The sequence below is a fragment of the Pararhizobium sp. LjRoot238 genome, assembly GCF_964252955.1.
In the GTDB taxonomy this organism is placed as follows: domain Bacteria; phylum Pseudomonadota; class Alphaproteobacteria; order Rhizobiales; family Rhizobiaceae; genus Pararhizobium.
In genome coordinates, this window is the sequence record NZ_CAXUPP020000005.1 from 56,070 (window position 1) to 112,275 (window position 56,206).

Here is a 56,206-nt window from a genome sequence, read left to right on the forward strand (position 1 = left end):
GGGCGGCCCGAGACGAAATGATCTTCGATCACCCATTGCATGAAAGGTTCAGTGTCCAGAGCCAGCTTGTCTTCGGCGCCGAGTAGTGCCGCCGCTCGATGCCGCGTCTCCGCCGTGGCCGCCGGAACGATGCGATCCACCATGGTCGAGGGGAAAGCGCCGTACTCGGAAATCCAGGCGGCAAGCGCCGGCTCGCGCATTGTGCCCATCTCGATCACCAAGCGTTGGACAACGCGACCGTTGGTCGGCAGGTTGTCGCAACAAAGAACCGTGAAGGGTTGAAGCCCGGCCGAGTGCCGCCGCGCCAGACCCTCGACGATAAAGCCGATCACACCCGTCGGCGTCTCCGGATGGGCGAGATCAGCCGCGATCGCCGGATGCTGATGGTCGAGGCCGCCGGTGACCGGATCGATGCCGTACGCCTTTTCAGTGACGGTGATCGAGACAATGCGGATCGCCGGATCGGCGAGGAGTGCGAGCAGTGCCTCGCGATCCTCGACGGCGGACAGCCCGCCGATCACCGAGCCGATGATCCGGATATTGTCACCCGCAGCCCCGCGGCTCACCACCGAAAACAGATGATCCTGCGCGCTGAGATCCCGGATTGCGCCGAACGACCGCAGGCTGACTGCGATGACGCCCCAGTCGCCGAAATTCTGCTCCAGGGCACAATCGGTATAGACGGCCTGATGTGCCCGGTGAAACGCGCCGAAACCGATATGTACGATGCCGGGCTTTAAGGCGGTGCGATCATAGCGCGGCCTGCCGATATCGTCGGTCAACGGTGTCGATGCGGATAGTCGTTCCATGATCAGGACAACCCATAGGTCGCGTGCGACAAGGCACGTTCGATGCCGCGCAGTTCGGCCAGGCCCTTCAGGCGGCCAATCGCCGGATAGCCGGGTTGGGCACTGCGGGTCAGATCGTCGAGGATCTCTTGACCGTGATCCGGCCGCATTGGGATCTGGTGGTCCGCCCGTCCGGCGGCGCGCCGCCGTTTTTCCTCGGTGAGGAGCTCGGCGATGACAGCCACCATGTCGGTATCACCCTCCAGATGTTCGTCCTCGAAGAACGAGCAGGGTGTCTCCGGCTCCTCGCGGCGGACATTGCGAAGATGGACGAAGTGGATCCGCGGTGCGAACTGGCGAACCATGGCCGGCAGGTCATTGGCCGCGCGGGCGCCGAGCGAACCCGTGCAGAAGGTGACGCCGTTCGCCGGGCTGTCGACCTCGCGCAGCATGTGGGCATAATCCTCGGCACTCGACAGGATGCGCGGCAGTCCGAGTAGCGCCCATGGCGGATCGTCCGGATGGGCGCCGATATTGATCCCGACCTGCTCGGCCACTGGCGTCACCTCGGTGAGAAAATCGATGAGGTGCCGTTGCAACTTTTCCCGGTCGATCCCCGCGTAACTCTGCAGATGCTCCCTGAGTTGCGGTAGGCTGTAGCCGTCGGAGGAACCTGGCAAGCCCGCGCCGATATTGCGCGACAGGCCCAGTTTGCGCTCGTCGGTCATCTCGCGGAAACGCCGTTGTGCCTGCTCACGGGTTTCTGCATCATAGTCCTCGGCAGCGCCCGCCCGCTGCAGCAGATGCAGGTCGAAGGCGACGAAGTCGATCCGATCAAAGCGCATGGCCTTTGCACCATGGCGCGCGGTCCAGCGCAGATCGGTGCGCGTCCAGTCAAGCACCGGCATGAAATTGTAGCAGACCGTGCGGATGCCGGCGGCGGAGAGACGGCGTAGCGTTTCCTGCCAATTGGAAATGTGCTCGCGCCAGGGGCCAGTCTGCGTCTTGATGCTCTCCGAAACGGGAACGCTTTCCACGACCTCCCATTCCAGGCCGCCGACGCGGACCTGTTCCTGCCGCTTTGTGATCTCATCCGATGGCCAGACGTCACCGGTCGGAATGTGATGTAGCGCGCTGACGATGCCATGCGCGCCGGCCTGATCCGCATCCTGTACGCTTACCCGGTCGACCGGACCAAACCAACGCCACGTATGTCGCATGTGAACTCCTAAGCCAGAAAGCTGAGCTGTACCTTGCAGGCGCCCGAGCGGTCGCCGGCCTGTTCGAAGGCGTCGATTGCCTGATCGACCGGGAATGTGTGGGAAATGATCGGCCGGACGTCGATCCGGCGATCCGCGATGAGCTCGACGGCAAGGGGGAATTCGCTGTCGAACCTCTGCGACCCGATCAGCCGCAATTCCTTGCCGACCAGGGCATTCAGCGGGAGTGTGATGTCGCCCGTCACACCGACCTGCACGATCAGGCCGCGTGGCCTGACCGTCGCGATCGCGCTGCGCAGCGCCGGTTCGGCGGCGGAGCATTCGAACACGACGTCGAACTGGCCCTTGTCAGTTTCATAGGCCGCGAGTTGCTCGGGATCGCGGCGGACATTGATGACGCGGGTAGCGCCGCAGGCCGATGCCCGCTCGAGCGCGGCGTCGGCGAGGTCCGTCACCACGATCGTTCCCGCGCCGGCATGGCGGACGGCCGCGACGACCAGCGCGCCGATCGGCCCCGCGCCGGTGACCAGCACATGCTTGCCCCGGATATCCCCAGCTTGTGCTACCGCATGCAGGCAGACGGCGAGCGGTTCGGCGCAGGCGGCCTCGCCGGCGCTGACCAGGGTGCCGGCAGGCAGGCATTGGATGGCCGGAACCACCAGCCAGTCCCGAAACATGCCCTGTGCATGGGGCAGGCGCATGGCGCTGCCCATGAACTGCATGTTCAGGCAATGGATGGCGAGACCCTCGCGGCAGAAACGGCAATTTCCGCAGGGCTGGCTCGGATTGACAGCCACGAGGTCGCCGAGTGCTAGCCCGGAGACATTCGGGCCGAATGCCGCGACACGGCCGGACGCCTCATGCCCTGGAACGATCGGCTCGCGAACCCGCACCGGACCGAAGCCGCCATCCTGGTAGTAGTGGAGGTCTGAGCCGCAAATGCCGCCTGCCGCCATCTTCAGCAGCACTTCCCCATCGCCCGGTTCGGCGACATCCGCCACTTCCACCCTCAAGTCGCGTCGGCCGTGTAGCCGTGCGAGACGCGCCTGCATGACTTTTCTCCTCATCGGCGGATCAGCCCGACCTCGGTCGGCAGCCAAAGCGTGACTGCCGGAACGAAGGTGATCAGGATGAGCGCGACGAACAGCGGAACGAGCCAGGGCAGGATCGCCATTGTGGTCCGCTCGACCGACAGCTTGGCGACGCGCGACAGCACGAAGAGCACCATGCCAAGGGGCGGATGCAGCAGCCCGATCATCAGGTTCAGCGTCATGATCAGGCCGAAATGCACCGGATCGATATCGAACTGGGTTACCAGCGGCAGCAGGATCGGGACCAATATGGTGATCGCGGCAATCGTGTCCAGGAAGCAGCCGACGAACAGCATCAGGAGGTTGACCAGGATGAGGAACACCCACTTATTGTCGGTGATCGACAGGATCGCACCCGATAGCATCTGGGCGGCCTGGCTGACCGTCAGCAGCCACGCGAAGATGGAGGCGGCTGTGACGATGAACAACACCGACGCTGTGGTTTCGATCGTGTCGAACGTGGCTCGCGACAGCGTCGACAGTGTCATGGTCCGGTAGCGCACCAGCCCGAGGAACAGCGACCACAGCACGGCGGCAACGGCAGCTTCCGTCGGCGTGAACCACCCCATCGTCATGCCGCCGATCAGGATGACCGGGGTCATCAGCGCCATGACAGCGGAGAAGTCGAAGTACCAGTCGATGGCGAGCAGCGCGGCAAGTGCGATGCCGACGGCGACGTTCATCGACAGGCCGGCCGACATCAGGAGGAAGATCAGGAGCGGCACGGAGAAGACCACCACGACCTCGAGCGACGCCGTCAGCAGGCGTTTCATCTCGAACGGGGTGTCCGAACCCCAGCCACGCCGGTAGGCGAAAATCGCGACGGTCACCATCATCAGGACGGTCATGACCACGCCCGGCACGATGCCCGCCATGAACAGTGCGCCGATCGAGACATTGGCCATCATGCCATAGATGACGAAGGGCAGAGACGGTGGAAAGATCGGGCCGAGCGTCGCCGAGGCGGCAGTGACGCCGACGGCTGTCTCGACGGGATAGCCATGATCCTTCATCGCCTTGATCTCGATCGTGCCGATGCCAGCGGCGTCGGCGAGCGCCGTGCCCGACATGCCGGAAAAGATCACCGAGCCGATGATATTGACCTGGGCAAGCCCGCCCTTCATCCAGCCGACCAAGGCGACGGCGAAGGAATAGATGCGGCCAGTGACGCCGGCGGAATTCATCAGGTTGCCCGCGAGAATGAAGAAGGGAACGGCGAGCAGCGGAAAACTCTCGACCCCGGCGATCATCCGCTGCGCGGCAATGATGTCGGGCGCGACATTGTAAAAGACGAGATAGAGAACCGAGGCCACGGCCATGGAAATGGCAACGGGCACGCCCACCACCATCAAGACGAGAAATGAGCCGACGAGCAGAAGCATGGATCAATCCTCAACCTTCTGAAATTCCTCGGGCCTTTCGAGAACCGAATAACCGCGGCGCTGATTGGCGATGAAAACTTGAATGGAGCGGACGAGCATCAGCACGAAGCCGGCCATCACGCTGTAGAAGACGACGTTGCGCGGAAGGTTGACGGTCACCATGCGCTCGCCGTGGACGATCGCCACATAGCGCCACATCAGCCAACAGGCATAGGCGAAGAAGCCGATACGAACGATGTCCACGAAGATCGCCATCCCCCTGGCCAAAGGCGGCGGCAGGTAGTGATAGAGGACGTCGACCTGGATGTGGCGTGATACGCGAACGCACATGACCGAGCCCAGGAACACGACGCCGATCAGGCAGTTGATCGCGATCTCCTCGGTCCAGGCATAGGAGTCGTTGAGCACGTAGCGGGTGAAGAACTGCAGGAAGACGCAGGCCGTCATCACCCAGAAGATGGCGAGCGTGACCCAGTCCTCGACGGCATAATGCGACACATCGGCGACCGGCGCGGCATCCTCGAAGGAATGGGCGATTTCCTCAGGCGTTATCAGCGAATGGACTTCTTGTTGCATGGGAGATCATCCGACGAAAAGAGGGGCGGAATGCCGGCGGCTCTTGCGGGCAGCCGGCATCGATGGCTCACTTGACGGCGCGGATGGCCTCCCAGTCTGCCTTGTTGTAGCCGAAGTCCTCGAGCGCGACCTTTTCCACGACGGTCTTTTCGAAATCGGCCCTGTCGACCTCGGTGACCTCGATGCCACGCTCCTTGAAGGTCGCGACCAGGCTCTTTTCACGCTCCTCGATGATCTTGGTGCTGCGCTCGGCAGCCTCCTGCATGACCTCGGTAAAGATCTGCTTGTCGGCGTCGGAAAGCTGCGACCACAAGCTCTTCGACACCAGCGTGTTCAGATGGTCGACGATATGGCCGGTGAGCACGATATGCTTCTGCACCTCGTAGAACTTCTTCGCATCGATCGTGGTCAGGGGGTTTTCCTGAGCTTCGACCGTACCGTTCTGCAGGGCGAGATAGACCTCGGCAAAGGCGATCGGCGTGGTATTGGCACCGCAGGCGCGCGGCATGGCGAGATAGGCCGGCACGTCCGGGACGCGCATCTTCAGACCATGCATGTCGGTGCATTTGCCGATCGGCCGGTTCGATGTTGTCTGACGGGTGCCGTAATACGTGACGGCGGTGATGTGATTGCCGGAGGCGTCCTCGTAACCCTTGGCCAGGCTCTTGAACACATCGCTCTTGGTATAGGCGATCAGATGAGCCGGATCCCGGAAGGTATAGGGGTAATAGGTGACGCCGATAGGTGCATATTCGCGCGCAGCGAAGCTCGAGCCCGAAATAATGATATCGACAGTGCCGAGCTTCAGGCCCTGGTTGAGATCGGCTTCCTTGCCGAGTTGCGACGCCGGGAAGACGTCGATCTTGTAGCGGCCCTCCGTGCGCTTGCCGATCTCCTCGGCCGCCCAGGCGGATTCGGTGTGGAACGGTTCCGAGGTCTCATAGACATGCGCCCATTTGAGCACCGTCTCGGCTTGCACCGTGAGTGCCGAGGCCAACACGGCAGCTGTCGCACCCAGTAACGTCGTCAATCTGAACTTCATCTTTGTTCTCCTCCCAAGTTGAAGTTATTGGTCCTGTGGCTAATTGCCCCCGACACGCCTCCATGCGGCGGGTATCGTGCTGTCGGACGGTTCCTCCTCGAAACTTTTCGACAGGCGAAGCTGAGATTGGTCGAGATGCGCGCGCATTGCGGCCCGCGCGGCGGCCGGATCGCCGGCGGCGATCGCGTCGCGGATGGCGCGATGCTCCTCCATCGCGGCTCGCCAGGTCTCGGTATTTTCGAAATAGCTGGCGAGCTTCTCGAAATAGGGCGTCATGCGCATGTCGTGGATGCTGCCGACGAAACGGTTCAGGGTCGCGTTGGCGATGATGCCCGAGACGATGACGTGAAAGTCGCGGTCGAGCGCAAGAGCCAGGCGCCGGTCGTCGAGTGCCGACGCCATCCGCGCCAGATTGTCGTCAAGGATGAGGATGTGCTCGGGCCGTGCCAGACGGGCGGCTTCCTCGGCGACGGCGCATTCCACCACCGCCCGCGCCCTCAGCAATTCGAACGGCCCTTCGAAATCCTCCGGCGGCAGATCGGCCGACAGACCCTTGCGCGCCGTCACATAGATGCCCGAGCCCATGCGGATATCGACAAAGCCTTCCACCTCCAGCACGATCAGTGCTTCCCGGACGGTCGGGCGGGATACACCGAGCATCTGCGCCAGTTCGCGCTCGGCTGGAAGGCGCGAGCCGGGAGCCAACTCGCCCCGCTCGATCAAGCTTCGCATCTGGTCCGCCACCTGGCGATAGAGGCGGCGCGATTCTACGGCGGAGAACATCATCTTCCTCGACAGTCCCGGCGATGCCGCTGCAAGCGGTCAGCTGGCCAGGTGGTCATACCAATATTTCGGACAATACTCGCCACTGAGGATAAGTCAACCGTTTGAAGGCCGTCGGAATTTTGTCCGGCCAGCCGTGCCTGGTCGATGCCAGTTTCATCGAGAAGGGGCGCCGCCAAGAGCACCCCTTCGACCGAGCAAAGATGGTTCGATTGGATTCTAGGCCGTTCTCTCTTCTGCGGCGTTCGGTCTCCACTTGATGAGCCGCCCCTCCAGAACATCAAGAATTCGATCGATGATGAGAACGAAGATGGCAAGGATGATGATGCCAGCAAACACGCCGACCGCGTCGAAGTTGCCTTCGGCCTGAGCGATCAGATAACCGAGGCCCGCAGAGGAGCCGAGATATTCGCCGATGATGGCGCCGACCACTGCGAAGCCGACAGACGTGCGCAGCGAGGACAGGATCCAGCTTGCCGCCGCTGGAAAATAGACGTGCCGCAACAGATCGGAACGTTTGGCCCCGAGGATCCTTGCGTTTGCGAGTACCACTGGGTTGACTTCGCGTACACCCTGCATCGCGTTGAAGAAGGTGATGAAGAACACCAATGTTACGGCAAGCGCCACCTTCGACCAAAGGCCAAGCCCAAGCCAGAGAACGAAAATCGGTGCAAGCACGACGCGCGGAATGGCGTTCAGGCCCTTGATGAAGGGGTCCAGAATTCGTGCCGCACTGCGGCTGAGACCGAGCCATACACCGGCTGCGACGCCCAGGCCGGTGCCGATGATGTAGCCGAGCACAGTCTCGGTCAGTGTAATGGAAACGTGCCGATAGAAGCCGGGGTCAACGATCCAGCTGACGATCTGGTTGAAGATGTCGAGCGGCGCGGGAAAGAAGAAGACGTCGATGAAGCCGGCGGTTACGCCAAGTTGCCAGCCGCCGAGGATGAAAACCAGCATACCGAGCTGGATGATGCGTTCAGTCACGACGTTCATAGCTTTTCTCCACTTCGCCGCGCAGGGAAGCCCAGATATTGCGGTACAGATCCATGAAGCGTGGATCGAGCTTGATCTCGGCGACATCCCGGGGCCGCTCGAGCTCTACCGGGAAACTCTCGATAACCCGCGAGCGGGGGCCGGCGGCCAGAATGGCGACGCGGTCTCCAAGCGCAATGGCCTCTTCGAGGTCATGTGTGATCATAACGACGGCGCGGCGTTCTTCTTGCCAAAGGCGCAGCAATTCATTCTGCATGAGATGCCGCGTATGGATGTCGAGGGCCGAGAACGGCTCGTCCATCAGGATGACCTTCGGACCGGCAATGAGCGCTTGCGCCATCTGGACACGTTTGCGCTGGCCACCGGACAACTGGTGCGGATAGCGGTGTTCGAACCCTTTGAGTCCGACCTTGGCAAGCCAGCTCATCGAACGCTCGCGCCGCTCGGCGGCTGCAACGCCCCTGAACATCAGGCCGAGTTCGACATTCTCGATGGACGTCTTCCACGGGAGCAGCGCGTCCTGCTGGAAGAGATAGCCGATGTCGTTCTGGACACCCTTTACCGGGGTACCGTCGATCGACACCGTTCCGCTCGCGGGCTTGAGAAGTCCTGCGATCGCGTTCAAGATGGTGCTTTTCCCGCAACCGGTCGGTCCGACGATGGCGAGAAACTCGCCATCGGCAACCGTCAGGTTGACGTTCTGCACCGCGACATAGGAACCGAACGACATTGTCACGGCGTCGATCGATACCATCGGTTTTGTATTGTGCTGTCCCGTTGGGATAGGCATGGGTTTTACGACAGCCAAAGACATGGCCTCCTCCTCGGATCAGTTGGTGGTCTTGTCCTTCACCTTGTCCACGAAATCGTTCGTGTAGGTCTTGGAAAGATCGATGGTTGCAGCAGCCACCTTTTCATTGAAGCTTTTGAGAACGGCAAGCGGCGTCTGGGTGTCGGTCTCGCTGAACTTGCCATCCACCGAGAAGATCGGTTTGGCATTCTGGACAGCCTTCACATAGGTCTCGCGGTCGCCGGAAATGAATTCCTTCGGCAGCTTTTCGACGATCTCTTCGGCGCTGTGCGCGTTCATCCATTCCAGTGCCTTGACGGTCGCGTTCGTGACCTTCTGGATGGTCTCCGGGTTGTCATCGATATAGGCCTGCGTCGCATAGAGGACGGAGGTCGGGTAGATTCCGCCATAAATCGCCTTGGCACCTTCGTCGCTGCGGGCATCGATCAAAATCTTGCCGACACCCTTGGCTTCGATGAAGGTCGCCGCCGGATCGTAGTTGACCAGAAGATCGACTTTCCCCTGTTCGAGCGCCGCGACGGCGGCCGCACCGGAGCCGACGCCGATCAGCGCAACGTCGTCAGCCGATAGATTGTGGCGCTGCAGATAGTAGCGTACGAAGAAGTCCGAAGAGGACCCCGGCGAGGTAATGCCGATCTTTGCACCCTTGATCGTCTCGGGTTTGGCCGGATCGAATGTTGCGCTGTTGCCGCCAGCCAGAACCAGGCCTGAATTGCGCGCGAGCTGTACGAACGCGACGACGGCCTTGTTCTGCGACTGCATTTGGATCGTATGATCGTAGAAGCCGACGGCGATATCCGTCGAGCCGGCGACAAGCGCCTGCAGCGTCTTGGAACCGCCGGAGGCGAAGTTTTCGACCGTCACTTCAAGGCCTTCCTTCTCGTAAAGGCCAAGGCCGGCCGCAACGGGGAAGGGCAGGTTGTTGAGATTGTAGGACCCAACGCTGATACGGACGGGTTCCGCAAGGGCCGAACCGGCAAAAGCGACGGTTGCGGCAAGGGCGAGTATAAGTTTACGCATGTGTATTCCTCCCTGATGTGGCGCCCTCCCGGCAACCACTCGATTATGCCGCGCAAACCATTTGCGCGATAGGTTTTGCAAAGACCTGACCCTCGAAGAGGCGCCGGGCCGTCCGCAGGATTCCTGCGACCGTCTTGCCGTCGCGGGTATCCAGTTTCACTTCCAGGCGACCGCTTGGATGTTCCAGAACGAGAACGACCGGCGGCTTGCGGTCGCCGATCAGCCGCGAGGCGACGGTTCCGTCGCTGATGCAGGCTGTCGCAATCCCAACCGCGCCGGTTGTTGCGAGAGACGGGTGGCACTGGTGCGGCATGAAATAGCGCACGCCGAGATCGCCGCCCTTGTTGGGCCTCGTGATCAGAACCGGCTTTGGCGTGACCTGATTGCTGACATCACCCATACCCATGCGCCGGCCGGCCTCGAGTCTGAGAGTTTCGAGGCGCTGCAGCAATGCGCCATTGGCATTGAGCTCGGCCGCAGATTCATTGCCCGTCACGCCGAGGGCTGCGGCATCCAGCAACATCATCGGCATGGCGCAATCGATACAGGTAACGTCGATGCCGTCGATCCTGTCGCGCGGGTTGCCGGTCGGAAAAAGCTTGCCTGTGCGTGCCCCCGCCGCGTCCATGAAGGTCAGCGCGATCGGCGCAGCATTGCCGGGCACGCCGTCGATCGAGGCATCTCCCATATAGGCAACACGGCCATCAGGGGTCGGAACCTCGGCTTCGATGAGTTTGCCGGTATTGACGTTGTGAATGCGTACGCGGGTTACACCCATTGCCGCCTTGACCAGGCCGGCCTCGATGGCGAACGGCCCGACGGCTGCCAGCATGTTTCCGCAGTTGGGTGAGGTGTCGACGAATTGCTGATCGATGCGGACCTGGGCGAACAGATAATCCACATCTGCATCCGGCACGGTTGGCGGACCGACGATGGCAACCTTGCTGGTGACCGGGTTGCCGCCGCCGATACCATCGATCTGCAACGGGTGACCGGATCCCATGACCGAAAGCAGAATCTGATCCCTTTGACGAGAATCCGATGGAAGATCGGATGCGAGAAAGAACGGCCCCTTGGAAGTGCCGCCTCGCATCAGAACGCAGGGAATGGAAATCAGGTCGTTCATGGTTGTGTCCGCATACTGATGCGATTTAAATATCAATCAGCTTCTTTGTTGCAGTAGACGGCAAAATGATTGATATGTGAAATGCGAATATCAGAAGGAATGATGCGTAATGAGCATTAATTGCGAAATACTGGATCTGCGTGCATTTCTATCGGTCGTCGAACTGGAAAATTTCCATCGCTCTGCCGAAGCTCTCAATCTGTCGCAGCCGGCACTCAGCCGGCGGATTCAGAAGCTGGAGTTGGCAATCGGCGCGCCTTTGCTCGAGCGGACGACGCGTCATGTCTCGACAACTGCGCTCGGGGCGGAGCTGATCCCGTTGGTGCGCCGGATGCTCGAGGAGTTCGACACGTCGCTGTTTGCGGTGCGCGACGTCGGGTCTCAACGCAGCGGTCTCGTGACGATCGCGTGCTTGCCGACGGCAGCTTTCTATTTTTTGCCCACCGTCATCAAGCAGTTCAGTGCCGAGTATCCCAATATTCGTTTTCGCATTCTCGATCTGCCGGCCACCGACGGTCTGCAGGCAGTCGCCCGCGGGGAAGTCGAGTTCGGCATCAATATCATGGGCTTCTCAGACCCCGACCTCGTTTTTGACCGGCTCATCGAGGATCCCTTTGTACTGGCAGTACGCAAGGATCATCCGTTGGCGGCGAAGAGTGAGCTTGAGTGGGGTGATTTGGCGCCCTATCAACTGATCACGGTTCACCGGTCCAGCGGCAATCGCACGCTTCTTGATGCAGCATTGGCGAAATCGAACCTGAAATTGCGCTGGTCCTATGAAGTCACGCATCTGTCGACATCGCTTGGTTTGGTCGAAGCTGGGCTCGGAATTTCGGTTTTGCCGAAGCTCGCCACACCACAGGAGGAGCACCCGTTCCTCGTCACGAGACCGATTCGTAATCCGGAGATCTCGCGAACGATCGGCATCGTGCGCCGCCGTGGTGGCACACTTTCGCCGGCAGCCGAGCGCTTCATGACAATGTTGATTGGGACTTGGGCTGAGGCCTAAGTCAAGCGTGCCATTTGAGCGGGGCTTCTGGTTTACTGTGTCGTGCTGGCTACTCGTCAGGCTCTGTTGGGGCAATTGTTGACCGGCCCGCGGTTCTGACCTCATCGTCCGCCTCCGCCTGTTACCGCCCTTGTGCGTCTCCGCTCCACCCGGCTTGGCGCTGGGGCAGCTATGCCATATCTTGCAGACTCGATCCCATCTACATCCGAGGCCTCCATTCCCAAGCCGACTTTCCACAATATCGCCCGCCTTGCCGGTGTAGGTACCGCGACGGTAGAACGCGTGCTCAACGGTCGAGGCGGGGTTCGCCGCGAACTTGCCGAGAAAGTCATTGCTGCCGCGCGTACGCTCGACTATCCCCGCCGGCTGCCGGACGTGCATCGCGGCATTTTTCGCATCGACGTAATTCTGGTCAGGCCGGAAACAACCTTCTTCTCTCGCCTTTCACAGGCTTTCGGTCGGATCGCCGCGACGCTTGACGTATCCGTCGCCGTGCACCGCACCTTCATGGACGAACACGATCCTGCGGCGATCGCCGAGCGGATCGCAAACCCGGAGACGAGACGAGCGGGGCTGATCCTGGCCGTGCCGGATCACCCACTCATCCGGTCGGCACTGGCCAAGCTGGAAAAGGAAGGCCTGCCGGTCCTGCAGATCGTTACACGCGCCGAAGGGGTCAGGGCGGATTATGTCGGTATCGACAATTATGCCGCGGGCCGAACGGCTGGACTGCTTCTGTCCCGGATGCAGCCGAGTAAAGGTACAATCGTCGCCCTCTGCCACAGTCAGATCTACCAGGTGCATCGCGACCGCATCCGCGGCTTTTCCGACTATCTCGCCGAGAGGCCCCGCGACGGTTTGGCCTTTGCCGCCGTCCTGTTCGGCCATGACGATGCCGGGCATAGTGCCGACTGGCTGTTCGAGGCATTGCGTCTCTGGCCTGATCTCGTCGGCCTCTACAACGCGGGCGGTGCCAACGCTTCGTTGTCGGCCGTGCTGCGCAAGCAGACGCGCGGTCGGGACATCTTCTTTGTCGGCCATGAACTCACCGAACGCAGCGCGGCAGCCTTGCGGGAAGGCGTCATGTCAGTTGTCCTCGATCAGGCTCCGGAGGCGCAAGCGCGCCGTGCGATCGACCTGATGCTCGCCCGTCTCGGGCTTGTTGGCGAAGCGATCTCGAACGATCCCATCCGCTTCGTCACGATCACATCGGAAAATCTCTAAGGTTTGTAGCTCTTGAAAGGAATCGAACCTGCGACCAGTAGTTCGTCCCGAGTCATTTTCGCAGGTTCCACATGAGACGTTATGCGATGCTGCGAGCACAGAACGAGAACAGATCGTTCGCTTCTGCTTTGCGCCCGGCAATGCACCAAGATGCGAGAGTGATGGGGCTTGAATGCACCAGGTCAACTTCCACCTGTTCGCCCCGCACTACGCTGACTGCTCACCGGCCGACTTTCCTTCATCCGTAAACAGTCTAGGGCGGGAGCATTGAGGAGCTTCGCGAATTTCCCTATGGGTACTCAGCTTGGGTATCGTGTCGAAGTGTTAAGCCAACCTCCGATGCTGACCATTATTGCGCAAGCGGCAAGCCCTGGACAGGTGGTTCTGCAGGCGTAGGCAAAACCAGTTTGCCATGACGCGCCATCGTTCGCCACGACGACAGATGGTTCCGCTTCAGCCCATAGCGGTCCGCCACCGCGTTCACCTTCACGCCCGGTTGCAGGCGCTCCGAAGCGATCCCGGCCTTCAACTCGTCCGGCCATTGGCGATGCACCTCACGTCCGGCCTGTCCGGTTGCGAGAAACTCCAAAGTCGTCTCCATGGAGAAATTCCCTTCGCTCTTCCATGGAATGTCGATCACAGATCACGGCGACAGCGGCAATGTGCGGCGAAACATCGGATACCCATACCCGGACTTTCCCTGCTCCTCTCCGCCGAGGACGCTTGTCCCGTTCCGTATTTAGATGGAGACGCCGGCCTCGCGGAGTCCGTCCACCAGCCGATCGAACAGATTGGGATCCCGGTATGGTAAAGTCCGCTTGAGGTGATCGATAGAAAAGTTCGGGTTAACCTCCAGGACCTCACGCCAATAGCGCCGCGCTTCTTCGTGCCGCCCGATTCGTCCACAGAGACACGCGAGATAAAAGCGCGTCATGTCCGATCGCGGCGCAAGCGTTAACCGACGCTTGAAGGCGATCTCGGCCTCGTCAAAGCGCCCGAGACTCAATAGCGCCCTCCCCAGGAAATGCAGCGACAGGTCGAATTGCGGGTCAAGCCGGTGGGCCCGTGTATACAGCGCCAGGGCGTCTTCGTGCCGACCCTGGAAATCCCTTATGGCGCCAAATGCCGTATAGGCGTTGGCCGAATTGGGGTCGAGTTCGATCGCCCGCTCTTCAGCGCGCTCCGCCTCATCCAGGCGCCGCATGAAGGCAAGCGCGAGCCCGAGCGCGTGATGGCCTTGCGGCTCAGTATCGTCCGTCTCGATTGCCCTGTGTGCCAGCTCGAACGCCTGTGTGAGATTGTCAGGCGTTGCGCCGTTCCAGTGGTTGATGAAGTCAGTTAAGGCGGTAATCGAGAGCGAAGCATAGGCCGCCGCCAGCCCCGGATCGATCACGATGGCGCGCTCCAGCATGCTGCGCGCCTCAGCGGACGATACGGAGTTGAACTGCAGAATGGACTGACGGGAGCGGACGAGCAGGTCGTAGGCTTCGGGATCGACCCTGCCGCGGCTCTCTCGCCACTCCTCTTCGCGGGGTGTCAGCTTCACTCTGAGCGCGTTGACGATCGTGCGGGTCACTTCGTCCTGAACAGCAAAAATATCCTCAAGTCCACGGTCGTAGCGCTCGGCCCACAGATGACCGCCCGTCGTGCCGTCGATCATCTGGGCGTTGATGCGAATACGGTCGGTGGCCCGGCGCACACTGCCTTCAAGGATGTAGCGGACGCCGAGTTCCCGGCTCACCTTGCGGATGTCCGGCGTCTTGCCTTTATAGGCGAAGGAGGAGTTCCGGGCGATCACGAAGAGGCCGGAAACCTTTGAAAGATCCGTGATAATGTCCTCGGTGATGCCATCGGCGAAATAACCCTGCTCCGGGTCGCCGGACATGTTGTCAAACGGTAGAACGGCTATCGATGGCTTCTTTGGAAGCTGCGGCGGGGGTTCGGCGGCAGTCTTGTTGGGATCGCTCGCGCGGTCGTTCGGCGACCAACGCCAAATGTGCACCGGGCGCTCGATGTTCTTGACCTCATAATCGCCGGCGTCGACGAAATCGAGGCCGACACGCCCATGCACGTATTCATGAATTCCATCCGAAATCGCCACGCCGCCAGGATCGGCAAGCGCCTCGATACGGGCAGCCACATTGACCCCGTCCCCGTATAGATCGCGGTCCTCGACCATGATGTCGCCCAGGTTGACACCGACGCGGAGCACGATCGCCCGGTCCTCCGGCATATCTCCGTTTGCGACGGCCATGGCCTGCTGAATTGCTGCTGCGCATTCGATGGCGTTGACGGCGCTGCCGAACTCGACAAGGACACCGTCACCCGTCCTCTTGAAGACGCGGCCCTGATGAGTTGCGACGAGCGGCTCCAGCACCTCTTTCCACCGCGCCATGAGCAGCGTGTGGGTGCTTTTTTCGTCCCGCTCCATAAGCCGGCTGTAGCCGACCACATCAGCGGCCAAAATGGCAGCAAGCCGACGTCTGATGGATTTGTTGGCCATGAGCAATGGCGCCTTCCTAGCACCGATTAGCCAAACTTTACTGCCGTATTGCTGCCATGTCTATTTGGCTTGAGGCAGGCCTCGGTCGACAACCAACGTTCGCTCGCAAACGTCCGCTTGTCCCATCTCCTTGCGCCAGCGGCCGAGCGGTAGCGTTCATCGGGCGCATCCGGAATGACCGGCTGGAGTCAACTTGCACCCTGGCGCGGACAAACCTGGATGATCGCAACGGGTGGAATCCGAACATTCGCGCCAGTGTGCCAAAAAGGTGGCATTGCAGACACTTCACTTCATCGTTCGGGCGACCCGATGCACTGGAAGCACCACGACGAAGCAGGCGCCGCCGCCCGACGGAGATTCGTATCGCACCGCGCCGCCGTGGCGCTCGGCGATCTGGCGCACCAGCGCCAGCCCCAAGCCCCAGCCGCCCGCGGCCTCGCTGCGGCCCGGGGGCCTGTAGAAGGGCTCGAAAACGCGGGCGCTCTCGCTATCCGGTAGACCCGGGCCGTGGTCGCGGACCCTGATTTCCACCTCGCTACCAGCCTGCGCGACAGTGGCTGCGACGGGCGGGTCGCCGTGGCGTAGCGCGTTCTGCATCAGATTGCGCACGAGCCTGGCGAGCAGGCGCGCATTGCCTGTGACCGTCGCCGGCGTGCCGGAGACCTCGACGCCGTTGCGCGCGCCCTCTTCCGAGACCAGAGCCAGAAGGTCGACGGACTCCGGTACATCGAGCTCATCGACATGATCGAGCCTGCTTGCCAGCAGGATCTCCTCGACCAGCGTGTTCAGCTCGGCGAGGTTATGGACGATCTCCTCCCTGCGGCTGTCGTCCGGCGCCTGTTCATAGAGGTCGATCGCGATACGCAGGCGCGCAAGCGGCGAGCGCAATTCGTGGCTGGCATTGGCGAGCAAGGCGCGGTGTGACCTGATCAGCCGCTCGACATGGTCGGCGGCCTTGTTGAAGCTCTTTGCCACCGCCGCGACCTCGTCGCTGCCGTCCTCAGGCACGCGGGCCACGAAATCGCCCCTGCCCCAGGCGTCAACGCCCGCGCGTAACCGTTCCAGCCGTCGGGTCAGGTGACGCACCACCGGATAGGCGGCGAGCCCGATGACGGCGGCGATCAACGCCAGATAGGCGAGCGGATTGCGGCCAGCCGGACGGAAAGGCCGCTCCATGCGCGCAGCTACTGCGCGACCGTCGGGCAACTCCGTTACCACGGTGTGAGTATTGCCTAACGGGCGGTGGCGCCAAGGCCGCTCGAGAATGTCGCGCGGGAGCGGTCGGCCGGCGCTCGCGATCAGTCTGCCACGCGGATCGTATACCGCTATGTCGGCGTCGAAGGCCCGTGAAAACCGCTCCAACGTCGCCTCGACCGACCGCTGGTCCATGTCGGGCGGAATCAGCGCGGCGACGAACCGCGCGCGTTGGCTCTGCCAACTGGACTCCTCCTCGCCCTGTCCCAGCCACACGAAGGCCGCGCTGGCGACGGCGACCGCGGCAAGGCTCGCCAGCAGCGTCAGATAGATTTTTAGGAACAGCCGGCTGCGCATCGCTCTATCTCTCGTCATCCTGGAAGCGGGCGAAGACATAGCCGGCGCCGCGCACGGTGATGATGCGCCTCGGATGCTTGGGGTCGCTCTCGATGGCCGCCCTGATGCGCGAGATATGGACGTCTATGGAACGGTCGAAGGCTTCCAACTCCTCACCCTTGACCGTGTCCATCAACTGCTCGCGCGACAGCGTGCGGCCGGCATTTTCGGCAAGCGCCACAAGCAGGTCGAACTGGTAGCTGGTCAGAGCACATTCGCGGCCGTCGATCCTGGCCGAGCGGGATCCCGGCTCGATCTCCAGCCGTCCGAAGCGCAGGACGCGCGAAACGGCCGCACCACCGTTGCGGCGGCGCAGGATCGCTTTCAGCCGCGCCAGCAGTTCGCGCGGATTGAAAGGCTTGGGTAGATAGTCGTCGGCACCTAGCTCCAGCCCGACGATGCGATCGGTCTCCTCGCCCTTGGCCGTGAGCATCAGGATCGGCACGTCGGAGACGGCGCGCATCCGCCGACAGGTCTCAAAGCCGTCGAGGTCGGGGAGCATGACGTCGAGGATCACGGCGTCCGGCGCACGGCGGCCGAGGTCAGCAAGGCCCGCCGTGGCCGTCGCGGCGGCGTGGACGATGTAGCCGTTTGCGGAGAGATAGTCGGCGAGCATGGCGGACAGGCGCGTATCATCATCGACGATCAGGACCTGTTCCACCATCGCTCCGCTCTCCGTTCAGTCCCTTGGCCGACGCAGTCTACCACCGGCCGCGGCCTCCGCGCTCCTTCAAATGCGCGGCCAGCTTGGCGCGTTGTTCGGGGGTCAGCACTTCGGCGGCGTCGAGGAGCGCAGTCGTCATCTTGCGCGAGGCCTCGTCGATGGCCGCGATGCGCTCACTGCGCAGTTTCTCGGCGGCGGCGCGGTCGATGGTCGGCGCGCCGAGGAGTTCGATAACCGCCTCACGCGTCTCGCGGAAGTCCCGGAAAGTCGGCCTGATCTCATCGCGCGCCTTGTCGATGATGTCCCAAAGCTTGTCTTCCTGTTCGGACGTTGCATTGAGTTCGTCGAGCAGGGAGCCGATCCGGTGTTCCATAAAGTCGCCACCTCCCATATGCGCGTGCATCAGGTGGCCGCCCATGCCGAAGCGGCCCATGCCAAAGCCGAAATCGTCGCTGCGCGCGGCTGCAAAGCCGATCCCGCCGACAACCGCGACGGCCGCGATGCCGCCGATCGCCGCGCGCCGGCCCCAGCCCTTCGAAGCGGCTTCGCTGGCGGCCGGGTTCGCCAGGTTCTTGTCCTCAGTTTCCATCATTCGTCTCCTTTTCCTCCGCAGCGCCTGCTGCAATGGAGGAAAGCTAACAGGCCAACGTTTCGCGCGTTCTGGGCGAATGTAAAGAAATGTAAAGCCGGAGCATTGCCGCCGCGGCGGCTCAACGCCTCTGCAGCAGCGGAACAGATGAAGATGCGCGCAGAAGCTGCGGCCGGCGAGCTCATGAGGGAGCCGATCGCGAAAACCTTCTCCCCAGGCCGTTTGTTTGTAAGCGATGAGGTGACACCGTTGCTTCTGGAAGTTCCAGGGCATCAGCGCGTCGATCTCGCTCGATGGCCAACCTGCGGGATACGCTCAAGCGTCTGTGTCAGCCAGGCCAGCGGGTCGACTTCGTTCATCTTGGCGGACTGGATGAGCGTAGAGAGCGTGGCCCAGCATCCACGGTGCGTTCCGCCCAGGCGATCAACGTAAATGGGATCACACTGTTGAGGCAGGCTTGAAACAGGAAACGCCGCCATATCGCGACGTCCCTTGGCAAGGCCAATCCGCGTGACCTGATGACGCCAAGGAGGATCGCGCCAGCCATCAAGGTGCGTGCGGCAATCAGTGTCACCGGCGGGATCGTTTCCACGCCGATTTTGATGAAGGTGTACGATGCGCCCTGCGCGGACCGATTTTTCGCGCGGCGACTGACAAATCTCGGTCAGCGGCCGGGATCGACTCACAGCGGCCACTCTTCAGCATCTCAATTACTGTAACTTACTGGCTCGTAATCGATGCCGCCGACGCGGTGCGAAGCAAATCACAGCGATTTGAGCCATTCAGCTAGCTCGCTTTCAGCGCGTTCTAAGGCACTATAGTTGAGAAGCTTGCGCAGCATCGCAACAGTTACCGCCCTTGCTCGAAGGTTGAAGCGGCTATCATCATGGTCGTCTGATGCGGTTTGATAGACGTCGAGTTTTTCATAAAGTTGCTGAAGTCTGTTCTGGACACTGCGAAGCGAAAGATTGCGTCTTCTCGCAATGGCTCGATCCGTCAGGCCCAACGCAATATCGACCAGGATTTCATACTCCGTGTCGCTAAACCCTTTTGTCTGGCCGAGGCTCTTTTGCTGCATCCCGCGTACTTCCCGATCAATGACGCATTGCGCCTCGACGAAAATGCTGCGCAAAGCCAGTTTCAACCGCTCGTCGGAGGCGGACTTGAGCACATATCCATAGGCCGCACCGTCTGGCACGATACGCGAAACACCCCGCACGTAGGCCTCATCGGAATAGTTGGACCAGAAGAGGATGCGCGTATCCGGCCGCTCTTTCCAGATCGTGCGGGCGGCCTCGATGCCATTTCGATTGTTCATCTGTAGATCCATGACGACATGGGCCGAACGGTGGTCGCGTGCGAGCTTTTCGCCCGCGGTGCCGCTTTCCGCCTCGATCACCGTTTCGCATTCCGGCAAGGCGGCACAGACGGCTTCATGAAGGTAGGAGCGGTGCAAGGGGTCGTCTTCGACGATCAGAACTTTCATGGCTCGTTCCTCGGGCCCGGTTGGCGCGGCGTTTGCGCTGCCACTGGCAGATGCACGCCGATCGCGGTCCCGAGATTGTTTCGGCCCGCACTGATGGAAAACTTGGCGGAAATCAGCCTAGCCCGCGTTTTCATATTGTCGATACCGCCGCCATTGCGCCGGCGCTGTTTGGCAATACCAACACCGTCGTCACAAACTTCAATTGAAAGGCCATCGGTTTGCTCGCGCAGCCGCACCACAATGCGGTTAGCCTGCGCATGGCGCACTGCATTGTTGATCGCCTCCTGGGTAATGCGAAACAGCGCAATGCAGACGGTCTGATCAAGGCTATCGATGCCGCCGTCCGTCTCGTCGATCAACTCGCGCTCGATCGAAAGGGCGCTGTCGCGCACCGATCGGTCGAGGTGGTTCTCCACTGCCTGCACGAAACCGAAGAGCTGCAGGACGGAGGGTTTGGCCTCCTCGATGATTTGCCGGAGATCCTGCATGCAGTGCTGTAGGCTGCGAACCAACGGCTCCAATACTTCGCCGGCAACATCCGGTTCGTGGGTAAGCCGCTCCAGCCGTCGCGACAAGCGTGTGAGATCCGCCAACGTTTGGTCGTGCAGGTCCATGCCGATGCGCTGCCGCTCGCGCTCGAGGGCTTCCGTCAAATTAAGTGCGCCAAGCCGCAGTCCCTCTTCGCGTGCCCGGGCCTCGGCCTCGACAATCGCCGATTGCTGCGCCTGCTCGGCAGCCCGGAGAGCAAAGAAATAAGGTGACAGCAAATCTGCGATGGAGCGGGCGTTGATGATGTCTTCCATCGTGTAAAGTCCTGCCTGGTGCGACGAACAGCTCAGTGCACCGATCACGTCCCCTTCCACTTTCAACGGAACATGGAGTCGGCTGCGTAGAGCCTGATCGAAAATAGGCAAGGTAAAGGCACCTTCGAAATTGAACCGCGGATCGATTCCAGCGTCATCTGTCAGAAAATACGAAACCTCGCCCCAGAGGAGGGTACGGATCGGGCTGCCGGAGACGAGCGCCGGCGGATGGTTACCCCATGCGGTTTCGAGCCCGGTCTCATAGGCCGTATGGTATTTTCCACCGTGCATGATGATGCAGACGTCGAGATGATCATGCGGGATGATATGGGAGATCTCCACCGCCACGGCCCGGATGGCGGAGCGGAACTCAAGCTGCCCGGCAAGCAGGCGCGATATTCCCAGATAATGATCGAGAAGTGCCGATGGCGCCATTTTGAGCACGGTTGTATCTCCCCCCCCCGCCGACTTCTTCCCGCCTCCACGGTAAAGCCCGGGTCGTTCCTCATTCTCTAGTAAGCGCCCGACAGGCGCCGCACGTCCTGCAGGATCCCGCATCATCTATAGCAGATACCGCAAAAGCGCTGCCTCAAACTTCCTATACAAGCCTCCAGTTCTATACCATCCTGTGCCTGCTGAGAGGAGGAAGCTCGGCATTTCACAAAAGCTCGTCACCGCTTCGGCCAGGATGGACAGATCCCGCTCAATGAAAGTCGGATCAACAGGGAGAGAGAGATGAATTTCAGAAAGATGCTTTTGGCATCGGCAGCACTGTCGTGCGCTGCAATGCCGATTCAGGCAATCGCCGATACGTCGGCCAAGAAGATTGCATTGTCCAACAACTACGCCGGCAACTCCTGGCGGCAGGCAATGCTGACGAGTTGGGAAAAGGTGGCCGGCGAAGCCGTGAAGGCCGGTATCGTTGCCGCGGCCGATCCTTTCACCACTGCCGAAAACCAAGCGACCGAACAGGCTGCTCAGATCCAGAATATGATTCTGCAGGGCTATGACGCCATTGTGCTCAACGCCGCTTCTCCGACGGCGCTCAATGGTGCCGTGAAGGAAGCTTGCGATGCTGGCATCACCGTCGTGTCATTCGATGGCATCGTCACCGAACCGTGTGCGTGGCGCATCGCTGTAGACTTCAAGGAAATGGGCCGCAGCCAGGTTGAATATTTGTCCAAAAAGCTGCCGTCCGGTGGCAATCTGCTTGAAATTCGCGGCCTCGCTGGCGTCTTCGTGGATGACGAGATCTCGGCCGGTATCCACGCCGGTGTGGCGCAGTTCCCGCAATTCAAGATCGTCGGCTCCGTCCACGGCGACTGGGCGCAGGACGTGGCCCAAAAGGCAGTGGCCGGCATCCTCCCGAGCCTTCCCGACGTTGCAGCGGTCGTCACCCAAGGCGGCGACGGTTATGGAGCGGCAGAAGCCTTCGCAGCCGCCAAGCGGCCGATACCAACCATCATCATGGGCAACCGGCAGGACGAGTTGAAATGGTGGAAGGAACAGAAGGATGCCAATGGCTACGAAACCATGTCGGTTTCGATCGCACCTGGCGTGTCAACGCTCGCCTTCTGGGTTGCCCAGCAGATTCTCGACGGTAAGGAAGTGAAGAAGGATCTCGTCGTTCCCTTCCTCAGCATTAGCCAGGACACGCTGGAAACTAATCTGGCCAACACCCAGGAAGGTGGCGTCGCCAACGTCGAGTATTCGCAAGCTGATGCCGAAAAGGTCATAGCGGAAGCAAAATAAAGTATCCTCCCAACTTACGGTTCTGTCTGGTCTTCGAACCGGCCAGAACCGTCTCTTTTTCCGGGAATGCACAGTATGACGGCAATACCGCTGCGGGGCGCGGTCATCGAGGTCGCGGATGCCAAGGTCAGCTTTGGCGCGGTCAAGGCACTCGATGGTGTAACCATGAGAATTTTGCCTGGCGAATGCGTTGGCCTCGTCGGACACAACGGCGCCGGCAAATCGACGATCGTCAACGTCATCAATGGCGGGTTGTCGCCCCATCAGGGCACGATCGCATGCGGGGGGGAGCCGATGCCCCGTTATGGCATCGCTGCGGCGCGCGCCAATGGCGTTCGCTGCGTCTTCCAGGAACTGTCGCTGTGTCCGAACCTGACGGTGATCGAGAACACCCGCATAATGCACCGCACGCTCGCGGGCTGGGGCTGGCGGCATCGAGCAGCACGCATTATCGGCGACAAACTCGATGAGATATTCCCCGGCCATGGTATCGACCCAAGCGGTGTCGTCGGTGATCTTTCGATCGCAGAGCGTCAGATGGTGGAGATAGCCACGGCCTTCTCGCAGGTAGCACAACCAGTGAAACTGGTGATTCTCGATGAACCCACGTCGTCGCTCGACGCAACCCTCGCGACGCAGTTGCTGGGCTATGTCCGCAGCTTCGTCGAGACCGGCGGATCGGTCATCTTCATCTCCCATATCCTTGGCGAAATACTGTCGACGTCCGACCGCATCGTCGTGATGAAGGACGGCAAGGTGGTGACCGATCGACCTGCCGGCGAATTCGACGAGCACAGCCTGGTCGCGGCTATGGGGAGCGTGGTTAAGGGTCGCGATCAAGAAAAGCGCGTCAAGGACACCGCCGGACTGACGCCGCTCCTGTCGCAGCCTTCGCGTCGCGGTAAGGGTCTTCCCTTTCAGGCTTTTCCTGGTGAAATTATCGGTCTTGCCGGCCTGGGTGGCCACGGCCAGACCGATACGCTAATCGATCTCTATCTAGGGCGCACTGGGAGCTGGTTCCGCGCGCCCGAAGCTCAGGTGGCCTTCATCGCCGGAGATCGCGCGCTAAACGGCGTCTTCCCGCTTTGGAGCATCCTGAAGAACCTGACGATCGCTGATCTTGCAGGCCTCTCCCGGAGGGGCATCGTCAGCGAGCCCGCCGAGGCTGATCTCGGGCAGGCCTGGAAAGAGCGTATCGAGATCCGCACCCCGAATGTCGGCAATCCGATTCTGTCGCTCTCAGGCGGCAACCAACAGAAGGTATTGTTTGCCCGTGCCCTTGCCACGCCGGCACCCGCCGTACTGATGGACGATCCCATGCGCGGTGTCGACATCGGCACGAAGCAGGAGGTTTATGCCATCCTACGGGCTGAGGCCGATAAGGGACGCACTTTCGTCTGGTACTCGACCGAGATGGATGAAATCTGCCTTTGCGATCGGGTTTATGTGTTCAATAACGGTCTAATCGTTGCTGAGCTCAGGGGAGACGATGTGACGGAGAAGAGTATCCTGGCAGCCTCTTTCATGGGCGCCGCGGCATGAAGAGAACGCTATCCTCCGCTTCGATCCGACTTTTGATACCCGCTTTGTCGCTGACCATCCTACTGATCGCCGTCTTCTATCTGCAGCCGCGCGCCATGAGTTATGTCGGACTCAACCTTTTGTTCAATCTGGCCGTGCCGATTGCGTTGGCGACGATTGCGCAGATGTTGATCATGACGGTCAACGATCTCGACCTGTCGATGGGTACTTTCGTCAGCTTCGTGGCGTGTGTCGCTGCCACGTTCCTACAGGCCACCCCCGTGATCGGTGTGCTCATCCTTGCGGCCGCAATCGCAACCTATGCAGCACTCGGCGTGTTGATCCATGTCCGTACTCTTCCGTCCATCGTTGTCACACTCGGCATGAGCTTCGTTTGGGGCGGTCTTGCAGTCCTCATCCTGCCGGCTCCTGGCGGACACGCGCCGGAATGGGCGCGCGCCGTCATGATCTCCCGGCCACCATTGGTGCCAATGGCGATCATCGCCTGCGTCGTCATAGCTCTGGTCGCGCATTTTGTGATCATGCGCTCGTCCATCGGTGTTATCCTGCGCGGCGTCGGCGGCAATGCCCGCTCCGTGGAACGCGCGGGCTGGTCTATTCTGGGAGCGCGGGCAGCGACCTACGCGCTGGCGGCTTTTTTTGCCATTCTCGCCGGTATCTCGCTGGTCGGATTGACCACGTCGGCCGACGCCAATATTGCGCTTCGCTACACGCTCTTGTCGATTGCCGGTGTCATCCTTGGTGGCGGCGAGTTCACTGGTGGCCGCGTCTCTCCCATCGGCGCGGTCATCGGCGCGTTGACGCTGACGCTTGCCGGCTCGTTTCTATCCTTCCTGCGCATCTCGCCGGATTGGCAGATTGGCGCGCAGGGTGCGATTCTGATCGTCGTGCTTGGGCTCCGGCTGCTGCTCAAACGCCTTGAAAACCGGGAGAAGCGATCATGAGCATCTTCGCTTCCCTGTCTCGTAAGCCCTGGATCTGGTCTTTCGTTGCAGCATTCGTCGTCTGGATCGCCACCATCCTATTTACCGGTGGTACAAGCGCAATTGGGCTCAGCCAAGCGGCGCTGACTTTCGCCGCTTTCTCCATACTTGTCGGCATTGGCCAAATGTTCGTGATCACGCTGGGGCCGGGCAACATCGATCTCTGCGTTCCGGCCACAATGACGCTTGCGGGCACTGTCGCACTGAAATTCATGCAGGTCGATAATTCGCTTATCCTGCCGGGTCTTGTCGTCGCCGTCGCGATCGGCGTCGTAGTCGGCATCGGCAACTTTGCTCTGATCAAGCTCCTGCAGATCCCGCCGATCATCGCGACGCTGTCGATGAGTTTCATCGTGCAATCGACGGCGATCTGGACCAATCGTGGCCTGCGTATCAAGCCGCCGCAGGCCCTTGCAAAATTCACAACCGAAACGACGATCGGGATCCCGCATGTCGCTCTCGTTGCCTTGATCCTTTCGGTTTTCGCCTTTATCCTGTTGCAAAAGACGGTCTACGGCCGCTGGATCGCGGCGATCGGTCAGAGCATCCGTGCGGCTCGGATGGCCGGCATCCCGGTCGACGGGACGCGCTTCATCACCTACATCCTGTGCGCCATTTTGGCCGCGGTCTGCGGTTATCTCCTCGCCAGCTTCTCCGGTGGGGCCGCGCTCAACATGGGTTCGGAATACCTCTTGATGTCGATCGCCGTCGTCGTCATCGGCGGCACGGCTGTTGCCGGCGGCAACAGCAATGTGGCCGGAATCTGGGGAGCATCGCTCTTCATGTTTCTTGTTGTTTCCATGCTCAATACCTATGGAGCCGGCGCCGGCATCAGGCTGATCATGACAGGCCTCATCATTATTGCCGTCATTGTGGTCGCAGGCGGCCGCAATCCAAACCAACGATAATTCGGTCCGATCCCATGCTCCAAGTTTCCCCCTATGAAGTCCATGACCCAAGATTTAAGGCGCTGTTCATAGGCAGTGTCGTCCTCGAAGAGCTTTATACCGGCTGCCGCTGGGCGGAGGGTCCAGTCTGGTTCGGCGATGCGCAGCAGCTTGTCTGGAGCGACATTCCAAGCGAGCGAATATTGCGCTGGGTGCCGGACGGCGGGGTCTCCGTGTTCCGCGCGCCGTCGAACTTCGCCAATGGAAACACCCGCGATCGGCAGGGGCGGCTGATTTCTTGCGAGCACGGCACGCGGCGCGTCACGCGTACCGAAGCGGATGGTTCGATCACGGTTCTTGCCGACAGCTATCAGGGAAGACGGCTGAATTCACCCAACGATGTCATCGTCCGGTCGGACGGCACCATCTGGTTTACCGATCCGACCTACGGCATTCTCTCGGATTATGAAGGTTATCAGGCAAATCCGGAACAGCCCACCCGCAACGTCTACCGGCTCGATCCCGCCACCGGCGATCTTGCCGTCGTTGTCAGCGATTTTCTGCAGCCCAACGGCCTTGCCTTCTCACCGGACGAGACCAAGCTCTATGTCACCGACAGCGGTGCGAGCCACGACGATAACGCGGCCCGCCATATTCGGATCTTCGATATCGGGGATAACGGAGCGCTGACAAGCGGGCGAGTTTTCTGCAACATCGATAACGGCATCCCAGACGGGATGCGCGTTGATGTGAGTGGAAATGTCTGGTCAAGCGCTGCAGATGGGGTGCACTGCTTTGCGCCGGACGGTACTCTCATCGGCAAGATCAAGGTTCCCCAGACGGTCGCAAATCTCACATTTGGCGGGCCACGTCGCAACCGCTTGTTTATCACCGCCACACAGTCGCTTTATGCCATTTATCTGACGACAACGGGAGCGACCTGGCCTCGGTGACGCGCAGACGGCGGAAGTCACGGACGCCGTCCTCACAAGCCGCCGCCTCACGGCGCCCCGGACGACATTCGGTTGCAGACTTGGATCGATCTTCGCCTGGATAGCGCTGCGACGCCAGCGAGATTGGCAAGTTCATGACCTCTCATCACCGATTGGTTCCACTGCTTAAGTCCGGCTCGGAAGATGGCATCGAGCTGTTCCGCCAACCCGGCGAGTGTGACCTCACCCAACCTGCCGATCAGTAGCCGTTCGGCTCATTGAGCATCCGCGACTGAGCTGTGACGACCTGTTCTGCTAATCGCGAAGAGATAACGGCCAGCCAAAACGCTTCATACCCCAATTCGCCAGCCGGAGACGGCTCGGGTTCCGGAGCCTCCGAAAACAGTCGCGCAAATCGGCGAAGCTCGACCTCCTTACCCTCGAACCAGGCGTCCAGCCCACAGTAGGCGACCGCGGTCGCTGCATCAGCATTTAATGAAAGGCCGAATCTACGAGCGCGAGAATGGAGGTGAAGTCACTTTGATTTCAAAGTCGTTTGGTGTCCGTTTCAAGCTCCGGTCTATGGGGGCCTTTCCTCGACCCATCCTGACTTTAAGGTCTACAATGAGCACGAGCGAGCGCGCGATTGACCAGGATGGTTATGTTCTCGATGAGATCGTACAGACCCGCCGCGATACCAAAGCCGCCAAGCGATTGCTGATCCGGCTTTTAAAGAAGCAAGGTCTCCCACCAAAACGATCAGTCGAGCTTGAGCAGCGTAATCAACTCGGCAGCTTTCTGCCTCGCAGGTTCTCCAACAAGAGAGGCGCGATCTGATCGAGTATCTGAAGTCGATCTGACCGCCGATCGACAGCGCGTGGGCGCTACATCATATGCAGCCTCCAGGGCTACTCATATACAGCGCACTTGACCTCTCGAGGTGCCCCAGCATCGCGACTTCGGCCCCATCGGCATCCGCCGCTGCCAGTCGATCGATTATCTTCTCGTGTTCAACAAGCGTTAACTTTTCCTTGCCCGTCCAAATGAGCATGTCGGTGTGATACTCCTTGAGCCAGGCTAACATAGCCTCGCTGACTGCAACGAAGATCGGATTGCCCGAGATCTGAGCGATGCGAGTGTGAAATTGCATATCGGCGGAAATGAATTCTTCGGCTTTTCCCAACGATCGCCGCTGCCGTTCGAGGATTTCCCGCAGTTCTTCGACATCCCGTTCCGTGGCTTTTGCCGCTGCTTCGCGTGCCATCCCCCGCTCGAAAAAAATACGCGCGTTTTTCAGGTGTTCCAGCGAGTCAGATGATCGCGACAACATGATCTTTGCGGTTGAATTGACCTGCCGGAAGATGGACTGCGCGGTCAACTCCAAGACCTTCGCCCGCTCGCCGTGCGAAATCGCCACGAGGCCCATGTTCGCTAGCGACTGCATCGCTTCGCGTATCGCCGGGCGCCCCACGCCAAAGCGCTCCATGAGGACACGTTCCGACGGCATATCATCGCCCGGCTTCAACTCGCCCGAGGTAATCATTCGCTCAAGACGGTCAAACACTTCATCGGAGAGTTTGCGCCTCACGATCTGCTCTACTGGCTGGTTCATGCTGACTCGCTGGATCAAGGTCTCCCCTCCTTATGTACCTGAGCGAACTGGCAAGGAAAGATCAAGTCGCCGTTTTGAGCCGAAAACTTTGCAAGGACAGCCTAAAACGTCTTGCGCGATTTGGAATACTCATTATACCAGCTAATGAGGTGACGTCATCAATAAACGTGTTGGCATAAAGGAGCAACGAACAATTCATGATGATCACCGTCACCTACCGTATTGAAACGCCCGGCAGCGTCGAGGGCATGGCGGAAAAGATCGCCAGCGATCAATCGACAGGCACATTCGTACCGGTTCCAGGTGAGACGCAGGAGCTAAAGGCGCGCGTCGCCGCTCATGTGCTTGCCATTCGTCCCCTTCCCGATGCGCCGTCCCCAAGCTGGCCGGAAGCACCGGCGGGGCACGACGTCATCCACCGCGCCGACACCGATATCGCCTTTCCGCTTGATGCCATCGGCACCGATCTCTCTGCCTTGATGACCATTGCTGTCGGCGGCATCTTTTCCATTCGCGGCCTGACCGGCCTCAGGGTTGTGGATCTCAAGCTGCCGGATGCATATCGCGGGGCCTATCCCGGCCCGCAGTTCGGTCTTGCCGGAAGCCGGAGGCTCACCGGCGTCTACGACCGCCCAATCATCGGTACCATCGTCAAACCAGCGCTTGGCCTGCGCCCGCAGGAAACCGCGGAACTCGTCGGGAATCTCATCCAGTCTGGAGTCGATTTCATAAAGGACGACGAGAAACTGATGAGCCCGGTCTATTCTCCGCTCGAGGAACGCGTTGCCGCCATCATGCCCAAGATCCTCGATCATGAGCAGAAGACCGGCAAGAAGGTGATGTATGCGTTCGGCATCTCCCACACTGATCCGGACGAGATGATGCGAAACCACGACCTCGTTCTGAAGGCGGGTGGCAACTGCGCCGTCGTCAACATCAACTCCATCGGCATGGGCGCCATGGCATTTTTGCGCAAACGCTCTGGCCTCGTGTTGCACGCTCATCGCAACGGTTGGGACGTGCTGACGCGTCATCCCGGCATTGGTTTCGATTTCAAGGTCTGGCAGCAGTTCTGGCGTCTGCTCGGCGTCGACCAGTTCCAGATCAATGGCATCGGAGTCAAATACTGGGAACCGGACGAGAGCTTCGTCGAATCCTTCAAGGCTGTCACTACGCCACTGTTCGACGCGTCCGACTGCGCGCTTCCCGTTGCAGGCTCCGGTCAATGGGGCGGGCAAGCGCCCGAAACCTACCGCCGCACCGGCCGTACGACGGATCTTCTCTATCTGTGCGGCGGCGGTATCGTCAGTCATCCAGGTGGCCCGGTCGCCGGTGTGCATGCCGTGCAGCAGGCCTGGCAAGCAGCGGTTGCGGACATCCCGCTCGAAACCTATGCCGAGGACCATCCGGAGTTGGCGGCGTCGCTCAAGAAATTCGGCAAAGGCGAGTGAGAGCCATGACGAAACACGATCTACTCCTTTCCTATTATGGCGACGACCTCACCGGCTCCACCGATGTGATGGAAGCGCTCGCCTCCAACGGCGTGGAGACCGTCTTGTTCATGGACATACCGGATGAAGGTCTTCTGCATCGCTTCAGCCATTGCCGCGCGATCGGTCTTGCCGGCACGAGCCGCAGTGAAACCCCGGACTGGATGGATGAACACCTCACGCTCGCCCTTGCTTGGTTGAAAAGCCTGAATGCCGCCATCTGCCACTACAAGGTTTGCTCGACCTTCGACTCGAGCCCGCAAATCGGCAACATCGGCAAGGCGGTCGAGATCGGAAAGAAACTGTTCGATCAGGCCTATGTTCCTCTCGTCGTCGGCGCGCCGCAGCTGAAACGCTATACAGCCTTTGGTCACCTCTTCGCTGCCTATCGGGGCGAGGTCTATCGTATCGACCGTCACCCCGTGATGAACCGCCACCCTGTAACTCCCATGGCCGAGGCTGACCTGCGCCTGCACCTCAAGGAACAGACGGCGCTTGAGACACGGCTTGCCGATCTCCCGATGCTGGACGCCACAGACGCCGATGACAAGATCGATGCCCTCTGCGAACGCGCAGACGGCATGGTACTCTTCGACGTCGATAGCACCGAAAGCCAGATCAATGCCGGTCGCCAGCTCTTCCGGCTGAAGCCCGGCAATGGCTGGTTCGTATCGGGTTCTTCAGGCGTCGAATACGCACTCCTTACCGCCTGGTCGCAAGCTGGGCTGACGTCGGGACGCAGGGCGTTTCCTCTCCCCGGCAGGGCTCATCGCATCGCCGTCGTTTCCGGGAGCGTCTCGCCCACCACAGAGCGCCAGATCCGCCACGCCACCGAAAATGGCTTTGCCGGCATCAACCTCGAGCCGATGGAACTGCTCGGCGAGAATGGTAACGCTGCGCTGGAACGTGCCATCGCCGCGGGCATCGAATGTCTTCAACAGGGCAGCAGCGTCATCCTCAACACTGCACTCGGCCCATCCGCCGACCGCGGCAGCCATATCGACAGGATTGCCGGTAGCCGCCATCGCCTCGGCCGAATGCTCGGCAAAATCCTGCGTCGCCTCACTGAGGAACAGAACCTGAAACGCGCCGTCATCGCGGGCGGTGACACGTCAAGTCATGCGCTGCGGGAGTTGAATGTAGAGGCGTTGACGACCCTGCTACCTCTGCCCCAGACGCCCGGTTCCCCCCTCTGTACAGCCCATGGGACGCACGCCGCGACGAACGGACTGCAGATCGCCCTTAAGGGCGGCCAGGTGGGATCGGATGCCTATTTCTCGCAGATCCGGGACGGCGTGCAGGCGTAATCGAGGGAGAATGAAACGATGACGTTCTGGGTAGGGACGAGCTTCAAGATGAACAAGCTGCTCTCGGAGGCTCTCGCCTTTGCGAATGCTCTTGTCGAATCGGATGCCGCGCGCGATGCGCGCATTCAGCGTTTTGTCATCCCGCCGTTCACCGCCGCGCGTGAGGTCAAGGCCGCCCTAAACGGTACCTCTGTGAGGGTTGGAGCCCAGAACATGCACTGGGATGATGCCGGCGCCTGGACCGGCGAAATCTCTGCGCCGATGCTGGTCGATTGCGGGCTCGATCTGGTCGAACTTGGCCATAGCGAGCGCCGAGAATTCTTCGGCGAGACGGACGAGACCGTTGGATTGAAGGTCGAGAGCGCCGTGCGTCATGCTTTGATTCCGCTGATCTGCATCGGCGAGACGCTTGTGGAGCGCGAGAGTGGGCGGGCGGATGCGATGCTGAAGTCGCAGGTCGAAGGTGCTCTTGGGCAGCTTCAAGGCGAGGCTAAGAATGCTGACATCCTGATCGCCTACGAGCCAGTCTGGGCGATCGGCGTCAAGGGCATTCCGGCATCCTCGGAATATGCCGATGCGCGCCATGCGAAGATCTCCGCAGCCGCGCAAGCCGTGCTCGGGCGAAAAATCCCGGTGCTCTATGGCGGTAGCGTCAATCCAGACAATTGCGTGGAGTTCGCCGCCTGCACCCATATCGACGGGCTGTTCATCGGCCGCTCGGCTTGGGCGGTTTCCGGCTATCTCGACATTCTCGGCCGAGTGTCCAAGGCGCTCCCTGAACCAGGCTACGACAAACGGAAGGATACCCCATGAATATCGCGATCGGAGCAGACAGCGCGGGCAAGCCGCTGCTCGACGTCATAGCCGCCCATCTAGCCACCAGGCCGCACCTTAAGGTCAGCGACCTCAGCCAATCCGGCTACTATGCCGACCTGTCGCTGGCGCTGGCGCAGACCATCATCGATGGTCAGAACGAGCGCGGCATTCTGATCTGCGGCACGGGCATCGGCGTAGCGATTTCGGCTAACAAGGTGCCCGGCATCCGCGCCGCTCTGACCCACGACACCTATTCGGCTGAACGCGCGGCGAAGTCTAACAACGCGCAGATCATCACCATGGGTGCCCGCGTCATCGGCCCGGAACTTGCCAAGAGGATCGTCGACAAATGGCTGGAATCCGACTTCGACCCCAACGGCGCGTCCGCCGAAAATGTCGAGGCCATCAACCGACTGGACAAGGTGAAGTAACCGAGAGCTTCAGAACGCAAGCGCATTTTCCAACGCGGAGCACGACCCTCATGGTTCAAGGCCCGAGCTATATGGCTGCGGACGGATTTTGCATTCGGTCGTACGCAGGTCCGAAAATCCGTCCATGAGCTGATATGATGATTGACTCATCATACCAGTTGCATATAGTTACGGCAAACAGACAATAAGCGAGGAAAAATGACTTCAATTGCTCTCTTCGGCGCCGGCGGCAAAATGGGCTACCGGCTGGCCAAGAACTTAAAAGGCTCGCGCTTTGACGTGCGCCACATCGAAGTCAGCGATGCGAGCCAGGCGCGGCTGAAAAACGATCTCGAGATCTCCTGCGTGCCGGCCAATGCCGGGCTGGATGGCGCCAACGTTGTCATTCTCGCCGTTCCGGATACGGCAATCGGCAAGGTCGCGGCCGATATCGTCGACAAGCTCGCAGCCGGCACCATGGTTGTGGCCCTCGACGCGGCGGCCCCGTTTGCCGGCCACCTGCCGGTTCGGGCCGATCTCACCTATTTCGTCACCCATCCGTGCCATCCGCCGATCTTCAACGATGAAACGGACATGGCCGCGAAGAGGGATCATTTCGGCGGTCTGTTTGCCAAGCAGCATATCGTTTCCGCCCTGATGCAGGGACCGGAAGAGGCCTACGGCCTCGGCGAAGAGATCGCCAAGGTCATCTGGTCGCCGGTCATGCGCTCGCATCGCGTTACTGTCGAGCAGATGGCGATGCTGGAGCCGGGCCTATCTGAAACCGTCTGCGCCTCGCTGCTGGTCGTCATGAAGCAGGCCATGGACGAGTGTGTGAAACGCGGTGTGCCGGAGGAGGCCGCTCGTGACTTCCTGCTCGGCCACATGAACGTGCTCGGCGCCGTGATCTTCGGCGAGGTGCAGGGCGTGTTCTCCGATGCCTGCAACAAGGCCATTGAATTCGGCATCCCGGCGCTGATGCGCGACGACTGGAAAAAAGTCTTCGAACCACAGGAGATCGCCGAGAGCATTCGGCGCATCACCTGATCGCCGTCAGGCTCTAAGGCCTGACAATCATCGGCTCCGCCGGGAACGGGGCCGATCAATTCACTTGGGAGGAACCACATGAAACTAACACGCAGACTAACCCTTGCCGCCTTTGCCTGCGCCCTTTCACTGGGCGTTGCGATGCCGGCCTTTGCTGCCGACCTCATCGCCATCATCACCCCCTCGCACGACAACCCGTTCTTCAAGGCGGAAGCCGTCGGCGCGGAAGCCAAGGCCAAGGAACTCGGCTACGAAACCCTGGTTCTCGTCCATGACGACGATGCCAACAAGCAATCGCAATTGATCGATACCGCTATCGGCCGCGGCGCAAAGGCGATCATTCTCGACAATGCGGGCTCGGAAGCCTCGATTGCCGCCGTTCAGAAGGCCAAGGACGCAGGCGTTCCCTCCTTCCTGATCGACCGTGAAATCAACGCCACCGGCGTTGCCGTCTCGCAGATCGTTTCCAACAACTATCAGGGCGCGCAGCTCGGTGCCGAAGAGTTCGTCAAGCTGATGGGCGAGGCCGGCAACTATGTCGAACTGCTCGGCCGCGAAGCCGATCTTAACGCCGGCATCCGCTCCAAGGGTTACCACGACATCATCGACGAATATCCGGACATGAAGATGGTCGCCCAGCAGTCGGCCAACTGGAGCCAGACGGAGGGCTACTCCAAGATGGAGACCATCCTGCAGGCGAACCCGGATATCAAGGGCGTCATCTCCGGCAACGACACGATGGCCATGGGCGCAATCGCCGCTCTCCAGGCCGCCGGCCGCAAGGACGTGATCGTCGTCGGTTTCGACGGTTCCAACGACGTGCGCGATAGCATCGCGTCGGGCGGCATCAAGGCGACCGTGCTGCAACCGGCTTACGCGCAGGCGCAGATGGCTGTCGAACAGGCCGACGTCTTCATCAAGACCGGCAAGGGTCCGGCTGAGGAAAAGCAGCTTATGGATTGCGTGCTGATCAACGGCGAGAATTCCGCCAAGCTCGAAACCTTCGCGCTCACGAACTGATCCTCCCAAAGAATGCGCGCAGGGCGGACACTCTCCGCCCTGCGTTTATTTCCATCTGATGGAGCAGAATTCCATGCCGAACTTCGTGACAACCGCCGCAATCTCGCTCGCCATCGTGCTGGCGCTGCCCGGTTGCAAGATCATCAAGACGCCGACGGCCGAAGAGGCCGCAGAAGCTGCAAGCGGCGGGTTCAATCCCGATCGCCAGGTCGCGGATATCTGGATTGCGAAAGTCATTCCGTTCCTGGAAATGCGCGCCGGAACCTTCCAGGAGGTTTCCGCTCTGTCTAAATCCGATCTCGATGCCGCCGCGGCAAAATACGGTCACAAGGAAAAGGACGGCACGGCCCCCTGGACATTTGCCGCGAAAGTCTCCGGCACGATCGTCAAGGCCGAAACGAAATCCCGTGCTGCCTACCTCGACACTGATGTCGATGGCGACGGCAAGGCGGATGTGCGCGTCCAGATCGGCCCGGTCATCAAGGGCACCGCGATCCGCGACAGCCTCGACTTCGTCAATTTCAACGAATTCAAGAACCAGATCCAGTGGGCTGAATTCGGCAAGGCCTTCAACATCCATGTCAACGGCTTGACGCTCGAAAAGCTGCCGCGCGAAGGCCTCGAAGGCAAAAACGTGGAAGCTCTCGGCGCCTATCCCCTGCCGTCCGCTGGCCAGCCGGCGTTGCTGACGCCCGCCACCATCACGATCGGCGGCTGACATGGCAGCCGAGACACATGAGACCATCCTAAAGCTCGACGACGTGACGAAAGTCTATTCGGGCATCGTCGCAGTCAAGCATGCGAGCCTCGAACTGAAGCGCGGCGCGGTCAACGTGCTCGTCGGCGAAAACGGCGCCGGCAAGTCGACGCTGATGCGCATGATCGCCGGCGTCGAGAAACCTTCTCTCGGCCGCATCCTGCTCGACGGCAAGGAGGTCGAGTTCAACTCCCCGGCCGATGCGCAGAGGCATGGCATCGGCATGGTGTTTCAGGAATTGAACCTGTTCGGCAACCTCTCGGTCGCCGAAAACATCTTCGCCACCCGCGAGATCACCCGCGGCATTCGCGGCATCGATCACAAGACGCAGGTCGAAAAGGCCAATCATTTCCTCGACAAGCTCGCCGCTGGCATCAGTGCCGAAACCATGGTCGAGGACCTGCCGATCGGCCAACAGCAGCTTGTGGAAATCGCCAAGGCGATCTCGCTCGATACCCGTATCCTCATTCTCGACGAGCCGACCTCGGCATTGTCGGCCGCGGAAGTCGATATCCTCTTCAAGGTCATCGGCGAGTTGAAGGCGCAGGGCGTCGCCATTGTCTACATCTCGCACCGGCTGGAAGAGCTGATGCGCATCGGCGATTACATTACCGTGCTGCGCGACGGCCAGATTACCGGCCAGGCAATGGTTCGGGATATCGACACCAAATGGATCGTCCGCTCGATGATCGGTTCCGATGCCAAGGATTTTGCCAAATCCGTCGACCACAAGCTCGGCAGTGAAGCCTTCCGCGCCGAGAATATCTGCCTGCCGCGCAGGACGGGCGGTTTTGCCGTCGATCACCTGTCTATCTCCGTCAGGGCCGGCGAGGTTCTCGGCATCTATGGCCTCATGGGCGCCGGCCGCAGCGAGTTCTTCGAATGCGTCATCGGCCAGCATGCGCACTCCACCGGCCAGATCTTCGTCTCGGGCGATGAGATCTTCGCTAAGGACACCTCCACCCGTATCCGAAAAGGCCTTGCGCTCATCCCGGAAGACCGGCAGCGGGAAGGCCTCGTGCAGGTCTTGTCGATCGCTTCGAACCTCACTCTGGCAAGCCTCGAGAAATTCGTGAAGTTCGGTTTCCACATCGCCAGCGACCGCGAACAGACGGCCATCAAGGAACAGGTCCGCAACCTCTCGATCAAGGCGCCGAATCCGGATTTCGACGTTACCTCGATGTCCGGCGGCAACCAGCAGAAGGTTGTCATCGGCAAGGCTCTGATGACCAACCCGAAGGTGCTGCTAATGGACGAACCCAGCCGCGGCATCGATGTCGGCGCCAAGGCTGATGTCTTCCGCACCATGCGCAGGCTCGCTGGTGAAGGCCTCGCCATCCTGTTTTCAACTTCCGACCTCGACGAGGTCATGGCGCTCTCCGACCGCATCGCCGTGATGAGCAACGGCAAGGTAACGACGATCCTTGACCGGGCGGACGCCACCGAAGAGCTCATCGTCAAGGCTGCGTCCGAGGGACACAAATCGGCCGAACACAAAACCATTGGGGAAATTGCGTGATGATCACAGCAACCGCGACCGAAAAAGCACCGGCAACCGATAGCGGCTCCATCCTTTTGACGCTGATGAAGCTCAGGACGTTCATTGCGCTCTTTGCCGTCATCGCCTTCTTCTCGATCTTCGCGCCGAACTTCCTGTCGACGGCCAATATCATCCTGATGTCGAAGCATGTGGCGCTGAATGCCTTCCTCGCCATGGGCATGACTTTCGTCATCATCACCGGTGGCATCGACCTTTCGGTCGGCTCGATCGTCGGCCTCTGCGGCATGGTCGCCGGCGGTCTGATCCTCAACGGCATCGATCTGCAGTTTGGCTATACGATGTATTTCAATGTCGTCGAGGTCTGCCTGATCACGCTCGCGGTTGGCGTTGTCATCGGCGCGGTGAACGGTCTTCTGATCACCAAGCTCAATGTCGCCCCCTTCATCGCTACGCTCGGCACGCTCTACGTCGCCCGTGGATTCGCCCTGCTCTCCTCGGACGGCCAGACGTTCCCGAACCTCGTCGGCAAGCCGGAACTTGCAACGACCGGCTTCGGCTTCCTTGGTTCCGGCCGCATCATCGGCCTGCCGGTATCGATCTGGATCCTGATCGTCGTGGCGCTCGCCGCCGCCTATGTCGCGAAATACGTGCCGATCGGCCGTCAGATCTTCGCCGTCGGCGGCAACGAGCGCGCCGCCCGCATGTCCGGTATCCGTGTCGACCGGGTCAAGATGTTCGTCTACATGTTCTCCGGCTTCTGCGCCGCCATCGTCGGCATTGTCATTTCGTCGGAGCTGATGGCTTCGCATCCGGCCACCGGCAACTCCTTCGAACTTAACGCCATTGCCGCAGCCGTCCTCGGTGGCACCTCGATGTCCGGCGGTCGCGGCACAATCGGTGGCACCATCATCGGCGCCTTCGTCATCGGTATTCTGTCAGACGGTCTGGTGATGATGGGGGTCTCCTCCTTCTGGCAGATGGTGATCAAGGGCATCGTCATCATCGTTGCGGTGGTGGTCGACCAGGCCCAGCGCCGCTTGCAACAGCAGGTGACGTTGATGCAGCTGGCGAGGAGGGGGTGAGAAGATGATGGAACTGCGCGGCGCCCTGGTCGGTTGCGGCTTCTTCGCCGTCAACCAGATGCACGGCTGGTACGATGTCAAAGGCGTGTCCGTCGTCGCCATCTGCGACCACGACCCCGAGCGGCTGAAGCTCGTCGGCGACCAGTTCGGTGTCGAGCGGCGCTACACCGATGCAGCGCAGATGTTCGCCGATGGCGGTTTCGATTTCGTCGATATCGCAACCACGGTGAACAGTCATCGCGCACTGGTGGAATTGGCCGCCTCCCAGAAGGTTCCTGCGATTTGCCAGAAGCCGTTTGCTCCGACGCTTGCCGACGCAAAAGCCATGGTCGCAGCCTGCGATATCGCAGGAATCCCCCTTATGATCCACGAGAATTTCCGCTGGCAGACATCCATCCAGGCCGTCCGCAAGGCGCTGGATTCCGGCGCAATCGGCACCCCTTTCTGGGGCCGCTTCTCCTTCCGCTCCGGCTACGATGTTTTCTCCGGCCAGCCATACCTGGCGGAAGGCAAGCGCTTTATCATCGAGGACCTCGGCATCCATACGCTCGATATCGCCCGCTATATTCTCGGCGACGTGACGAGCCTGTCCGCGCGAACAAAACGCGTTAATCCGAAAATCCGCGGCGAGGACGTGGCGACCATCCTGCTCGACCACGACAACGGCGCGACCTCCATTGTCGATGTCAGCTATGCGACCAGACAATCCGTCGAGCCCTTCCCCGAAACGCTGATCGAGCTCGACGGTACGCAGGGCTCGCTGCGCCTTTCGCAGGGCTACGAGCTGCAGGTCACCAATGGCGAGGGAACGACGACCACCGACGTCGCCCCAATCTTGCTGCCCTGGGCGTCGCGGCCGTGGCACAATATCCAGGAAAGCGTCTTCGCCATCCAGCAGCACTGGGCCGATTGCCTCCGCCGGCAAGAGGAAACGTGCACCTCCGGCGCCGACAATCTGAAGACCTTGGCCCTCGTCGAAGCCGCCTATGAAAGCGCCGCCTCCAAGGCGACCGTCGAGATCGGAACCTTGCTGAAATGAGCGACACGGCATTTGCCTTCCAGCTTTACGGAACCATCCTGGCCGAACCCGTCCCGCGTCTCCTGAGGGCCGGAAAACTGACAGCACAACTGGCCGGCGGCAATCTGCGGACCATCGCCTACGACGGCGTCGAAGTCCTGCGCGCCATTTCCTACCTCGTGCGCGATAGTGATTGGGGCACCTATGATCCCGGTTTGTCGAACCTCGTGGTAGCGGAATCGGGGAACGGCTTCACTGTCTCCTACGGCGCCCGTTGCGATGGCCCGAACGGCGCCGTTCTCGACATAGCAGCAATGATCGAAGGACGTGCCGATGGCAAATTGACCTTCACAAGCGTGGCCCGCTCCCCCACAGGCTTCGAGACCAATCGCTGCGGCTTTTGCATCCTGCATCCCATCGTCGGCGTCGCCGGAGCGGCAGTCACCGTCGAGCATGTCAATGGCGAGATAGAGGACACGAAGTTGCCGGATCTCATCGAGCCCTGGCAACCCTTCGAGGACATGCGCGCTATAACCCACAATGCGCTTGCTGGTGTTAGCGTCGAATGCCGCATGGAGGGCGACACGTTCGAGATGGAAGACCAGCGCAACTGGTCGGACGCCTCCTACAAGACCTATGTCCGCCCGTTGGCCCTGCCCTGGCCCTACCGGATACCGCCCGACGAACCTATCGTCCAGCAAATCACCCTGACAATCATCGACCGCCGCGCCTCTTCGGGTGATCGCCCCGCATCCGCCGGGAACTCCGCCGTCATCCGGCTCACGCCCGGGACAGCGTCCGGCACGATGCCCGCCATCGGCCTGGTGATCACCCCAGAGGAAGCCAAAGCCAGTCTCGCTACCCTCGCGCGCCAGGATGGGCCGAAGGTTCAGGACCTGCTCTTCCACTTCGACCCCGCAGCCGGTCATGACGCCGCCGTGTTCAAGGGTTTTGCCGAGATTGCCGCCATCCACGGCGGCACGACAACGCTCGAATTCGCCGTCCGCTGCCAACGCCCGCTGGATGAGGAAATGCTGGAGATTGCCGCGTGGATGCGCGCCGCAGACTTCGCACCTAGTGCCATCATGGTCTGCCCCTCTGTCGATCGCCAATCGACCCCGCCCGGTAGCAAATGGCCGGATTGTCCACCGCTCGAGGAAGTCTACGCAGCCGCATTGAACGCATTTCCCGGCATTCGCCTCGGCGGCGGCATGCTCTCCTATTTCACCGAACTCAACCGCAAGCGTGTTCCGGCCGGAAACCTCGGTTTCATCAGCCATTGCACCAGTCCCATCGTGCATGCGGCTGACGATCTGAGCGTCATGCAGACACTTGAAGCGCTGCCCTTCGTCACAAGGTCGGTCCGCGCCATCTACGGCGACAAGCCCTATCGGCTCGGACCCTCCACCATCGCCATGCGGCAAAACCCCTATGGCAGCCGCACGATGGACAACCCAAATAGTAGCCGCATCCCAATGGCCAACCGTGACCCCCGCCATACCGGCCTGTTCGCCGCCGCCTTCGCCACCGGTTACATCACTTCAGTGCTGGATGCAGATATCGAGACACTGACGCTATCAGCCCTCACCGGACCGTTCGGCGTCTTTGCCGAAAAAGGCGAGCCGATCGCCGAAGGCGGAAGACGACCACTCTTTCACATCGTGGCTGGCCTGGCGGAACTGGCAGGTCAGCAATGGCGTGCCGTCGTTGCCTCCCATCCGCAAAAAGTCATGTCTTTCAGAACGGAAGCCAAAAAGGAGGCCACTCTGTGGATCGTCAATCTCAGCGATCAAGCACTAACGGTGGACATGAGCGAGTTGGTTAATCCAGCGCGCGCTCAACTGGATGTGCTTGACGGGGACACAATGAGGAAAGCGACGAAATCCGGAGTGAAGTCAGTTGGAATCGTAAGGGCGCAACTAAGGCTTTCGCCTTTTGCCGTTGCTCGTGTCTACACCTCGTGACATTTCCTTGAGCCATCTTTCGTAATTTCATCACCGGCAACTTGATCGGCCAGTGATTCGAGGGGACGGCACCTCGTCAGTGCTGACCGTGTGAGGGCGTTGCGTTCCGCAAAACGTTATCCCCTGAGTGGGTGTCTGCAGCTCAGACCAAGCGCCAGGGTGTAACGCTGACGCTGCAATGGCAGGAAGACAGGGCGAGCCATCCCGACGGTTACGTTTACACATGGTTTTGCGACCGTTTTGCCCTCGTCGACGCCGCGCTCACGCGACGTTCCGCAACCATCACGAGGCGGCGCGGTGATGCAGACCGATTGCGCAGGCCACACCATTCCCATCATCGACCCTTCGACCGGCGTCATCCATTCGGCGCAAATCTTTGTGGCGTTGCCCGCCTCGTCTACGACATTCGGCAGGTCCAGCTTCAGCCAGAAACTGCCGGACTGGGGATCGAGCCCAGGAACGCGCGCAAGCCTGTTCAGCGGCGTCACGAACACGATCGTGTGCGACAACCTAAAGGCAGGCATCGCCGGTGTTAAATACACATCTCTACAGGCGTGAGGCCTATAACGCGATGTTCATGGAGCGTCTGAGTCTCTTTGAACTAGACCCGCTTAAGTTCAATGGCCTTGATGCAGCTGTCGAAAACGCTATCCAGCTCACGGTAGAAATCCTGGAACTGTTGCGGTCGAGTTCGACGGAGAGGGCGGCCTGATGTCAAGCAACCTCGGATTTGGGAAAACAAACAAGCTGGATTTATCGGGCTTTGCCCCGCGACCGGCGGAGAAGACCGATATAATGAAGGAACAGGAAGCGGCCGATCGTGCTGCCGCCCCGCCGGCTTCCAAAGCCGGGAACCGGTCCAACGTATAAAGCGCGTACGAAAGCGAGCGAGCCGCTAGTGTTGTGACTCTAACGCCTGTCGCCCCCGAGCGACCTTTTCAAGAATGTCTGTAGCGGATTTGGTCCAAACGAAGGGCTTTGGATCGGCGTTGTGATGATCGAGATAGTCTTGAATTGCGCCTTCGAGTTCGGCGACACTCTTGAACACGCCGCACCGGATTCGATCGCCTGTTATCAAGCCGAAGAAGCGTTCGACCTGATTGAGCCAGGACGCCGAAGTGGGGGTGAAATGCATGTGGAAGCGAGGATGTTTGGCCAGCCAGGCTTTGACCGCCGGATGCTTATGGGTGGCATAGTTGTCGGCGATCAGGTGCAGGTCGAAGCCCTTGGGCGTGCTGCGGTCGATGAGCCGAAGGAATTTGAGCCATTCCTGGTGACGATGACGTTTCATGCATTCGCCGATCACCCTGCCGGTGGCGACATCGAGGGCGGCGAACAGTGTCGTCGTGCCATGCCGCTTATAGTCGTGGGTCATCGTTCCCGCCCGCCCCTTCTTCATCGGCAGGCCCGGTTGGGTGCGGTCCAGCGCCTGGATCTGACTCTTCTCGTCGACCGAGAACACTAGCGCCCGGTCCGGCGGATCAAGGTAGAGACCGACGACGTCGGTCACCTTCTCGACGAACTGCTTGTCGTTCGACAGTTTGAACGTCTTGGTCAAATGGGGCTTGAGCCCATGCGCGCTCCAGATGCGCTGTACGCTGGTGTGGCTCAGACCCACCGCCTTGGCAAGCGTGCGCGCGCTCCATTGCGTGGCCGCCGGTGGCTTCTCTCGCAGCGTCATCTCGACCACACGCGCAATGACTTCGGCGCTCAACGGCTTCTTACGGCCAGGCCGGGTCGCGTCGCGCCCAAGCCCATCGACACCCTGCTCAAGATAACGATCGCGCCAGCGGTAGGCCGTCTTCTTGGTCTTGCCCAGCGTCCGCACAATCGACGCCAGACTCGCCGCGTCCGCCCACATCAGCACGATCCGCGCCCGCCAAACCAGCTTCTGCGGCGTGTTCCGGTCCGCCACCCAACCTTCCAACCGCACCCGATCCCCAGGCGACAGCAACAGCCTCTTGTCCGTGTCCATGGACCCAGACTCGCATATTTGCCAGCCTCAGGGAATCCATCCGTTAATTCCAGAACACTAGATCAAGCATTTGTTCGGGCGCCGATCGACGTCATCAACCGCTTCAAGCAATATTGTAACGAGACCGGCTTTTCCTATGGTGAGGGCCTAGACGAACTGATGCGCAAAGCCGGGATCTAGTTTTCGGGCGGCCACTTCTGCGCGCCATGAAGCACGCGGATCAGTTCCACCACTTGGGAAACCATATAGACGACGATATAGGGCGTTCCAGACACAACCAGTTCCCTTGTTTCCGGCATTCGTCCGGAGCGGCCGGAGCGAGGAAAATCATGCAACCGCTCGACCTGCCGCTCGATGTCATCCCACACATCGAGAGCAGCGGAAGGATTGTCCAAAGCAATGTGATCCACGATCCTGTCGAGATCGATGGCATAGGAATCACGCCTGATGATCCGCATCTATTCAGTGATCCTGCGCGCCGATGCGGCGCTGTAGGCCGGCCCGCTTCAGTCGCGACTTTTCCGCCCATTCGTCTTCGGGAATTGCACGGTTCGAGCCATCCTCAATACCATGAATCGCTTTTTGCACCTGGCTTCGGAACCAAGCGTCATGTTCGCCGGCCTCATGTAGCTGGCGCTGACGTTCCGCTGTGTCGGGCCGCTTCCGCTCTACGGCGGCCGGATCATGTTCGGTCATGTCTATTTCGAACCTCGCAAGCCCGAGCTCGTCGCGAACATAAGCGGCAGCCGTGTTCAGATTCCGCCAGATGCGCATGCGGCGGGACCTTTGAGCGGCAACCGCTCTTTCATTCGCCCCATATTTTACAAGAACGGCAAAGCCGCCCGGCTGGCCAAAAACGACCGCGCCGTTGAGTGCGTGAGCGATCGCGAGGTTTTTGACGGCCTTGCCATCGATAGTATCCGGCTGCATGGCAATTCCTTCCGATAAAATCGATGCGTTTATCTAATATTCGCACAGTTCCGTCATTCTGGCAACGGCTTCGCCTCCCTTCTCATTCAAAAGCCGATACGGAGCTTTCCGCGAGTGCGAGTGTAACTGAAGTTCATCAAGGATCGGCAAAGAGCCGGAATCGAGGCAGCGAAAGTCGAGGGCGTCTACAAAGGCCGGAATCCATGTCGGCCACCATACCGAGAATGGTGATCACCATCCGGCCCATGTCACCCGCTGTCGTCACCTCCGGTTCGAGGACGCGCAATGAGGCTCCCTTTTCTTCGAGCTCATGCACCAGATTGAGGACATCGTGGGTGGAACGGCCGAGACGATCGAGCCGCAAGACGACCAGCTCGGCGCCGGCGCGCAGGAACTGCATGATCGTCTCAAGTTCCGTCCGTCCGCTCCTCGATGCGCCGGAGCCTCTTTCCGAGCGGACGATTTCACAGCCCGCTGCCTTCAGGCGAGCGATCTGGATATCGCGATCGTCTGCTCTCGAATGGCCTTGCCACGACCGACATGCAGCTTCGCGATATCAGGCAGTCGTGGGAGAGCATCGCCAACGAGCGGTTGGCGATGGCCGGCCTGGATATGCGGATCGACCATCGTTCGCACGCGGAGCGCGGCCTTCAGCTTCAGCCCACCGAGCATATCCGCTTCAAATTATCGTCTGGCAGGCATGCCGCTGTTTCTTTTTGCCACGAAGGGAGCTGTTGTAAATACGCGGACATTTTCAGAAGCTGATCGGGCGGCAGCTCTTATATTACTGCCATATGATTTTGCGGGTTACACCAGATCGCGTCATCGAAGGCATCCTTCGCCGGCGAGCCATATCATTTGGTGACGAACCGATAGACCTTCGCAAACAGCCTCGTGCGCGTAGAGGTGATTGGGATCCAATCTGCGGACCTCATCAAGGCCCGCGGCCATATGTGCGCCGCATCGGGAGGCCGCCCGACCGCGCCGAAACATTAGTTTTTCCACTTGTAAAACCAGGCCGTCCGTTACCCTGGAAGTCGAAAAGAGCAAATAAAACAACGGAAAACGTTGACCGCGCACAGTCTCATTACATCAAATTCAACAGGGCAAACCGGTTCACGCGGCAACATTGTAAGGCGCATCATTAACCTGCTCGTCCGCAAGCTGGAAACAACCGACTAAGTTGGTTAACTCACGGGTCTTTTCTGCTAGCTGGTGGGTGGCGGCATTCGCTTCCTCGACCATCGTTGCATTCTGCTGGGTCATACGATCAATCTCAGTCACTGATGAATTGATCGACTTCAACGATGTGGCCTGCTCTCGGCTTGAGGAGGCGATAAGTCCGACATGGGAGAATATCTCAACAATCTCCTGGGAAATTTGCGTGAGCGCGTCGCCCGCGTTGCCGACGTATTCCGATCCTGTGGCGACCTCCCTGACGGAGTCGCTTATGAGTTTTCCGATCTCTTTGGCAGCCTGCGCCGAACGCCTTGTGGACGAGTTCCAGAGTAGCGTCCGCCCTGTTGGACGACGTCGACACAGCCGCTGAGATCTGCTCAACGGCCGCGGCCGCTTCTTCAAGCGCTGCCGCTTGCTGCTCCGTCCGCTTGGCGAGGGCGTCCACAGACTGCGCCATCTGCCTACCGTTGTCGCTGATCAGGCCAGAAGTGCCCCGGATAGCAAATAGGGTTCGGTGAAGGCCGGCAACCGATTTATTGAAATCCTCACGGAGGCTATCGAGGTGATCGGCGAAAGGAGTATCAATGGAAAAGTCTAAGTCGCCATGAGACAGTTGGGTCAAACCGTGCGCCAGGGCATGCATCGCGCTATCGATTTGGTTACGAGCCTCCCTGCGCTCGCTTTCGTTTTTTTGTCGTCGGCCTCCGCGGATTTCCGTACAGTCTCGGCCTCTTCCTCCATGGTAAGTTTTGAGAGAGCGTTGTCCTTGAACACCGAGAGGGCTCGCGCCATGTCGCCGATTTCGTCGCGTCGCGTGCCACCTGATATTGCGGTGTCCAGCTTTCCATCCGCAATTCGGCGCATTGCCGCAGTGATCTGACTGATTGGTCCTTTTAACGTAAGAACGAGCGCCGCTCCTGCAATCATAGCAATGAAAATACCAACTGCCATTGCACTGAGCGAAATGGTGTTTGCCTGCTTCCGCTCGACGCCAGCCTCCTGCTTCTGGCTCTCAGCGAACTGTGTAAGGAGCGTCCAGGTATCCTCTATTTGTCGTGTCGCTTCGGTGAAATCGGTTTGGATTTCAGCCGAGCTCGTTGCCAATGCAGCAGCGTCAGCTGAAAGAGCGTCGAGAACTGGCTGAACCTTCAGTGGCAGATCAGAAAAGAATGGATCGTCTTTCACCAGGCGTGCAAGCCGCCCGAGTTCCGTGCCGTACATGTACAAAGACTGTTGGACTTTCTTGACACTCGCTTCGTCCGGTTGCGCAACGAGCTCCGCGAAGACGACACGGATTTCGTTGTTGCTATTGACGATCGCGCGCAGCTTATTGCCAACTGCCTCCGCTTTTGACACCTCTTGATCCGATACCGCTAGATCGGCGACGGATTTACGCATCAGCAGATCGCTCGTCTGCTTCAACTGCGCGCCAATCACAGAAAAATTCTTTAGCGCGGCATCCGCTGAAGTTACCCCGGCGTCATCAATAGCTTTTGCCTTTGCAAGCACATCGATACTTTGAAACTGCTTCTCGAAACTCTGAGCAAGTGCTTTTCGATCCTCCGGCAAAGCCGACGCGAGCTGTGAAACGGCCTTTGATAGTTGGGGGGCCCATTTTGCCAGAACGGTACGTTTCTCTTCAGGAAGCTGTGCCTTTGGCACCGTAAAGTTAACCGGCCCTGGCCGAAAGTGTCGCCCTCCACTTTCGCTTACGCTGCCTGCAGGCGTGCGATCTCATTCCACATTCGCATGGCTGCGGTTCTCAGTTCGCGGTGATGATCGGATGGAATATCGTGGCGGGGAATGTGAAAGAGATTGGCGACGGGGTCATGAATGGACACGAAACACTGGAGATGACGGGCTGACTTAAAGCCCTTCATGATCCGCTCTCGCCGCCGGGTCGGTTGATGGGAATTCTCCGCGCGGTTGTTCAGGCCTTTGTGCGATCGATGTTCGACGCAGGGCATGATGTCGCGCTTTGCTGCGCCATAGGAGCGCAACTTGTCGGTGATTATCACTCGAGGTGATCGCCCCTGTCCTTTCAGAAGCTTTCGCATGAGGCGGTTGGCGGCCTTGGTATTGCGGCGGCTCTGCACCAGCACGTCGAGAACGAAGCCGTCCTGATCGACAGCGCGCCAAAGCCAGTGTTTTTTGCCGCCAATGGAGATATCGACCTCATCGAGGTGCCATTTGTCTCCAAGTCGACCGGCGGATCGACTACGAATTTCGCCGGCAAAGTGCCGACCGAATTTCTCAGCCCAGAGACGCACGGTCTGGTGCGAGACGATAATTCCACGCGCTGCCAGCAGATCTTCGACCATGCTCAGACTAAGCGGAAAACGAAGATAGAGCCACACGGCGTGGGCAATCACTTCAGCCGGGAATCGGTGGCGACGATAAAGGCGATCACGAGCGACTTGGGTCATGCTGCAAGATCGCACAGGTCGATCCCCAGCTGGTTAACTTTACGGTGCGCGGCGCTGTTGTTGGCCATATCGGTTTCGACAAGATCGTGGTGGGCGAGAAGGCAGCGATCGATAGCCATGCCTATACCCACTATCTCCACCACAAGTTCTTTGAGGTGAATTATGGCGACGGCCTCGTGCCCTTCGACAAGTGATTCGGCACATGGCACGACGGAACCAGGGAGGGCGACACGCTGATGCAGGCCCGTTATGAAAGGCGCAAGGCCCGCGCCAATGCCACAAGTGCTGCGAAGTGAGGAGGATGTCATGAAAAAGTTGGATTTCTGCCTGCAGCCTCGACGACATCGAGCAGGAAGGCGCCCGCCGCTTCGACCACTCCGGTCGCACCTATGCGCTCTACCGCTCGCCGGACGACGAGGTCTTCTGCACCGATGGCCTTTGCACCCATGAGACGATCCACCTCGCCGATAGTCTGGTCATGGACTACGAGATCGAATGCCCCAAGCATTCCGGCGTGTTCGACTACCGCACCGGCGAAGCCAGGCGCCTGCCGGCATGCAAGAACCTCAACACCTACCCGGCACGCATCGAGGATGGGGCGGTGCTGGTCGAACTGCCGGGCTGAAGCGTCCAGGCTTCATCGTTTTAACTTTCTCTCTCACACGAGGCTTGGTCATGCCCTCTTTTGTCATCGCAGGCGCCGGGGAGTGCGGCGCACGCGCAGCCTTTGCTCTGCGTGAACGGGGTTTCGACGGCGCTGTCACGCTCGTCGGCACGGAAACACTTCTACCCTATGAGCGTCCACCGCTTTCCAAGGATGCCATCGTCTCCGGCGCCGGGCCGAAGTTCGTGGCCGATGCCGCCCGCTTCGAAGAGCAGGGCATCCTGATAATCATCGGCGCTTCGGTTACCGCAATCGAGCGGGCCGGAAGAAGCGTGGCGTTGTCGGACGGCTCCCGGCTTCGCTATGACAAGCTTCTTCTGGCAACGGGTGCCAGCGCACGGGAACTGCCGGCGGCGCCGTGTTCGGACGACCGCATCCGCGTCTTGCGTACCCATGGCGATGCGGTTGCCATCCGCAGTCACCTTGCCGAAGGCAACCGCATTGCGATCATCGGCGGCGGCTTCATTGGCCTCGAGCTTGCCGCGAGTGCTCGCAAACTTGGCGCAAGCGTGACGTTGCTCGAAGGGCTGACGCGCGTTCTTACCCGCGGTGTCCCGGCCGAAATCGCCGAGGTCGTCAGCAACCGCCATCGCGGCGCGGGCGTGGACCTTCTCTGCGGTATCAAGATAGCCGCGATCGAGGAACGGCCAAGCGAGGTGCGCATCACCCTAAAAGATCGTCGCGTGATTGCTGCCGACCTTCTCGTCGTCGGCATCGGTTCTGTGCCGAATGTCGCGCTCGCCGATGCGGCCGGACTGGCTATCGACAACGGCATTGCCGTCGATCAACATCTGCGCACCAGCGATCCCGATATCTTCGCCGCCGGCGACTGCTGTTCCTTTCCGCTTGGTCTCTATGGCGGCCGGCGGGTCCGGCTGGAATCCTGGCGCAACGCTTATGAACAAGGTGCGCTTGCGGCTGCCAACATGATCGGTGCAGAAGAACCCATCTCGGCCGCGCCGTGGTTCTGGTCGGATCAGTACGACCTGACGCTGCAGATCGCGGGGCTTGCCGAGGGTGCAGTCACCACGGTGCGACGCGACCTCTCGGCCGAGGCGTTCATTCTCTTCCATCTCGACGGCGAAGGCCGTCTGCTCGCCGCGAGCGGCATCGGACCGGGTAACACGATCGCCCGTGATATCCGGCTCGCCGAGATGCTGATCGCCGCCGACCGCCATCCCGATCCAGCAGCGCTGGCCGCACCGGAGATCAAGCTGAAACAACTGCTCGCCGCCTGATCCCGCTTACTTGTCTATCAACCGGAATGGACCGCGCGGTTGCGGTCTCGACTGAGGATTGCCATGACCTCCTTTTTGCTGACCGTATCCTGCAAATCCACCCGCGGCATCGTTGCGGCGATCACCGGTTATCTGGCAGACGAGGGCTGCTACATCACCGACAGCTCGCAGTTCGACGACATGGAAACCGGCCTGTTCTTCATGCGCCTGACCTTCATCAGCCAGGAGGGCGCGACGCTCGACAAGCTGACGGCGGGTTTTGAGGCGGTGAAGACCCGTTTCGGCATGGTCGCCGATATCCGCGATTCCGAGCATCGTATGAAGGTGCTGCTGATGGTGTCGCGCTTCGGCCACTGCCTGAACGACCTGCTCTATCGCTGGAAGATCGGCGCGCTGCCGATCGACATCGTCGGTGTCGTCTCCAATCACTTCGACTACCAGAAGGTCGTCGTCAACCACCCGTTCCATCATATCCCGGTCACCAAGGCCAACAAGGCGCAGGCCGAAGCCCGGATGATGGACGTGGTCGAGCAGACCGGCACCGAACTGATCGTGCTCGCCCGCTACATGCAAATCCTCTCCGACGCGATCTGCCAGAAAATGTCGGGCCGGATCATCAACATCCACCACTCCTTCCTGCCGTCGTTCAAGGGCGCCAACCCCTACAAGCAGGCCTATGAGCGCGGCGTGAAGCTGATCGGTGCGACGGCACACTATGTCACCGCCGATCTCGACGAGGGTCCGATCATCGAACAGGACATCGCCCGCATCACCCATTCGCAGTCGGCCGAGGACTATGTCTCGATCGGCCGCGACGTCGAAAGCCAGGTGCTGGCTCGCGCCGTGCACGCGCATGTCCACCACCGCACCTTCATCAACGGCAACCGTACCGTCGTCTTCCCGGCAAGCCCGGGAAGCTATGCGTCCGAGCGAATGGGCTGAACTATCCACTTTGATGACGGCGATGGTCTCCGATTCGGTTGGGTGGCCCCGCCTATTCGCAAGTCTCGTTCCTCAAGCCGCAGATGCAGGGTTCGTCGCTGCCTCATAAACCGCAAGCACGCGATCCACGGCAGCGATGAGAATATCCTCAGGCGTACCTGCCGCGCTGAAATCGTGCGAAACTTGCGGCAGATACTGGTGCATGAGTGTCTCCGGGATCCGGACCCGACGGAGCGCCTCCAGAAGCGCCTGTACCGCAGCGTCCGCTTCGGGTCCGTTCCAGTAGTAGCGGATACGATCGCTGTAGCTATAGTGCCGCTGAAGCCGCAACGCGTTCTCGTCGCCATGGTAGTGGCCGCGCCAGTCCGCCGGCGAGGCCATCATGACGGTTTCCATTGCCTTTGCCAGCGGGCGTTCGCCATAGCCGGGGACTATTTCGGAGGCGATCATATCAAGCGCATAGGCGGCCTCGCGATAGGCAAATGTCAAACCCGGACCGACCTTGAGGATCGGAAAACCGTCGCGAACGAGGGATGCGAGGGCGTCTCCGGTTTGATAGTCGGTGGAGTGTGCTTCGAAAACCAGCCGCGGCTGCTCGTCAAGCAGGCTTGTCAGGGCAAGCGCGCGCTCCGGCCGGTAAGCGATGACGTTGTCGCTGCCAAATTCCACGCCGGGCTGGACCACGAAGGCAATGGTACGCAAAAACGCGTCCGACAGGTTGGCCTCGCGAAAGACGTCCTCGTGGACGGCGATGGTGGCACGCGCGGCAAAGGCCGAGGTCGGCTCGATATCGTTCAGCGCATGATCGGCACCGCCGGGAATGGGGACTTCCGTGCCAAGAACATACACTGGCGGTGGCAGGTTTGCGGCACGCGCGACGGCTTCCGCGGCCAGTGCAAGCCGCGCTGCGCGTTGCGCGATCGTGCGATCATCGAGCGCCGCCGGCTCGCCGGCGCACCCCATCGACGCGTCCAGATGAATTTTTCGGAATCCGGAAGCAACATAGGCCTCGACCATGGAAATCGCCTTTTCCATGGCCTCGCCGGGTGGTTCCTTCCTCCAGGGGTTGGGGCCAAGGTGGTCTCCCCCGAAAATGATCCGCCCGCGTTCAAGCCCTTCTTCCGCTGCGATGCGATAGACGAACCCCACAAAATCGCGAGGCGTCATTCCTGTGTAGCCGCCCAGATGGTTTACCTGGTTGCACGTCGCCTCGATAAGGACATCACGATCACCGCGCGCCGCGCGCCGCAGGGCCGCCCGCAAGACAGTGGGATGAGCCGAGCATACCGATGTGATCCCGATCGGGTTGCCGCTCAGCCGTGTTGAAGCCAGTAACGTCAGAATATCGCGGTTCAAAGGGTGGCTCCGGCAGTGACAGCAGCAACAAAGGCCTCAAGGTCGGCCAAACTGGATACGCCCTCCATCGGCCCCTGCTTTGTCACATTGTGGGCTCCGGCTGCATTTGCGAGCCGGAGTGCCTTGTCTGGATCCATTCCCTTGCGGCGGCAGGTAAGGTAGGTCGCACCGAAGCAATCGCCCGCGCCGGTGGGGTCGATCTCCGCGACCCGGAAAGCAGGACTGTCGATCCGGGCGCCGTCCTGACCGAAGAAACTGGACCCGGCTCGCCCGCGTTTGAGAACGATCTCACGGATCCCCATCCCGAAAAGGCGGGCCAATGCAGATGTTTCGTCCGGCCGGCCCGCGGCGATCAGGAGTTCCTCGTCCGAGGGCAGCAGCAGATCGGTTGCAGCCAGCATCTCGTCCATGAGGCCGCGACCGTCTGCCTTAAGCAGCTCTTTGCGGATATTTGGGTCGAAGGATACAGATCCACCCCGTGATTTCACCTTCTTCACCGAGGCCGAAAGCAATTCGGAGACGCCGGGAATGGCAAAGGCTGATCCCATGACGTGAACATGTCCGGCACGCTCGATCAGAGCATCACCGGCGCTGGTCACCCGGATCTCACCCGCCGCCGAACTGGTAATGTTGAAGACAAAATCGCGGGCGCCGTCCGGGCGGTAGCGGACGAAGGCACTGCCTGTTGACTTTCCTTCGATCACCGAGATTGCGGAAACATCAACCCCGTCATTTTTGAGCCGGCCGATATTCAATTTGCCGAAATCGTCGTTGCCGACGCTTGCTATGATTCCGGCCTTTCCGCCGATGCGCGAAACCTGGTCGATGAATATTGCCGGCGCACCGCTCGGATAGGGCCCGACGAGCACCTGCGGCTCCAGGAAGCCGGTGCCAATCGTCGTGGCCATGATCTCCACGAGAATCTCGCCAATCGTGATTGTCGGACCCAGCGCTTCCGGCGCGATCCCGCTCGTCGTGGCTGACAATATCGACCTCCCTGTCTTCGCTACGGTATTGATTGCGGCTGACGCCAGCGACGGGATCAGACCTTGGTCAAGAACCGGTCGATTCCGGCCTGTGCGCACTGGCTGTCCTGCGCCGGCGTGCCGGAACTGACCCCGACCGCGCCAACCACCTGTCCATCGACGACAACGGGGATGCCGCCGGCGACCACGAGCAGGCGCCCGCCGATGCTTGTGTTGATCCCGTAGGCTGGCTTGCCGGGTTGGCTGGCGTCGCCATAACTCTCCGTCGTGCGCTTCGCCCCTGCGGCCGTGTATGCCTTGTCCTGCGCGATGATGGTGCTGGTAAGCTTGCCGCCGTCCATGCGCTCGAATGCGACGAGCTGTCCCGATTCATCGGTGACGGCAATGCACATCGGCACGCCGATCTCTTCTGCCTTTGCCCGCACGCCAGCGATCAATACGCGTGCGTCCTCAAGGTCCAGTCTCTTGATTGTCAGCATTTTCCGCCTTCCCTGATCTCAATGCCTGCGTAAAACCTGCGGGGGAGCCGCTACGGTGCTGCCTCCGCCAGAAAAGCCACGGCCGCGGCTCCGATCAGGCCTGAATTCTGGCCCAACGCCGCCCGCCTCACCTCTACATCCCTGAAGGCCGGCATCGCCCATGTGGTTATGTAGTTCTGGATGCCGGGCTGAAGACGGTCGAACTCATGGGAGAGGCCGCCCCCCATGACCACGACATCCGGGCTAAAGATATGGATCAAACTCGTGAAACCGCGGCCAAGAATTTCGGCCTCTTCGTCTATCAGCCGGCTGGCAAGGCAATCGCCGTTCCTTGCAGCCGTGAAGATGCTGTGGCCTTCGATGGCAGAGCCATCACGGCCAAGCGTCGTGTCGCTGCATTCCAGCGCCTGCATCCGGGCACGAAGCTGAAATGCCGTTCCGGACCCATAGGCCTCGAAACAGCCCTTGTTGCCACAAGGGCAAAGGGCTCCGTTCGGCACCATCGACATGTGGCCGACATGGCCTGCCATGCCCTTGCGGCCGCGAACCACGCGCCCGTCGGAAATGACCCCGCCGCCGATCCCTGTGCTGACGGTGACGTAGACCAGATTGTCGAGCCCCTTGCCGGCCCCGAACTGCCACTCGCCGATGGCCGCGGCGATCCCGTCATTTTCCAGGCTGACCGGAAACGGAAAGAGCTTTTGCGCCTCCGCCTTCAGCGGAAAATCGGCAAAGCCCGAAAGGGTCGGAATATCCGACGCAACCCCGGCGGCGGTATCAGTCGGACCGGGGGCAGAAACGCCGACCGCAACCACGGATGACGGGTCGGCGTTTGAAAACAGCCGGTCGACGAGCCTGCGCATCTGCGAGAGCACCCGCTCCGGGCCAGCCATCGCCTCGGTTCTATCCTCGACGCGCGCAACGATCGTGCCTCGCTCATCGACGAGGGCAGCTCGAACCTGGGTTCCACCCAGATCAATTCCGATGGCGAGCCGCTGCATCTGATGCCCGCCGTTCAGAGGGCACGCAGCCACGCCATGCGCTCGTCAAGCGACGGCGCATTGAAGGCGAGCGAGCCGAGGACAACAGTTTCCGCACCGGCCTGGCGCAACAGCGGTACCGTATGCTCGCGAATGCCTCCATCGGCGGCAAGCACGATACGATGGCTAGCGCCGCAATCGGCGATGATCTGCCTGGCCTGCTGCAGGCGTTCGCCGGCTTTCTCATCGAGCCCCTGGCCCTTCACACCGATCGCCGTGCCGAGCAGCGTCAGGAAATTCAGCCGGGACGCATATTCGCGGACCCGCTCGACAGGGGTATCGACTTTGAGAACCAGGCCGGAGGCAACACCGTGCCGATCCAGCAGATCGAGCGCCTTTTCGGCAACGCTTTCATTTTCCAAATGAAGACTGATCAGATCGCTGCCGGCATCGGCGAACTGCTCGATCTGCGAAAGGATGATGCTGTCGTCCACCATAAGGTGGACATGAATCGGCCGCGCGGAAATCTTGCGGACGCCGGCGACGAGATCCGGGAAGAACAGCATGGCAGGTGCGAAATGACCGTCAGCCACATCGATATGGAGTATGTCCACATAGGAATCGACGCGCGCGAGATCGTCCGCGAGACGCACGAGGTCCGCCGACCAGACGGAGAATTCCGCGATCAGGCGGTCTTTTGGAAGTTCGGCAATCCAGCTCTTCGATGGCGCGGTCATGGTCTCAAAGCTCCTTCAGAAAATGGCCCATGGCGAGCCGGAAGTCAGCGACGTACTGCGCGCGGCTTAAGGCCTTCGGGGTGATTTGGGCGAAGCGTGCCGCCGGAATCCGATCGGCAAGGGCACGCACATAGGCAATCGGATGAATGACGTCCTGCTCGTGGCCGATGACGAGCGTCGGTACCCCGATCCGCTTCACTTCCTCGTCCGTAATGCCCGGGCCGTCGTTGGAAACGGCGGTCAGTAGCTCGGCGGTCACATCCACAGGCGTGCGCGAGAAGAACCCGACAAGCGACGCCAGATTGTCCGGAGCCTCGGCCGCGAGGTGTTGCCCCGTTGGTCCGGCGAGAAACGTGGTCCTCGCGGCATCCGGCGGCAGTTTCTTCAGTAGACGGCCGACCTCGGCGTTTGGCGCCATGTTTTTCGGGGCGGCTGAAGTCAGCCAGGCAGGTCGCGCGATGATCAGCGCCTTCACGAGATCGGGCCGCTTCACCGCAAGGCGCAGGGCGATCGCAGCGCCCATCGAGATCCCGCCGACGGCCACGGGTGCCGAACGATGTCTTTCGAGATATGAAGCGATATCCTCCGCAAATGTGGCGATCGACAGCTTGTCCAGCTTTCCGGTCTGCGATCGGCCATGGCCGCGCGCTTCGACGGTGATACGGCAAAACCCCTGCCCCGCCGGAAAGACCTCCCCGGTCTGACCGGCGTCTCCGCAGAGACCGTGCTGGAACACGACCGGAATGCCATCCCCCGCCGTATCGACGTTCAGAAGCGTGCCGTCGCAGGTTTCGAAGATTCGAGCTTCGGTCATCGCGCCGCTCCGGCCGAGGCGTTCTCCAACTTGCTCCTGAGGAACCCGGCCACGCCGGGCGCCTCCGACGCCGACAGGCCGTGCGTGATCAGGCTCCCGGTAAAACCGATCGCGCCGAGCCTGCCGAAGTAGTGCGCATAGTCGAGGACGCCTTTGCCTGCGACGGCGAAGCTGCCGTCGGGATTGCGGTCCTTTGCATGCGCCATGACGATCCGGTCGCCCAGAAGATCAATAGCGGACGAGACAATGGTCCGCTGCTCGTCGATCGTTGCATGCTCGAAGAGATTGGCGGGATCGAGTACGATCTTGACACGCGGGCTCTTCAGCTCCGCGATCAGACGATGCGCCTTTTCCGCCGAGTTGACGACGTTGGCGAGCTCGGGCTCGATACCGAGTTCGACGTTGTAACGCTCGGCGATCTCGACAGCTGCAGCCATGGCTTCAAGCAGGTCCCGCCAGGCATCACGCGTGTCATTGTCCGGATGTTCCTTCCACTGGTCGGCCGGATCGCGTGTGCCGGTGCAAAGCGTAATCAGCCCGGTCGACAGATCGGCACAGCGTTCGGCAAGCGCGGCCAGCTTTCGATGACCGGCCTCGCGCACGGCGCGATCGGGATGGATCATGTTGTAGGTGCCAGAGACGGCGACGATCTCGATACCCGTCTTTCGCGCCGCTTC

Annotated in this window: 54 protein-coding genes and 6 pseudogenes (2 of these 60 only partly in view); 26 read left to right on the forward strand and 34 right to left on the reverse strand. The window is 60.5% G+C overall.

Going from position 1 to position 56,206, the window contains the following annotated elements:
• The 11 genes from ACSQ3F_RS27960 to ACSQ3F_RS28010 form a co-directional block, all read right to left on the reverse strand.
• Window positions 1-812: the 5' portion of a mannitol dehydrogenase family protein gene (locus ACSQ3F_RS27960; RefSeq protein WP_436103521.1), read on the reverse strand. Its footprint begins 613 nt before the window's first position; 812 of the gene's 1,425 nt are visible here — the first part of the coding sequence; it begins with the start codon at window positions 810-812; its stop codon lies off the left edge, out of view.
• Window positions 812-2,008: a mannonate dehydratase gene (gene uxuA, locus ACSQ3F_RS27965; protein ID WP_436103419.1), complete on the reverse strand. Its 1,197-nt coding sequence runs from the start codon at window positions 2,006-2,008 to the stop codon at window positions 812-814. The genes ACSQ3F_RS27960 and uxuA overlap by 1 nt, the downstream gene beginning before the upstream one ends.
• Window positions 2,009-2,016: 8 nt before the next feature.
• A complete protein-coding gene (locus ACSQ3F_RS27970) occupies window positions 2,017-3,060 on the reverse strand; it encodes an L-idonate 5-dehydrogenase (protein ID WP_436103420.1) in 1,044 nt (347 codons plus the stop codon).
• Between the two features lie 11 nt (window positions 3,061-3,071).
• On the reverse strand, window positions 3,072-4,481 hold the full coding sequence (locus ACSQ3F_RS27975; protein ID WP_436103421.1) for a TRAP transporter large permease: 1,410 nt from the start codon (window positions 4,479-4,481) through the stop codon (window positions 3,072-3,074).
• A gap of 3 nt (window positions 4,482-4,484) precedes the next feature.
• Entirely contained in the window at window positions 4,485-5,057 is a 573-nt protein-coding gene (locus tag ACSQ3F_RS27980; protein ID WP_436103422.1) for a TRAP transporter small permease, read from the reverse strand.
• A gap of 67 nt (window positions 5,058-5,124) precedes the next feature.
• Window positions 5,125-6,099: a sialic acid TRAP transporter substrate-binding protein SiaP gene (locus ACSQ3F_RS27985; protein WP_436103423.1), complete on the reverse strand. Its 975-nt coding sequence runs from the start codon at window positions 6,097-6,099 to the stop codon at window positions 5,125-5,127.
• A gap of 39 nt (window positions 6,100-6,138) precedes the next feature.
• Window positions 6,139-6,882, reverse strand: coding sequence for a FadR/GntR family transcriptional regulator (locus ACSQ3F_RS27990; RefSeq protein ID WP_436103424.1), 744 nt, complete (start codon window positions 6,880-6,882; stop codon window positions 6,139-6,141).
• A gap of 219 nt (window positions 6,883-7,101) precedes the next feature.
• Window positions 7,102-7,878 carry an ABC transporter permease gene (locus ACSQ3F_RS27995; RefSeq protein WP_436103425.1) on the reverse strand — a complete coding sequence of 259 codons (777 nt, stop codon included), beginning with the start codon at window positions 7,876-7,878 and terminating at the stop codon, window positions 7,102-7,104.
• Window positions 7,862-8,692 (reverse strand): ABC transporter ATP-binding protein, encoded by an 831-nt coding sequence (locus ACSQ3F_RS28000; protein ID WP_436103426.1) that lies wholly within the window; start codon window positions 8,690-8,692, stop codon window positions 7,862-7,864. The genes ACSQ3F_RS27995 and ACSQ3F_RS28000 overlap by 17 nt, the downstream gene beginning before the upstream one ends.
• 15 nt (window positions 8,693-8,707) lie before the next feature.
• Window positions 8,708-9,709 (reverse strand): ABC transporter substrate-binding protein, encoded by a 1,002-nt coding sequence (locus ACSQ3F_RS28005; protein ID WP_436103427.1) that lies wholly within the window; start codon window positions 9,707-9,709, stop codon window positions 8,708-8,710.
• 43 nt (window positions 9,710-9,752) lie between these two features.
• On the reverse strand, window positions 9,753-10,835 hold the full coding sequence (locus ACSQ3F_RS28010) for a 4-oxalomesaconate tautomerase (RefSeq protein ID WP_436103428.1): 1,083 nt from the start codon (window positions 10,833-10,835) through the stop codon (window positions 9,753-9,755).
• A 109-nt stretch (window positions 10,836-10,944) separates the two neighbouring features.
• Here ACSQ3F_RS28010 and ACSQ3F_RS28015 point away from each other — a divergent pair, with 109 nt between their 5' ends.
• Together ACSQ3F_RS28015 and ACSQ3F_RS28020 are read left to right on the forward strand one after the other, a co-directional pair.
• On the forward strand, window positions 10,945-11,844 hold the full coding sequence (locus ACSQ3F_RS28015) for a LysR family transcriptional regulator (protein WP_436103429.1): 900 nt from the start codon (window positions 10,945-10,947) through the stop codon (window positions 11,842-11,844).
• A 216-nt stretch (window positions 11,845-12,060) separates the two neighbouring features.
• Window positions 12,061-13,068 (forward strand): LacI family DNA-binding transcriptional regulator, encoded by a 1,008-nt coding sequence (locus ACSQ3F_RS28020; RefSeq protein WP_436103522.1) that lies wholly within the window; start codon window positions 12,061-12,063, stop codon window positions 13,066-13,068.
• A 349-nt stretch (window positions 13,069-13,417) separates the two neighbouring features.
• Here ACSQ3F_RS28020 and ACSQ3F_RS28025 read toward each other — a convergent pair whose 3' ends face one another.
• The 9 genes and pseudogenes from ACSQ3F_RS28025 to ACSQ3F_RS28065 form a co-directional block, all read right to left on the reverse strand.
• Window positions 13,418-13,708, reverse strand: coding sequence for a transposase (locus ACSQ3F_RS28025; protein WP_436103430.1), 291 nt, complete (start codon window positions 13,706-13,708; stop codon window positions 13,418-13,420).
• 99 nt (window positions 13,709-13,807) lie between these two features.
• On the reverse strand, window positions 13,808-15,571 hold the full coding sequence (locus ACSQ3F_RS28030; RefSeq protein WP_436103431.1) for a tetratricopeptide repeat protein: 1,764 nt from the start codon (window positions 15,569-15,571) through the stop codon (window positions 13,808-13,810).
• A 285-nt stretch (window positions 15,572-15,856) separates the two neighbouring features.
• Window positions 15,857-17,122 (reverse strand): sensor histidine kinase, encoded by a 1,266-nt coding sequence (locus ACSQ3F_RS28035; protein WP_436103523.1) that lies wholly within the window; start codon window positions 17,120-17,122, stop codon window positions 15,857-15,859.
• Between the two features lie 4 nt (window positions 17,123-17,126).
• A complete protein-coding gene (locus ACSQ3F_RS28040) occupies window positions 17,127-17,825 on the reverse strand; it encodes a response regulator (protein WP_436103432.1) in 699 nt (232 codons plus the stop codon).
• 37 nt (window positions 17,826-17,862) lie between these two features.
• The gene (locus ACSQ3F_RS28045; RefSeq protein ID WP_436103524.1) at window positions 17,863-18,414 is read right to left on the reverse strand and encodes a Spy/CpxP family protein refolding chaperone; all 552 of its coding nucleotides are present in this window, start codon (window positions 18,412-18,414) and stop codon (window positions 17,863-17,865) included.
• A 258-nt stretch (window positions 18,415-18,672) separates the two neighbouring features.
• Window positions 18,673-18,809 (reverse strand): annotated as a pseudogene (locus ACSQ3F_RS28050) (transposase domain-containing protein); the annotation flags it as partial.
• Window positions 18,776-19,036, reverse strand: a pseudogene (locus tag ACSQ3F_RS28055) (EamA family transporter); the annotation flags it as partial. The pseudogenes ACSQ3F_RS28055 and ACSQ3F_RS28050, both read right to left, overlap by 34 nt.
• 141 nt (window positions 19,037-19,177) lie before the next feature.
• Window positions 19,178-19,900 carry a response regulator transcription factor gene (locus ACSQ3F_RS28060; RefSeq protein WP_113007828.1) on the reverse strand — a complete coding sequence of 241 codons (723 nt, stop codon included), beginning with the start codon at window positions 19,898-19,900 and terminating at the stop codon, window positions 19,178-19,180.
• Entirely contained in the window at window positions 19,897-21,147 is a 1,251-nt protein-coding gene (locus ACSQ3F_RS28065; RefSeq protein ID WP_436103525.1) for a GAF domain-containing sensor histidine kinase, read from the reverse strand. The genes ACSQ3F_RS28060 and ACSQ3F_RS28065 overlap by 4 nt, the downstream gene beginning before the upstream one ends.
• 291 nt (window positions 21,148-21,438) lie before the next feature.
• On the opposite strand from ACSQ3F_RS28065, the gene ACSQ3F_RS28070 reads away from it, so the two are divergent.
• The 6 genes and pseudogenes from ACSQ3F_RS28070 to ACSQ3F_RS28095 all read left to right on the forward strand — a co-directional run.
• Window positions 21,439-22,455 carry an ABC transporter substrate-binding protein gene (locus ACSQ3F_RS28070; protein ID WP_113007824.1) on the forward strand — a complete coding sequence of 339 codons (1,017 nt, stop codon included), beginning with the start codon at window positions 21,439-21,441 and terminating at the stop codon, window positions 22,453-22,455.
• A 75-nt stretch (window positions 22,456-22,530) separates the two neighbouring features.
• A complete protein-coding gene (locus tag ACSQ3F_RS28075) occupies window positions 22,531-23,997 on the forward strand; it encodes an ATP-binding cassette domain-containing protein (protein ID WP_436103433.1) in 1,467 nt (488 codons plus the stop codon).
• Window positions 23,994-24,941, forward strand: a complete 948-nt coding sequence (locus ACSQ3F_RS28080; protein ID WP_436103434.1) for an ABC transporter permease — start codon at window positions 23,994-23,996, stop codon at window positions 24,939-24,941. Before ACSQ3F_RS28075 ends, ACSQ3F_RS28080 begins: the two co-directional genes overlap by 4 nt.
• Window positions 24,938-25,888 (forward strand): ABC transporter permease, encoded by a 951-nt coding sequence (locus ACSQ3F_RS28085; RefSeq protein ID WP_436103435.1) that lies wholly within the window; start codon window positions 24,938-24,940, stop codon window positions 25,886-25,888. The genes ACSQ3F_RS28080 and ACSQ3F_RS28085 overlap by 4 nt, the downstream gene beginning before the upstream one ends.
• Window positions 25,889-25,902: 14 nt before the next feature.
• Window positions 25,903-26,820: an SMP-30/gluconolactonase/LRE family protein gene (locus ACSQ3F_RS28090; protein ID WP_436103436.1), complete on the forward strand. Its 918-nt coding sequence runs from the start codon at window positions 25,903-25,905 to the stop codon at window positions 26,818-26,820.
• 618 nt (window positions 26,821-27,438) lie between these two features.
• A pseudogene (locus ACSQ3F_RS28095) lies at window positions 27,439-27,564 on the forward strand (DDE-type integrase/transposase/recombinase); the annotation flags it as partial.
• A 124-nt stretch (window positions 27,565-27,688) separates the two neighbouring features.
• Here the strand turns inward: ACSQ3F_RS28095 and ACSQ3F_RS28100 are convergent.
• Window positions 27,689-28,411, reverse strand: coding sequence for a transcriptional regulator NanR (locus tag ACSQ3F_RS28100; RefSeq protein ID WP_436103526.1), 723 nt, complete (start codon window positions 28,409-28,411; stop codon window positions 27,689-27,691).
• A gap of 197 nt (window positions 28,412-28,608) precedes the next feature.
• On the opposite strand from ACSQ3F_RS28100, the gene oiaX reads away from it, so the two are divergent.
• The 12 genes from oiaX to ACSQ3F_RS28160 all read left to right on the forward strand — a co-directional run bounded on the left by oiaX (window position 28,609) and on the right by ACSQ3F_RS28160 (window position 41,381).
• Window positions 28,609-29,862, forward strand: a complete 1,254-nt coding sequence (gene oiaX / locus ACSQ3F_RS28105; RefSeq protein ID WP_436103437.1) for a 3-oxo-isoapionate-4-phosphate decarboxylase OiaX — start codon at window positions 28,609-28,611, stop codon at window positions 29,860-29,862.
• Between the two features lie 5 nt (window positions 29,863-29,867).
• Window positions 29,868-31,208 carry a four-carbon acid sugar kinase family protein gene (locus ACSQ3F_RS28110; protein WP_436103438.1) on the forward strand — a complete coding sequence of 447 codons (1,341 nt, stop codon included), beginning with the start codon at window positions 29,868-29,870 and terminating at the stop codon, window positions 31,206-31,208.
• Between the two features lie 18 nt (window positions 31,209-31,226).
• Window positions 31,227-32,021, forward strand: a complete 795-nt coding sequence (locus ACSQ3F_RS28115; RefSeq protein WP_436103439.1) for a triose-phosphate isomerase — start codon at window positions 31,227-31,229, stop codon at window positions 32,019-32,021.
• Entirely contained in the window at window positions 32,018-32,455 is a 438-nt protein-coding gene (gene derI / locus ACSQ3F_RS28120) for a D-erythrulose-4-phosphate isomerase (RefSeq protein WP_436103440.1), read from the forward strand. Before ACSQ3F_RS28115 ends, derI begins: the two co-directional genes overlap by 4 nt.
• A gap of 198 nt (window positions 32,456-32,653) precedes the next feature.
• On the forward strand, window positions 32,654-33,481 hold the full coding sequence (locus ACSQ3F_RS28125) for a phosphogluconate dehydrogenase C-terminal domain-containing protein (protein ID WP_436103441.1): 828 nt from the start codon (window positions 32,654-32,656) through the stop codon (window positions 33,479-33,481).
• Between the two features lie 78 nt (window positions 33,482-33,559).
• Window positions 33,560-34,501, forward strand: a complete 942-nt coding sequence (locus ACSQ3F_RS28130) for a D-ribose ABC transporter substrate-binding protein (RefSeq protein WP_436103442.1) — start codon at window positions 33,560-33,562, stop codon at window positions 34,499-34,501.
• Between the two features lie 73 nt (window positions 34,502-34,574).
• Complete coding sequence (locus ACSQ3F_RS28135; protein WP_436103443.1) at window positions 34,575-35,219, forward strand: DUF2291 family protein; 645 nt, start codon at window positions 34,575-34,577, stop codon at window positions 35,217-35,219.
• Window position 35,220: 1 nt separating this feature from the next.
• Window positions 35,221-36,777, forward strand: coding sequence for a sugar ABC transporter ATP-binding protein (locus tag ACSQ3F_RS28140; protein ID WP_436103444.1), 1,557 nt, complete (start codon window positions 35,221-35,223; stop codon window positions 36,775-36,777).
• Window positions 36,777-37,841 (forward strand): ABC transporter permease, encoded by a 1,065-nt coding sequence (locus tag ACSQ3F_RS28145; RefSeq protein WP_436103445.1) that lies wholly within the window; start codon window positions 36,777-36,779, stop codon window positions 37,839-37,841. Before ACSQ3F_RS28140 ends, ACSQ3F_RS28145 begins: the two co-directional genes overlap by 1 nt.
• 4 nt (window positions 37,842-37,845) lie before the next feature.
• Window positions 37,846-38,880 (forward strand): Gfo/Idh/MocA family protein, encoded by a 1,035-nt coding sequence (locus tag ACSQ3F_RS28150; RefSeq protein ID WP_436103446.1) that lies wholly within the window; start codon window positions 37,846-37,848, stop codon window positions 38,878-38,880.
• Window positions 38,877-40,823 (forward strand): D-apionate lactonase, encoded by a 1,947-nt coding sequence (apnL, locus tag ACSQ3F_RS28155; protein WP_436103447.1) that lies wholly within the window; start codon window positions 38,877-38,879, stop codon window positions 40,821-40,823. The genes ACSQ3F_RS28150 and apnL overlap by 4 nt, the downstream gene beginning before the upstream one ends.
• A gap of 300 nt (window positions 40,824-41,123) precedes the next feature.
• Window positions 41,124-41,381, forward strand: coding sequence for a hypothetical protein (locus ACSQ3F_RS28160; RefSeq protein WP_436103448.1), 258 nt, complete (start codon window positions 41,124-41,126; stop codon window positions 41,379-41,381).
• 337 nt (window positions 41,382-41,718) lie between these two features.
• On the opposite strand, the gene ACSQ3F_RS28165 is transcribed toward ACSQ3F_RS28160, so the two are convergent.
• The 3 genes from ACSQ3F_RS28165 to ACSQ3F_RS28175 form a co-directional block, all read right to left on the reverse strand.
• Window positions 41,719-42,798, reverse strand: a complete 1,080-nt coding sequence (locus tag ACSQ3F_RS28165) for an IS630 family transposase (protein WP_436098494.1) — start codon at window positions 42,796-42,798, stop codon at window positions 41,719-41,721.
• Window positions 42,799-42,974: 176 nt separating this feature from the next.
• Window positions 42,975-43,256, reverse strand: coding sequence for a type II toxin-antitoxin system RelE/ParE family toxin (locus tag ACSQ3F_RS28170; RefSeq protein WP_436103449.1), 282 nt, complete (start codon window positions 43,254-43,256; stop codon window positions 42,975-42,977).
• A 4-nt stretch (window positions 43,257-43,260) separates the two neighbouring features.
• Window positions 43,261-43,494 (reverse strand): hypothetical protein, encoded by a 234-nt coding sequence (locus tag ACSQ3F_RS28175; protein WP_436103450.1) that lies wholly within the window; start codon window positions 43,492-43,494, stop codon window positions 43,261-43,263.
• Here ACSQ3F_RS28175 and ACSQ3F_RS28180 point away from each other — a divergent pair.
• On the forward strand, window positions 43,483-43,746 hold the full coding sequence (locus ACSQ3F_RS28180; RefSeq protein WP_436103451.1) for a hypothetical protein: 264 nt from the start codon (window positions 43,483-43,485) through the stop codon (window positions 43,744-43,746). The genes ACSQ3F_RS28175 and ACSQ3F_RS28180 overlap by 12 nt on opposite strands.
• A gap of 118 nt (window positions 43,747-43,864) precedes the next feature.
• On the opposite strand, the gene ACSQ3F_RS28185 is transcribed toward ACSQ3F_RS28180, so the two are convergent.
• On the reverse strand, window positions 43,865-44,227 hold the full coding sequence (locus ACSQ3F_RS28185; RefSeq protein WP_436103527.1) for a recombinase family protein: 363 nt from the start codon (window positions 44,225-44,227) through the stop codon (window positions 43,865-43,867).
• Between the two features lie 8 nt (window positions 44,228-44,235).
• Between ACSQ3F_RS28185 and ACSQ3F_RS28190 the strand changes: the two are divergent.
• A pseudogene (locus tag ACSQ3F_RS28190) lies at window positions 44,236-44,403 on the forward strand (MobA/MobL family protein); the annotation flags it as partial.
• A gap of 441 nt (window positions 44,404-44,844) precedes the next feature.
• Here the strand turns inward: ACSQ3F_RS28190 and ACSQ3F_RS28195 are convergent.
• Window positions 44,845-46,560: pseudogene (locus ACSQ3F_RS28195) on the reverse strand (HAMP domain-containing protein); the annotation flags it as partial.
• Window positions 46,561-46,616: 56 nt separating this feature from the next.
• The gene (locus ACSQ3F_RS28200; protein ID WP_436103452.1) at window positions 46,617-47,333 is read right to left on the reverse strand and encodes an IS6 family transposase; all 717 of its coding nucleotides are present in this window, start codon (window positions 47,331-47,333) and stop codon (window positions 46,617-46,619) included.
• 50 nt (window positions 47,334-47,383) lie between these two features.
• Here ACSQ3F_RS28200 and ACSQ3F_RS28205 point away from each other — a divergent pair.
• The 4 genes and pseudogenes from ACSQ3F_RS28205 to purU form a co-directional block, all read left to right on the forward strand.
• Window positions 47,384-47,629: pseudogene (locus ACSQ3F_RS28205) on the forward strand (sterol desaturase family protein); the annotation flags it as partial.
• A 23-nt stretch (window positions 47,630-47,652) separates the two neighbouring features.
• Window positions 47,653-47,958 carry a MocE family 2Fe-2S type ferredoxin gene (locus ACSQ3F_RS28210; protein ID WP_436103528.1) on the forward strand — a complete coding sequence of 102 codons (306 nt, stop codon included), beginning with the start codon at window positions 47,653-47,655 and terminating at the stop codon, window positions 47,956-47,958.
• Between the two features lie 50 nt (window positions 47,959-48,008).
• Window positions 48,009-49,235 carry an NAD(P)/FAD-dependent oxidoreductase gene (locus ACSQ3F_RS28215; protein ID WP_436103453.1) on the forward strand — a complete coding sequence of 409 codons (1,227 nt, stop codon included), beginning with the start codon at window positions 48,009-48,011 and terminating at the stop codon, window positions 49,233-49,235.
• Between the two features lie 63 nt (window positions 49,236-49,298).
• On the forward strand, window positions 49,299-50,177 hold the full coding sequence (gene purU / locus ACSQ3F_RS28220; RefSeq protein ID WP_436103454.1) for a formyltetrahydrofolate deformylase: 879 nt from the start codon (window positions 49,299-49,301) through the stop codon (window positions 50,175-50,177).
• A 72-nt stretch (window positions 50,178-50,249) separates the two neighbouring features.
• On the opposite strand, the gene ACSQ3F_RS28225 is transcribed toward purU, so the two are convergent.
• The 7 genes in view from ACSQ3F_RS28225 to ACSQ3F_RS28255 are tightly spaced (at most 56 nt apart) and all read right to left on the reverse strand, a layout consistent with a single transcriptional unit that may run on beyond the window.
• A complete protein-coding gene (locus ACSQ3F_RS28225) occupies window positions 50,250-51,533 on the reverse strand; it encodes a D-tagatose-bisphosphate aldolase, class II, non-catalytic subunit (RefSeq protein ID WP_436103455.1) in 1,284 nt (427 codons plus the stop codon).
• The gene (locus tag ACSQ3F_RS28230; RefSeq protein WP_436103456.1) at window positions 51,530-52,519 is read right to left on the reverse strand and encodes a tagatose kinase; all 990 of its coding nucleotides are present in this window, start codon (window positions 52,517-52,519) and stop codon (window positions 51,530-51,532) included. Before ACSQ3F_RS28230 ends, ACSQ3F_RS28225 begins: the two co-directional genes overlap by 4 nt.
• Window positions 52,520-52,575: 56 nt before the next feature.
• On the reverse strand, window positions 52,576-52,998 hold the full coding sequence (locus ACSQ3F_RS28235; RefSeq protein WP_436103457.1) for a GlcG/HbpS family heme-binding protein: 423 nt from the start codon (window positions 52,996-52,998) through the stop codon (window positions 52,576-52,578).
• A gap of 50 nt (window positions 52,999-53,048) precedes the next feature.
• A complete protein-coding gene (locus ACSQ3F_RS28240; RefSeq protein WP_436103458.1) occupies window positions 53,049-53,999 on the reverse strand; it encodes an ROK family protein in 951 nt (316 codons plus the stop codon).
• Between the two features lie 14 nt (window positions 54,000-54,013).
• A complete protein-coding gene (locus ACSQ3F_RS28245; protein ID WP_436103459.1) occupies window positions 54,014-54,715 on the reverse strand; it encodes a ribulose-phosphate 3-epimerase in 702 nt (233 codons plus the stop codon).
• A 4-nt stretch (window positions 54,716-54,719) separates the two neighbouring features.
• Complete coding sequence (locus tag ACSQ3F_RS28250) at window positions 54,720-55,529, reverse strand: alpha/beta fold hydrolase (RefSeq protein WP_436103460.1); 810 nt, start codon at window positions 55,527-55,529, stop codon at window positions 54,720-54,722.
• Window positions 55,526-56,206, reverse strand: the 3' portion of a protein-coding gene (locus ACSQ3F_RS28255) for a sugar phosphate isomerase/epimerase family protein (RefSeq protein WP_436103461.1). It continues 165 nt past the right edge of the window; 681 of the gene's 846 nt are visible here — the last part of the coding sequence; its start codon lies off the right edge, out of view; it ends in the stop codon at window positions 55,526-55,528. Before ACSQ3F_RS28255 ends, ACSQ3F_RS28250 begins: the two co-directional genes overlap by 4 nt.

Coding starts and splice junctions, on each gene's coding strand:
- ACSQ3F_RS28160 (WP_436103448.1), top strand. CDS start 41,124: ATGCAGACCGATTGCGCAGGCCACACCATTCCCATCATCGACCCTTCG.
- ACSQ3F_RS28070 (WP_113007824.1), top strand. CDS start 21,439: ATGAATTTCAGAAAGATGCTTTTGGCATCGGCAGCACTGTCGTGCGCT.
- ACSQ3F_RS28005 (WP_436103427.1), bottom strand. CDS start 9,709: ATGCGTAAACTTATACTCGCCCTTGCCGCAACCGTCGCTTTTGCCGGT.
- ACSQ3F_RS28125 (WP_436103441.1), top strand. CDS start 32,654: ATGACTTCAATTGCTCTCTTCGGCGCCGGCGGCAAAATGGGCTACCGG.
- ACSQ3F_RS28115 (WP_436103439.1), top strand. CDS start 31,227: ATGACGTTCTGGGTAGGGACGAGCTTCAAGATGAACAAGCTGCTCTCG.
- ACSQ3F_RS28080 (WP_436103434.1), top strand. CDS start 23,994: ATGAAGAGAACGCTATCCTCCGCTTCGATCCGACTTTTGATACCCGCT.
- ACSQ3F_RS28045 (WP_436103524.1), bottom strand. CDS start 18,414: ATGGAAACTGAGGACAAGAACCTGGCGAACCCGGCCGCCAGCGAAGCC.
- uxuA (WP_436103419.1), bottom strand. CDS start 2,008: ATGCGACATACGTGGCGTTGGTTTGGTCCGGTCGACCGGGTAAGCGTA.
- ACSQ3F_RS27990 (WP_436103424.1), bottom strand. CDS start 6,882: ATGTTCTCCGCCGTAGAATCGCGCCGCCTCTATCGCCAGGTGGCGGAC.
- ACSQ3F_RS27995 (WP_436103425.1), bottom strand. CDS start 7,878: ATGAACGTCGTGACTGAACGCATCATCCAGCTCGGTATGCTGGTTTTC.
- ACSQ3F_RS28250 (WP_436103460.1), bottom strand. CDS start 55,529: ATGACCGAAGCTCGAATCTTCGAAACCTGCGACGGCACGCTTCTGAAC.
- ACSQ3F_RS28035 (WP_436103523.1), bottom strand. CDS start 17,122: ATGCGCAGCCGGCTGTTCCTAAAAATCTATCTGACGCTGCTGGCGAGC.
- apnL (WP_436103447.1), top strand. CDS start 38,877: ATGAGCGACACGGCATTTGCCTTCCAGCTTTACGGAACCATCCTGGCC.
- ACSQ3F_RS28240 (WP_436103458.1), bottom strand. CDS start 53,999: ATGCAGCGGCTCGCCATCGGAATTGATCTGGGTGGAACCCAGGTTCGA.
- ACSQ3F_RS28215 (WP_436103453.1), top strand. CDS start 48,009: ATGCCCTCTTTTGTCATCGCAGGCGCCGGGGAGTGCGGCGCACGCGCA.
- ACSQ3F_RS28150 (WP_436103446.1), top strand. CDS start 37,846: ATGATGGAACTGCGCGGCGCCCTGGTCGGTTGCGGCTTCTTCGCCGTC.
- ACSQ3F_RS28110 (WP_436103438.1), top strand. CDS start 29,868: ATGACGAAACACGATCTACTCCTTTCCTATTATGGCGACGACCTCACC.
- ACSQ3F_RS28200 (WP_436103452.1), bottom strand. CDS start 47,333: ATGACCCAAGTCGCTCGTGATCGCCTTTATCGTCGCCACCGATTCCCG.
- oiaX (WP_436103437.1), top strand. CDS start 28,609: ATGATGATCACCGTCACCTACCGTATTGAAACGCCCGGCAGCGTCGAG.
- ACSQ3F_RS28090 (WP_436103436.1), top strand. CDS start 25,903: ATGCTCCAAGTTTCCCCCTATGAAGTCCATGACCCAAGATTTAAGGCG.
- ACSQ3F_RS28175 (WP_436103450.1), bottom strand. CDS start 43,494: ATGACCGAACATGATCCGGCCGCCGTAGAGCGGAAGCGGCCCGACACA.
- ACSQ3F_RS28000 (WP_436103426.1), bottom strand. CDS start 8,692: ATGTCTTTGGCTGTCGTAAAACCCATGCCTATCCCAACGGGACAGCAC.
- derI (WP_436103440.1), top strand. CDS start 32,018: ATGAATATCGCGATCGGAGCAGACAGCGCGGGCAAGCCGCTGCTCGAC.
- ACSQ3F_RS28140 (WP_436103444.1), top strand. CDS start 35,221: ATGGCAGCCGAGACACATGAGACCATCCTAAAGCTCGACGACGTGACG.
- ACSQ3F_RS27985 (WP_436103423.1), bottom strand. CDS start 6,099: ATGAAGTTCAGATTGACGACGTTACTGGGTGCGACAGCTGCCGTGTTG.
- ACSQ3F_RS28040 (WP_436103432.1), bottom strand. CDS start 17,825: ATGGTGGAACAGGTCCTGATCGTCGATGATGATACGCGCCTGTCCGCC.
- ACSQ3F_RS28030 (WP_436103431.1), bottom strand. CDS start 15,571: ATGGCCAACAAATCCATCAGACGTCGGCTTGCTGCCATTTTGGCCGCT.
- ACSQ3F_RS28135 (WP_436103443.1), top strand. CDS start 34,575: ATGCCGAACTTCGTGACAACCGCCGCAATCTCGCTCGCCATCGTGCTG.
- ACSQ3F_RS28245 (WP_436103459.1), bottom strand. CDS start 54,715: ATGACCGCGCCATCGAAGAGCTGGATTGCCGAACTTCCAAAAGACCGC.
- ACSQ3F_RS28180 (WP_436103451.1), top strand. CDS start 43,483: ATGTTCGGTCATGTCTATTTCGAACCTCGCAAGCCCGAGCTCGTCGCG.
- ACSQ3F_RS28165 (WP_436098494.1), bottom strand. CDS start 42,798: ATGGACACGGACAAGAGGCTGTTGCTGTCGCCTGGGGATCGGGTGCGG.
- ACSQ3F_RS28145 (WP_436103445.1), top strand. CDS start 36,777: ATGATCACAGCAACCGCGACCGAAAAAGCACCGGCAACCGATAGCGGC.
- ACSQ3F_RS28100 (WP_436103526.1), bottom strand. CDS start 28,411: ATGAACCAGCCAGTAGAGCAGATCGTGAGGCGCAAACTCTCCGATGAA.
- ACSQ3F_RS28085 (WP_436103435.1), top strand. CDS start 24,938: ATGAGCATCTTCGCTTCCCTGTCTCGTAAGCCCTGGATCTGGTCTTTC.
- ACSQ3F_RS28235 (WP_436103457.1), bottom strand. CDS start 52,998: ATGCTGACAATCAAGAGACTGGACCTTGAGGACGCACGCGTATTGATC.
- ACSQ3F_RS28010 (WP_436103428.1), bottom strand. CDS start 10,835: ATGAACGACCTGATTTCCATTCCCTGCGTTCTGATGCGAGGCGGCACT.
- purU (WP_436103454.1), top strand. CDS start 49,299: ATGACCTCCTTTTTGCTGACCGTATCCTGCAAATCCACCCGCGGCATC.
- ACSQ3F_RS28060 (WP_113007828.1), bottom strand. CDS start 19,900: ATGAAAGTTCTGATCGTCGAAGACGACCCCTTGCACCGCTCCTACCTT.
- ACSQ3F_RS28170 (WP_436103449.1), bottom strand. CDS start 43,256: ATGCGGATCATCAGGCGTGATTCCTATGCCATCGATCTCGACAGGATC.
- ACSQ3F_RS28130 (WP_436103442.1), top strand. CDS start 33,560: ATGAAACTAACACGCAGACTAACCCTTGCCGCCTTTGCCTGCGCCCTT.
- ACSQ3F_RS27970 (WP_436103420.1), bottom strand. CDS start 3,060: ATGCAGGCGCGTCTCGCACGGCTACACGGCCGACGCGACTTGAGGGTG.
- ACSQ3F_RS28015 (WP_436103429.1), top strand. CDS start 10,945: ATGAGCATTAATTGCGAAATACTGGATCTGCGTGCATTTCTATCGGTC.
- ACSQ3F_RS28075 (WP_436103433.1), top strand. CDS start 22,531: ATGACGGCAATACCGCTGCGGGGCGCGGTCATCGAGGTCGCGGATGCC.
- ACSQ3F_RS27980 (WP_436103422.1), bottom strand. CDS start 5,057: ATGCAACAAGAAGTCCATTCGCTGATAACGCCTGAGGAAATCGCCCAT.
- ACSQ3F_RS27975 (WP_436103421.1), bottom strand. CDS start 4,481: ATGCTTCTGCTCGTCGGCTCATTTCTCGTCTTGATGGTGGTGGGCGTG.